At 33.0% G+C, this 48,661-nt stretch carries 40 protein-coding genes; 25 read left to right on the top strand and 15 right to left on the bottom strand.

What is annotated here, in order from left to right:
- The first annotated feature begins 108 nt into the window (after positions 1 to 108).
- The 3 genes from FOF46_RS27065 to FOF46_RS27075 all read left to right on the top strand — a co-directional run bounded on the left by FOF46_RS27065 (position 109) and on the right by FOF46_RS27075 (position 2,684).
- The gene (locus FOF46_RS27065; protein ID WP_143918643.1) at positions 109 to 666 is read left to right on the top strand and encodes a serine hydrolase domain-containing protein; all 558 of its coding nucleotides are present in this window, start codon (positions 109 to 111) and stop codon (positions 664 to 666) included.
- Between the two features lie 197 nt (positions 667 to 863).
- Complete coding sequence (locus FOF46_RS27070) at positions 864 to 1,439, top strand: TetR/AcrR family transcriptional regulator (RefSeq protein WP_143918644.1); 576 nt, start codon at positions 864 to 866, stop codon at positions 1,437 to 1,439.
- Between the two features lie 114 nt (positions 1,440 to 1,553).
- On the top strand, positions 1,554 to 2,684 hold the full coding sequence (locus tag FOF46_RS27075; protein ID WP_244299780.1) for an MBL fold metallo-hydrolase: 1,131 nt from the start codon (positions 1,554 to 1,556) through the stop codon (positions 2,682 to 2,684).
- A 91-nt stretch (positions 2,685 to 2,775) separates the two neighbouring features.
- On the opposite strand, the gene FOF46_RS27080 is transcribed toward FOF46_RS27075, so the two are convergent.
- Positions 2,776 to 3,675, bottom strand: a complete 900-nt coding sequence (locus FOF46_RS27080; protein WP_109437328.1) for an EamA family transporter — start codon at positions 3,673 to 3,675, stop codon at positions 2,776 to 2,778.
- Positions 3,676 to 3,928: 253 nt separating this feature from the next.
- Here FOF46_RS27080 and FOF46_RS27085 point away from each other — a divergent pair, with 253 nt between their 5' ends.
- A complete protein-coding gene (locus FOF46_RS27085; RefSeq protein ID WP_143918645.1) occupies positions 3,929 to 6,136 on the top strand; it encodes a T9SS type A sorting domain-containing protein in 2,208 nt (735 codons plus the stop codon).
- Between the two features lie 324 nt (positions 6,137 to 6,460).
- Here FOF46_RS27085 and FOF46_RS27090 read toward each other — a convergent pair whose 3' ends face one another.
- The 7 genes from FOF46_RS27090 to FOF46_RS27120 all read right to left on the bottom strand — a co-directional run bounded on the left by FOF46_RS27090 (position 6,461) and on the right by FOF46_RS27120 (position 14,038).
- Entirely contained in the window at positions 6,461 to 7,105 is a 645-nt protein-coding gene (locus FOF46_RS27090) for a thiamine phosphate synthase (protein ID WP_143918646.1), read from the bottom strand.
- A gap of 26 nt (positions 7,106 to 7,131) precedes the next feature.
- Positions 7,132 to 7,743, bottom strand: coding sequence for a DEAD/DEAH box helicase (locus FOF46_RS27095; RefSeq protein WP_143918647.1), 612 nt, complete (start codon positions 7,741 to 7,743; stop codon positions 7,132 to 7,134).
- A 300-nt stretch (positions 7,744 to 8,043) separates the two neighbouring features.
- On the bottom strand, positions 8,044 to 10,326 hold the full coding sequence (locus FOF46_RS27100; protein ID WP_143918648.1) for a lytic polysaccharide monooxygenase: 2,283 nt from the start codon (positions 10,324 to 10,326) through the stop codon (positions 8,044 to 8,046).
- A gap of 384 nt (positions 10,327 to 10,710) precedes the next feature.
- Positions 10,711 to 11,406, bottom strand: a complete 696-nt coding sequence (locus FOF46_RS27105) for an SCO family protein (protein WP_143918649.1) — start codon at positions 11,404 to 11,406, stop codon at positions 10,711 to 10,713.
- Positions 11,396 to 11,947, bottom strand: coding sequence for a toxin-antitoxin system YwqK family antitoxin (locus tag FOF46_RS27110; RefSeq protein ID WP_143918650.1), 552 nt, complete (start codon positions 11,945 to 11,947; stop codon positions 11,396 to 11,398). The genes FOF46_RS27105 and FOF46_RS27110 overlap by 11 nt, the downstream gene beginning before the upstream one ends.
- Before the next feature lie 305 nt (positions 11,948 to 12,252).
- Positions 12,253 to 12,960 (bottom strand): LytR/AlgR family response regulator transcription factor, encoded by a 708-nt coding sequence (locus FOF46_RS27115; RefSeq protein ID WP_143918651.1) that lies wholly within the window; start codon positions 12,958 to 12,960, stop codon positions 12,253 to 12,255.
- 1 nt (position 12,961) lies between these two features.
- Positions 12,962 to 14,038, bottom strand: coding sequence for a sensor histidine kinase (locus FOF46_RS27120; RefSeq protein ID WP_109437320.1), 1,077 nt, complete (start codon positions 14,036 to 14,038; stop codon positions 12,962 to 12,964).
- Between the two features lie 219 nt (positions 14,039 to 14,257).
- Here FOF46_RS27120 and FOF46_RS27125 point away from each other — a divergent pair, with 219 nt between their 5' ends.
- The 3 genes from FOF46_RS27125 to FOF46_RS27135 all read left to right on the top strand — a co-directional run bounded on the left by FOF46_RS27125 (position 14,258) and on the right by FOF46_RS27135 (position 17,091).
- Positions 14,258 to 15,148, top strand: a complete 891-nt coding sequence (locus FOF46_RS27125; protein ID WP_167571963.1) for a TolB family protein — start codon at positions 14,258 to 14,260, stop codon at positions 15,146 to 15,148.
- Positions 15,145 to 16,041, top strand: a complete 897-nt coding sequence (locus FOF46_RS27130; RefSeq protein WP_143918653.1) for a TolB-like translocation protein — start codon at positions 15,145 to 15,147, stop codon at positions 16,039 to 16,041. The genes FOF46_RS27125 and FOF46_RS27130 overlap by 4 nt, the downstream gene beginning before the upstream one ends.
- 195 nt (positions 16,042 to 16,236) lie before the next feature.
- Complete coding sequence (locus FOF46_RS27135) at positions 16,237 to 17,091, top strand: LamG domain-containing protein (RefSeq protein ID WP_143918654.1); 855 nt, start codon at positions 16,237 to 16,239, stop codon at positions 17,089 to 17,091.
- Positions 17,092 to 17,166: 75 nt separating this feature from the next.
- Here the strand turns inward: FOF46_RS27135 and FOF46_RS27140 are convergent, their stop codons facing one another.
- Both FOF46_RS27140 and FOF46_RS27145 read right to left on the bottom strand, forming a co-directional pair.
- The gene (locus FOF46_RS27140) at positions 17,167 to 17,865 is read right to left on the bottom strand and encodes a LytR/AlgR family response regulator transcription factor (protein WP_143918655.1); all 699 of its coding nucleotides are present in this window, start codon (positions 17,863 to 17,865) and stop codon (positions 17,167 to 17,169) included.
- Between the two features lie 4 nt (positions 17,866 to 17,869).
- Positions 17,870 to 19,558: a histidine kinase gene (locus FOF46_RS27145; protein ID WP_143918656.1), complete on the bottom strand. Its 1,689-nt coding sequence runs from the start codon at positions 19,556 to 19,558 to the stop codon at positions 17,870 to 17,872.
- 250 nt (positions 19,559 to 19,808) lie between these two features.
- Here FOF46_RS27145 and FOF46_RS27150 point away from each other — a divergent pair, with 250 nt between their 5' ends.
- From FOF46_RS27150 to FOF46_RS27190, 9 genes are all read left to right on the top strand, one after another.
- Positions 19,809 to 20,726, top strand: a complete 918-nt coding sequence (locus FOF46_RS27150; RefSeq protein ID WP_109437313.1) for a DUF5050 domain-containing protein — start codon at positions 19,809 to 19,811, stop codon at positions 20,724 to 20,726.
- Positions 20,727 to 20,734: 8 nt separating this feature from the next.
- Complete coding sequence (locus FOF46_RS27155; RefSeq protein WP_143918657.1) at positions 20,735 to 21,928, top strand: serine hydrolase domain-containing protein; 1,194 nt, start codon at positions 20,735 to 20,737, stop codon at positions 21,926 to 21,928.
- A gap of 217 nt (positions 21,929 to 22,145) precedes the next feature.
- A complete protein-coding gene (locus tag FOF46_RS27160; protein WP_478209726.1) occupies positions 22,146 to 22,646 on the top strand; it encodes a serine hydrolase domain-containing protein in 501 nt (166 codons plus the stop codon).
- Positions 22,647 to 22,668: 22 nt separating this feature from the next.
- Entirely contained in the window at positions 22,669 to 24,093 is a 1,425-nt protein-coding gene (locus FOF46_RS27165; RefSeq protein ID WP_167571964.1) for a serine hydrolase, read from the top strand.
- Positions 24,094 to 24,283: 190 nt separating this feature from the next.
- Positions 24,284 to 26,116, top strand: a complete 1,833-nt coding sequence (locus tag FOF46_RS27170) for a serine hydrolase domain-containing protein (RefSeq protein WP_143918660.1) — start codon at positions 24,284 to 24,286, stop codon at positions 26,114 to 26,116.
- A 142-nt stretch (positions 26,117 to 26,258) separates the two neighbouring features.
- Complete coding sequence (locus FOF46_RS27175) at positions 26,259 to 27,188, top strand: PD40 domain-containing protein (protein ID WP_143918661.1); 930 nt, start codon at positions 26,259 to 26,261, stop codon at positions 27,186 to 27,188.
- 22 nt (positions 27,189 to 27,210) lie between these two features.
- A complete protein-coding gene (locus tag FOF46_RS27180) occupies positions 27,211 to 28,125 on the top strand; it encodes a PD40 domain-containing protein (protein WP_208746823.1) in 915 nt (304 codons plus the stop codon).
- A gap of 118 nt (positions 28,126 to 28,243) precedes the next feature.
- Positions 28,244 to 29,014: a hypothetical protein gene (locus tag FOF46_RS27185; protein ID WP_208746824.1), complete on the top strand. Its 771-nt coding sequence runs from the start codon at positions 28,244 to 28,246 to the stop codon at positions 29,012 to 29,014.
- 125 nt (positions 29,015 to 29,139) lie between these two features.
- Positions 29,140 to 30,273: an alpha/beta hydrolase gene (locus FOF46_RS27190; protein WP_143918662.1), complete on the top strand. Its 1,134-nt coding sequence runs from the start codon at positions 29,140 to 29,142 to the stop codon at positions 30,271 to 30,273.
- Between the two features lie 212 nt (positions 30,274 to 30,485).
- On the opposite strand, the gene FOF46_RS27195 is transcribed toward FOF46_RS27190, so the two are convergent.
- From FOF46_RS27195 to FOF46_RS27210, 4 genes are all read right to left on the bottom strand, one after another.
- Positions 30,486 to 31,601 (bottom strand): ABC transporter permease, encoded by a 1,116-nt coding sequence (locus FOF46_RS27195; RefSeq protein WP_143918663.1) that lies wholly within the window; start codon positions 31,599 to 31,601, stop codon positions 30,486 to 30,488.
- A 31-nt stretch (positions 31,602 to 31,632) separates the two neighbouring features.
- Positions 31,633 to 32,553, bottom strand: a complete 921-nt coding sequence (locus FOF46_RS27200; protein ID WP_143918664.1) for an ABC transporter ATP-binding protein — start codon at positions 32,551 to 32,553, stop codon at positions 31,633 to 31,635.
- 188 nt (positions 32,554 to 32,741) lie between these two features.
- Positions 32,742 to 33,437 carry a LytR/AlgR family response regulator transcription factor gene (locus tag FOF46_RS27205; protein WP_143918665.1) on the bottom strand — a complete coding sequence of 232 codons (696 nt, stop codon included), beginning with the start codon at positions 33,435 to 33,437 and terminating at the stop codon, positions 32,742 to 32,744.
- A 1-nt stretch (position 33,438) separates the two neighbouring features.
- The gene (locus FOF46_RS27210; protein ID WP_143918666.1) at positions 33,439 to 34,431 is read right to left on the bottom strand and encodes a sensor histidine kinase; all 993 of its coding nucleotides are present in this window, start codon (positions 34,429 to 34,431) and stop codon (positions 33,439 to 33,441) included.
- Between the two features lie 181 nt (positions 34,432 to 34,612).
- Between FOF46_RS27210 and FOF46_RS27215 the strand changes: the two genes are divergently transcribed.
- The 6 genes from FOF46_RS27215 to FOF46_RS27240 all read left to right on the top strand — a co-directional run bounded on the left by FOF46_RS27215 (position 34,613) and on the right by FOF46_RS27240 (position 43,035).
- The gene (locus FOF46_RS27215; RefSeq protein WP_143918667.1) at positions 34,613 to 35,782 is read left to right on the top strand and encodes an alpha/beta hydrolase-fold protein; all 1,170 of its coding nucleotides are present in this window, start codon (positions 34,613 to 34,615) and stop codon (positions 35,780 to 35,782) included.
- 106 nt (positions 35,783 to 35,888) lie between these two features.
- Entirely contained in the window at positions 35,889 to 37,868 is a 1,980-nt protein-coding gene (locus tag FOF46_RS27220) for an alpha/beta hydrolase-fold protein (protein ID WP_143918668.1), read from the top strand.
- Between the two features lie 183 nt (positions 37,869 to 38,051).
- Positions 38,052 to 38,636, top strand: coding sequence for a TolB-like translocation protein (locus tag FOF46_RS27225; protein ID WP_208746825.1), 585 nt, complete (start codon positions 38,052 to 38,054; stop codon positions 38,634 to 38,636).
- 363 nt (positions 38,637 to 38,999) lie between these two features.
- Positions 39,000 to 40,094 carry a sensor histidine kinase gene (locus FOF46_RS27230; RefSeq protein ID WP_143918669.1) on the top strand — a complete coding sequence of 365 codons (1,095 nt, stop codon included), beginning with the start codon at positions 39,000 to 39,002 and terminating at the stop codon, positions 40,092 to 40,094.
- Between the two features lie 276 nt (positions 40,095 to 40,370).
- Positions 40,371 to 42,023: a S41 family peptidase gene (locus FOF46_RS27235; RefSeq protein WP_244299782.1), complete on the top strand. Its 1,653-nt coding sequence runs from the start codon at positions 40,371 to 40,373 to the stop codon at positions 42,021 to 42,023.
- A 178-nt stretch (positions 42,024 to 42,201) separates the two neighbouring features.
- Entirely contained in the window at positions 42,202 to 43,035 is an 834-nt protein-coding gene (locus FOF46_RS27240) for a dienelactone hydrolase family protein (RefSeq protein WP_109437842.1), read from the top strand.
- Positions 43,036 to 43,120: 85 nt separating this feature from the next.
- Here the strand turns inward: FOF46_RS27240 and FOF46_RS27245 are convergent, their stop codons facing one another.
- The gene (locus tag FOF46_RS27245; protein WP_143918670.1) at positions 43,121 to 45,556 is read right to left on the bottom strand and encodes a TonB-dependent receptor; all 2,436 of its coding nucleotides are present in this window, start codon (positions 45,554 to 45,556) and stop codon (positions 43,121 to 43,123) included.
- Positions 45,557 to 45,909: 353 nt separating this feature from the next.
- Between FOF46_RS27245 and FOF46_RS27250 the strand changes: the two genes are divergently transcribed.
- The 3 genes from FOF46_RS27250 to FOF46_RS27260 are packed head-to-tail and all read left to right on the top strand — an operon-like array spanning position 45,910 to position 48,573.
- A complete protein-coding gene (locus tag FOF46_RS27250; protein ID WP_143918671.1) occupies positions 45,910 to 47,007 on the top strand; it encodes a serine hydrolase domain-containing protein in 1,098 nt (365 codons plus the stop codon).
- A gap of 54 nt (positions 47,008 to 47,061) precedes the next feature.
- Complete coding sequence (locus FOF46_RS27255) at positions 47,062 to 48,066, top strand: sensor histidine kinase (protein ID WP_143918672.1); 1,005 nt, start codon at positions 47,062 to 47,064, stop codon at positions 48,064 to 48,066.
- 15 nt (positions 48,067 to 48,081) lie between these two features.
- Positions 48,082 to 48,573 (top strand): LytR/AlgR family response regulator transcription factor, encoded by a 492-nt coding sequence (locus tag FOF46_RS27260; RefSeq protein ID WP_143918673.1) that lies wholly within the window; start codon positions 48,082 to 48,084, stop codon positions 48,571 to 48,573.
- Positions 48,574 to 48,661 lie beyond the last annotated feature (88 nt).

Raw genomic sequence — 48,661 nt, forward strand, 5'->3', positions numbered from 1 at the left:
TTAAAACCTTGAGTATTTTATCGTAATTTGCTTGAAAGTTGTGCATATGAATTATAGTGTCGTAACTACAATTTACTGCCTTTTAGCAGTTTGCGCAACTTTTTCTAAATGCACAACGGGTTAAATTATTCTAATTTTGGTTCAAATTTAATGGGGTATATTCTAGAAAAAGTTTATCAAAAACCCTTTCAACAGCTGATTATCTCCAAAATAATTGAAAAGCAACACATGTATGATACGCATTTTCATACTCCAAGGGATAAAAGAAATAGACTCGCCAATGGTTATTTATTGGGAAAACCCAGGCCAGAAACTAATTTGGCTAAGACGCTTTGGGGAGCAGAGGGTGCTTTAAAATCAACAACTACTGATATGTTAAAATATATCAGATATCAATTTAAAAATGACGCAATCGTTAAAGAATCTCATAAAAAGTTGTATGAAATTGATACAGATTATTGGATAGGTTATTACTGGTGGAATATCAAAAATCAAAATCACGATGTGCATTATAGACATGATGGAGGTATTTCAAGAGCAAAAAATGTATTGGTTATTTATCCAGAAAAGAAAATAGGCATTTCAATTTTTACGAATGAATCTGCAATTAGTGTAAATCAAGAACTGTCTAATTTAGTTTATAATATCTATAACGAACTCAAATAGAATGATTTTGAATCAATATATCCTATTAAAATTATATTCTCACTAAAGTTATTTACTCGTTCCCTATGCCTTCTGTGCTCTTGTTAAGTGGAGGAGGGGAGTACAATACATATACTTTGATTCTTATGTTTAAATGTTAAATAATTACAAAAACACTATATAAGCGAATAAATATTCGTTTTTGTTCATATGTTTGTATGGTGAGAGTAAAAGATGAAACAAAACGGTTAGCTATTGTAGAAAACACTTTGGATATTGTTTTCGAAAAAGGTTTTGCAGGTGTTAAAATGGCAACATTAGCAAAAAAAATAGGTATTTCTGTTTCAACGCTCTATGTATATTATAAAAACAAAGAAGATTTAATCATATCAATCGCAACTGAGCTTATAGAACGAGAGACAAAAAGAAGCAGTAACAGTATTACAGCAGACCTCCCTTTTAAATTGAAGATTAAAGCAATATGGGTTTATTGGATTAACTTTAGTATTAACCATAGCAAGGAGATGAATTTTATTACGCAAGTAAAAAAATCTCCTTACTATGACAAAGTTCCAGAAGCAGTTAGAGAAACAAAAAGTAGATTAGGAACAGATCTTTTTGAGCTTGGTAAAAAAGAAGGATTAATTAAAAATGTGAGTAATGAAATATTAGAATCTACTATGGGAGCTATTTTGCTTGAAACCGTTAACTTGATAATTGATAAAAAATTAAAGCTTAATAAAAAGGATATAGATTTAATGTTCTCATTCGCATGGGACGCTATTAAAAGTTAATTTTTTTAAATTAAAAAAGAATAAATATTCGATTTAAATAAGCAGCTTTATTTTACATTCATAAACATAACTATGGAGAAAGTATCATGTAAGACTTCAACATTAAAAAATAAAATGAAACATAAATTTTTAAAATATATAAAGCGAATGATCATAGGTATAGGAATCTTCATAGGAATCGTCATATTAGTCGTTATCTTGTTTATTAATTTAAGTCCTCAATTTGGAGGAAAAGCAACTAAAGAACAGAAAGCTATATATGAGAAATCAGAAAATTATAAAGAGGATAGATTTGTAAATATAGCCAAAGTACAATTGGATATGAGTTTTAGGGATATGGGAAAAAGCTTGGTGGGCTATTTTAAACCACAATCACAAACTACTCCAAAGGAAAATCTTCCGGTACAAAAAATAGATTCTCTGGATATTGTAAAATATATTGGCGACACGCGTCTTATTTGGTTTGGACACTCTGCCTTTTTATTACAGATTGATACTAAAAATATCTTGATAGACCCAATGTTTGGAGAAGTTCCGGCCCCACATCCTATGTTAGGAAGTAAGCGTTTTAGTAAAGAATTACCTATTGAGATTGAAAAAATACCTGAAATAGATGCTGTGCTTATTTCTCATGACCATTATGATCATTTAGATTATGATTCGATTAAAAAGCTAAAAAATAAGGTAAAGATGTTTTATACTCCTTTGGGCGTCGGAGTGCATTTGGAGAAATGGGGAGTAGAAAAAGAGCGAATTATTGAATTGGATTGGTGGCAAGAAATCAGGTTGGAAAAGTTAAATTTTATATGTACACCTGCTCAACATTTTTCTGGGAGAGGACTTACAGACAGAACAAAAACACTATGGAGTTCGTGGATAATACAGTCCAAAACCGACAATATTTTCTTTAGTGGCGATAGTGGTTACGGGAATCATTTTAAAGAAATAGGGAAGAAGTATGGTCCTTTTGATTTTGCCATGATGGAGTGTGGTCAATACAATGAAATGTGGCCAGATGTACATATGTTCCCTGAAGAAACTGCGCAAGCTGGATTAGATGTAAAAGCGAAAAAAATAATGCCAATTCATTGGGGAGCTTTTAAGTTAGCAATGCATGCCTGGACAGATCCGATTGAACGTCTTAGTAAAAAAGCAAAAGAATTGAATATTGATATTGTAGCCCCAAGAATTGGTGAAACTGTTGTATTAAACAACGAAAATATAGTCAATCAAGTCTGGTGGTGATAACTTATGCTTTTATTCAAAAAAACTTGTATTGATTGTGGTTTAAAAAATAGCTAAGTATTAGGAATAATGTGTTGTTCGTTTTATCAATTTATGAATACAAAATTAAAAATACACCTATCATAATACCAAATAATGGAATTAATTTTTTACGCTTATTTTTTTCTTTAAAGATAAGTCCTCCAACAACCACGGCAATTAATATTTGACTTCGTTTTATCGCAGATAATAGCATAATTAGTGCATCAGGATCTTGCAGGGCTTTAAAATAAAAATAATCAGCTGCTTGCAATAGAATACCAACAGCAATAATAGTCCAACGCCACTTGAAATCTTTCCGTTTTTCTGCACGAGGGAACCATGTAATAGATAAAATCCCTAATAAAATTAACACCGTGTAAGTACAAAACCAAAATTGTAAGGTTTGTGGATTCAATGCCAAACTCTGAATTAAAAACTTATCGTATAAACCACTGGAAGCTCCTAAAAACGTTGCACCAATAATAGCGAATATCCATTTATTTCTTTTAAAATGTATGCCTTCTTTTTTTCCAATTTTAGAATATAATACTACCGAAAAAATAATGAGAAAAAAACCTATCCATTGTAAAAAATTAGGCTTTTCCTGATAAATTAAAATAGCACCAATAAAGGTGAAAAAAGGACCAGCAGAGCGTATCGGAGTGACAATGGTTATAGGTAAATGTTTTAAAGCTTGATATGCCAAAACCCAGGATGTTGTCATAATCATTGATTTTATAAAAATAAAACCATGAGTTTTCCATGAAATAGATGTAATATGAAATCCTATTTGTTGTGTATATTCTGGAAAATAGAGTGAACCTATAAAAAACGGAAGAAGTAATAAAAAACCAGACCCAATTGTTCCTAAAAGTACAGGAAAAACCTCATTACCCTGTACTGCATGTTTTTTACATAAATTGTGTAATCCCAAAAAAAGTGCTGCCAATAAGCCTAAATACATCCACATGGCGCGAATATAGGTTTTTAGTATATTTTGGAATCATTATACTGGTTAACTATTTGTAAACATCTAAATAAATTTATTTATGAAAGACAATGTAATACCCGTTACAGGATTTCTACTTGAATTATGATTGTGTAAAAAATTAACATTTATTTTAAATATAATCATTATTTATGTTATTTTTTTCCGAATATTGCAAAAGTATTATCCATGCATAATATTTTTTATACAAATCAATTAACCTTAAAACCTAAAAATGAAAACTCAACTAACGTTTACAAAAAAATCTTTGTGGCTATTAGCCATTACATTTATAACTACTGTCTCTGCGTTCGCACAACAGGTTATAAATGCAACATTACAACATGATGGAAAGACAAGACAATATCGTCTTTATGTTCCCCAAAGTTATGATGCTACCAAACCCGTTCCATTAATTCTAAATTATCATGGTTTTACCAACAATATCAATACACAATATAACCAAAGTGATTTTAGACAGCTAGCTGAAGACAATCAATTTATATTTGTTACACCTCAAGGTCTGGGAGGTTTTTTCTCAGGATGGGCAATAAATAACAATTTTGGTGGTAATGAGGATGATTTAGGATTTTCAGATGCACTAATTAATAAAATTCAGTCAGATTTTAATATTAATGAAAAACGTATTTATGCAACTGGATTTTCAAATGGCGGCTTTTTTAGTTATAGATTAGCTTGCGAACTAAGTCCAAGAATCGCAGCTGTAGCTTCTGTAGCAGGAAGTATGACAAGAAGATGGATCGACAACAACCAATGTCAACCACAACATCCAACTGCGGTATTACAAATAACGGGGACTAATGATGGTACTATTTCGATAAACGGTAACGGCTCCAATGAACCTATACAAGATGTTATGGAATATTGGTCAAGCGTCAACAATGGGGATGCTACACCAGAAGTTATTCAATTAGGAGGAGGATCAACACGTTCTATTTGGGATAACGGCGATAATGGTACAACAGCAGAATTTATTAAAGTTCAAGGAAAAGGACACAGCTGGAATGGTGGAAATGTAAACACTTCTCAAGAAATATGGAAGTTCTTTTCTCGATTTGATATCGATGGAGAAATAGATCCAACTACTACACCCCCTACAGGTGAAACGTGTTCTGGAGATGTATCTTCTTTCCCTTATAGTGAAAGTTTTGAAAGTGATTTGGGACAGTGGTCACAGTCAAGTAGCGATGATCTTGATTGGACAAGAGACTCTGGGGGTACACCTTCAAATAGTACAGGGCCATCTAATGGAGCAGACGGTAGTTTCTACCTTTACGTAGAGGCTTCTGGTAATAATGCCGGTTTCCCAAATAAAAGAGCAATACTTAATTCCCCTTGCCTTAACTTTAGTAGTTTAACTACTCCTACGCTTACCTTTCAATATCATATGTTTGGTAGTGCGATTAATAGTTTAACGGTTGAAGCAAGAACTGATAATTCAGGAAATTGGTCAAATGTATTTAGTGAATCAGGAAATCAAGGAGATACTTGGAATTCTACTAGTGTAAATCTATCCAATTTTGCCGGTAACGCTAATGTTCAGTTACGATTTAATGTTATAACAGGTTCTGGTAATAATGGATGGCAGAGTGATATTGCTATTGATGCTATTATGATTCAGGACGGTTCTGGAAATCCAAATCCTACGCCAGATTGTGAGGCATTGGATTTCAATAATTTTACAATCACAGGATTCTCAAATCAAGATAATGTAGGGGATTTTTCTATAGAAAGTGGTGGAGCTGCTTTATCCTTATCTAATAATACCTGGAAATACATTGGCCTTGATTACACGGTAACGACTAATACAGTGATCGAATTTGATTTTAGCAGTACTTCTCAAGGTGAGATTCATGCCATAGGATTTGAAAACAACAATACGTTAACCTCGTCACGTTATTTCAAAGTACATGGTACTCAGAATTATGGAGTAACCAATTTTGACAATTATTCATCAGGTACTACTACGTACGTAATTCCGGTCGGTAATTTCTATACAGGAGCAATGGATAGGTTAGTATTTATTAATGATAACGATGGGGGATCGGGAAACAATTCGTTATTCTCTAATGTTAAAATTTATGAAGGATCTTGTAACGGTTCATTATCTGCCAAAGAAGTTATTGCTCAATTAGACAATAAAGAAGCTTTACTTGGTACAGATGATGAAGGTATGAATACTATTATAATGACGCCTAACCCGACAAGTGATCAATTTTCTCTTCATGTAAACTCAAAAAGCACTAGTGAAATACTAATTAGTATATATAATACAATTGGACAGAAAAAATATGAAGCTAGATTACATCCAGGTGTAAATAATTTCTCTGCTAATAACATGGAGCTTAGTTCTGGAATCTATGTTGTAAAAATTCAATCTGAAGGCGGCAAAGATGTTGTGAAAAAACTAATTGTCAAATAATAATTAACCAACACTTAATTCTTCACCAAAAGATGCTTCAATTATAAAACTGAAGCATCTTTTATTTTTATGAGTAAAGTGACTGGTAATTTACTACCCTCAAACACTATTTAGTGACTTCAGGTTATTTACGTTCTTGTTTTTTAATTTGATAAACTTTAAATGAGATAATTTATTCTTACCAAAATACCCACTACTGGGCATTTTATTTCACTTGTATCCTAAATACGTTTAATAGAAACAATTCCACATGAGTAAATTGATGTGTAAAATATATTGCAACAGCTATTTGATTTTAAAAAGCAATCGAGCATAGCATAAGTTTTACTTAAATGTATAACGTTGTTCTTCTGTTGAAGATGCGCTTAATAATTGGTTAAATATTCTTATGGTATTAAAATTACCTGTAATTTCTCCGGATACAGCAATTCCAGAAATACCTGTTTCTAATATATCCGTAACATCTTCTGTTGTTATGCCTCCAAAAGCAATAATTGGTGTTTTTGTTTTTAAGGCCTCTATAATTGTAATATAACCACTTAAACCTAAAACCTGATTTAAATTATCTTTGGTTATTGTATCTCTAAAAGGGCCTAAACCAATATAATCAACCTCTTTACCAATTAATGTTTTGCAATCTTGAAAAGTATTTGCTGTTGCGCCAATACCTTGCCAAGTGTATAAATACTTTCTAGCAATAGTAGGGCAGGAATCCATTTTTTCTAAATGGACACCATCAGCTTTAATCTCTTTTGCTATTGTATAATGATCATTAATAATTAATCTGGTTTGAAAATGAGATGTGATTTCTCTTGCTTCTTTGGCTAGCTTTAAAACTTTTTTTTCTGAAGCATTTTTTAAATGTAATTGCACTAATTCTATACCAGATGTACAAGCTTTTTGAATGTTTTCCAGATGTTCTTTTGGAGAGTTTCCCTGGGATATATAATGTAGTTTAGGTATAATCATGTCTTGTTTTTGGTTATTGGATATACCTAAATGGAAACTATTTTGGAGTATTCCATAAAAAACGACTCAAAACGTTTTAGTTTTGGGTGCATTTGTTCTGAGTATAGTACAAACTGGCATTTTTTAATACTTTTAGTAATCGACATAAGTGCAGTATATGCTAAATTCTGAATTAGAAACTCAGCATCGTCTATACTAAATATCTTTAATTCAGAGATATTTACTCCATTTAATAAAAACAACTTATTCATTGATTTAGGTGTAGAAATAAGAATATCTATACCCATAAAGATTTCTGATTTTTGCACATCAACATGAAGTTGTTCATACCCTACATAAACTCGTAATGAATTATGTTTAGTATACATTAAAAATGCATCATATAATTCCATGGCTCTTTCCTTATTCTCAACAAGGACTACCGCTCTTGGAGCATTTCCAACTGCTTCACATTTCAATTTTTGCAATGTGGTAAGTATAAGTGTAGTTGTTTTTCCACTACCTTTTGAGGCTGTACAAAAAACATTGGCACCACTTTTTATTACAGGAATACTACTACTCTGAAAAGGAGTAGGTTTGATTATATCTAGATACTCTAGCTTCTCTTGTATATCAGAATGTAATTTTTTAAAAGGCATAGGAATTAAAGAGATAACCGTTTAGCGTAAATATTTATAATAATCGAGACAAATATACTACCTAGAAACGAAATAGATGGGCTTAATTCCTAATTTACCAGACGTAACTATTGATAAAGCTTTTAAATATTATATAAAAAGATAATTGTCTAATAAAATAATTACATAAGTGGATTAGAGATAAATTATATAAATAAAGACAACCTTTTAAAAATTAAAAGGTTGTCTTTGTTGAAAGATGGAGAGTAGTATACTCTCATCATCTTTTTAAATCAGTTTGAATTCTTTTCAAACAAGACCTTAGTCCACTATTAAATTTAGTGTACGACTGGAACCTGAACGGTCAGAAATTCTTACTACATATAATCCCGATTTAAGTCCGGGAATATCAATAGTCATACTCTTAGTACTTTCACTTACCAATAAAGACTTTATTTTCTTTCCAGTAATATCAAGGATAGTGATTACATTACCCTTTAGATCTGTTTTGTTGAGTATTGAAATTTTTTCAACTGCCGGATTAGGGGACAATATAAAAGAAAGTTCATCACCTTTCGTTGTCGTTACTTTAGGATCGCAATTAGGAACTGCTTCTGTATTGCTAAAGTAAATACTATAACCATCTGCAACTAACACAAAGTTTCCGTTATCAATAGCTGCAAAATAATCTCCATCTAATCCAGGTATACCTGTACCAGTTATAGAAATTGCTGGATTTGGTTGATTAAAGTTTTGAATATTTTCAGAAAAATTAATATACCATGGAGTGATATTAAGGTCAAATGAAAATTGATACAAACCATTGTTTGCTAAATCCCAATTTACTGTAAACTTGGTGACATTTTCCATATTAGGACCACCGGTACCTAAAACGTGAACATTATTGAATGATGTGAATATAGTTTCCAAAGGAGTACTTAATGGCGTTTCGAAGGCACAATCACTACTTGGAGGGTTTACTATAATATCTCCATCAACTACTAATGAAACTGAAGCCGTAGCTGCACCACCTTTTCCGTCACTTATTGTAAGAGTAGCGGTATATTCTCCTGCTGAATATGTATGAGTAGATATTGGTTCTCTACCAAAAGTCCCATCGCCATAATCAATATTAAATGTTAGTGCATCTCCATCGACATCAGTGGATCCTGAGGCATCAAAATTTACTTCTAATGGATCAGTTCCTGTTAAGACAGAAGCTATAAATGAAGCCACTGGAGCATTATTTGTTGGTGTAGTTACTACACTTTCACAATCAGGAGCTGTGCTAGATGAGCTGAAATAAATAGTAAACCCATCGGTTTGCGAAACCATGACAAAATTACCTTGATCGATAGTTACATAATAAGAACCATCTAAGCCTGCAAAACCAGTATTTGTAAGTGTGATTTCTGGATTAGCTGTATTAAAAGTATAAGTAGCACTTTCTAACAAATTATTCCACCAACTAGGGATACCATTATTAGTATTCATAGATAATTGATATAATCCATTATTAATAGCATCCCAATTAATAGCAAAATCAGTTAAGGTGCTTAAATCAGGGCCTTCATCACCTAAAATAAATACGTTATTAAATGATGCATTTATTGATGGTAACGCTGTTTGTATAGGTGTGTCAAAAGGACAAGGAATTTCCTTACAATCTGGATCTACAACTAAACCAATAGTTTCTACAGAACCACTACTAAATTCACCGTCACTAACTGTCAATGTTACGGTAGCGTTATCCAAACCAGTATAAGTATGAGAAACGTTAACACCCTGGGCAGTAGTTCCATCTCCAAAGTCCCATGTATATGTTAATGTATCACCATTAGGGTCAGTAGAATCAGATGCATCAAAAGTAACATCAGGACCTCCACAACGACCATTATCACTAGTAAATTTAGCTTCTGGTGGTCTATTTGGTAATGATGCAGTTCCAAAATCAACATCACTGGTAGAATAAAATGCTTCTGGAGTAAGTGAACGCTGCCAAATACTATAAATCACATGTTTACCTGTTCTTTGTGGCAACACTACATCTATATTATCGGTAGCTGAAGCCGGTCTTGGATCTGTGCGTGTTAGAAGTTCCAGACTGTCCCAAGTAAGAGGTTGATCAGGGGTCCAATCTGCTTTTGTTATATATACTTCATAATACAAGGTTTGATGAGGAGCTGTATTGGTCCAGGTTACAGTATATGGACCTGGAGTAACCGATGTTGTGACCCAATCATTTCTTACCTGATCTAATCCACCATACTTATCTGGTCGTCCGGCACTGGCCAGGTTACCATCAGCTATAATTTCTCTATGCATGCCACCGGCATCCATTCGTGCAACTTCATTCCAGTCATAAAATGCTTGCGTTCCCCAACCAATAATCGATGCTTCACAGGCAGGAGAATCTGGACTTTGTGGATCTTCCTGAAAACAAATCCAGACACGACTTGGTGGATTTGTTACGGTGCCATGAGTAAGGATGGATTGAATCGGGGCTAATAAAAAAGTGGCGCAAATCAAAGTATGCGAAAACCACCTTTTAAACGGAATATTAATCCCAAAGCGAGTTTTGTTAGTTAGTTCATGTTTTATCATACTACTAAGGTTTTAAGTTAAAAATTTATGTGTAAAAATTAAGACTATAAACAATACAAGAACATTGATTATTTAATTGGTTATCCATTTTATACAAAATTTTCTAGGAGGATAAGAGATTCACGAGCTCCTATTATAATTTAACAACTTAAAAGTACAAACTCCTTTATAAACATAGTTAAACTTTAAAATAATAATTAAAAAACTATCAGATTTTTAAAATAATATTTTCTTATCTTAATATTAATTTTTATATCTGTCTTCTTGTTATGAGAGGAAAAGAGATTGTAACACACTACTTTTCTTTTACAGTTTATAGAAATTAAATAGATGCTCAGTGTATTTTGATAAGATATATTATAACTAATAACGTTTTAGGGATAATCATTCTTTTTTCAAAATTTCAATATGTCTTTTAATACGTTCAACTTCTTCTGGTAAGGTGCCTTTATAAACCCCTCGAATATGACCATGTTTGTCTACAAGTATTAAATTTTCGGTATGAATAAAACCATTTTTATCATTGGTTTGTTTATATGTTTCATCCGCAAAATAGGATTCTCTCGCCAATTTATAGATCTTTTCTCTTTCCCCAGTTACTAAATACCATTTTTCCGAATTTACGTCTTCGCGCTCACCGTATTTTTTAAGAACCTCTACAGTATCATAACTTGGAAAAACCGTATGAGAAATAAATTTGATCTCATCATCACCCTTATATATCTTTTGTAACTTGCGCATATTATTAGTAAGTTTTACACAAATACTTGGGCACGTGGTAAAGAAGAAATTAGCTATATAAATATAGCCTTTTAAATTATCGTTAGTGATCTCGTTACCCAGTTGATTCTTAAATTTGAAATCCGGAATTTTATGAAACTTTTTTAGTTCATCTTCGCTAGGCAACCAAGAAGGAGCAAAATCAGGAGTATTATAATAGGGCAATTTATCTACTTTTTTTGATGCAATTTTGATTCTTTCATGGCTATTTTCAATTTCTTTTTTTGCTGTTTCCTGTTTACACGAAATCAAAAAACTACCAAAAAAAAATACAACTATACCTAATCTTTTAATCAACATAATTATCAGATTTACAATTTAAAGAACCAATTAACCCAAAGCGTTCACCGTTTAATACCTGATAATTTGCTTTGATCTTGCCATTAAAATCCCATAATTTTTGTGTACCATCTTCTTTACCATTGGTATAGTTTAATTCTTCAGCAAGTTTTCCATTACTATACCATGCACGCTGTGTTCCTATTGGATTTCCATTAATATCAAAATGATTTACAAATTTCAGTTGGCCGTTATTCCACCAAGCCTTATGGGTTCCAGATTTTTTACCGTGAGTATAAAATCTTAATACTGCTAACTTACCATTAAAAAAAAACTTTTGTTCTTTACCATGTTTCTTTCCTTCTAAATATGTTATTTCATTTACCGTAAGTGTATCAATTTTAGAAAAAAGTGTTCCAGAATAGAGCTTGTCTTTATAATACATGTATCCATTATCTAGAGTTAAATTTCTATCATTTATATTCAAATCATTAACCTCAGAATTACAAGCATAAAGCAAAAAAATCAGAAATAAATATCTTGTTTTTAGAATAGTAGACATTAAAATATTGAATTGTTTTATCAGTTTAGTAAACTAAAAATACATTTTTATATTATAATGTTTTGTAGTTTTTTTGGAATCATGATGCTGAGTATAATTGAAATAACAGAAGCGAAGCAAAACCCATTTTGGTACACGATTTCTTAAAACAATATGGCACAACGTATAGAAAAGAATTAACAGACTTTTTTAGTAAAAGAGTCAGCTGGCGTGTAGGGTTTTACCCAGATATAACATCAGAAAAATGATCTCAAAAAACTTGGACCAGAACAGGGCAGAGCTTTAAGAATTACAATGGAGCCTTATCAATTCTTAATTAGGTTGACAATTTCTTTATAGGAGGCACCAATCGGAATTTCCATACCCCCAAGTAAGACTACATCTTTTGAGGTCAAAGAAGCAATTTTTCCAGTATTAATGATATAAGAACGATGAACTCTTAAAAAATAAGAAGGTAGTTTTTCTACAAAAGAACTTATTTTATCTTTTGTAATTATGGTATCGTCTGCAGTATGTATTCTTACATAATCTTTAATACTATCAATAAATAAAATGTTATTAAACTCTACTCTAATCATTCTTTTGTTTGAATTAACAAAGATGTGATCTGATATTGTATCTATTTCAGAGGATTTGTGAGCGATGGGTTCAATAGTTGTATTCAGAGCCTTGTATTTATTAATAGATTTATAAAACCGAATAAAAGATATTGGTTTTAATAAATAATCAATGATATCCAATTCATAACCTTCCAGAGCATACTCTCTGTAAGCAGTTGTTAATATGATTTTTGGTTGTATAGTCGTATTTTTTATAAAGTCAATACCTGTAACTACAGGCATTTGGATATCTAAAAACAAAAGATCAATAGCAGTGTTTTGAAGAAAATCTCCGGCAGTTATAGGATTATCAAATGTTGATACAAGTTCAATGTCTGGTACTTGCATTATGTGTTTTTCAAGTACCTTAATGGCTAGTGGTTCATCGTCTACAACCATACATTTTATTCCCATATTACTTTAAGTTAATGTTTAATATTATCTGAAAATCAATATCTGTTTTGGTACTTTTCAGATTATAATTATTCTTATAATTAAGTTCTAGTTGTCTTTGAGAATTGGAAAACCCAATTCCAGAATGTGATTCATTTTCTATATCGTTTTGTTTGTTCAGAGGTAAGGTATTAAAAACCTTAAAACAAAGTTGATCCTGGTTAGTTGTTAATTCAATTTTAATTACTGAATTATTGAGATTATTACTCGCGCCGTGTTTAAAAGCGTTTTCTACAAATGATATAAGGATCAAAGGAGCAATCATTACGTTAGGGGAATGAAGGTGGTGTGTGAAGTCCAATGTTAACTTATTGCCATAACGTAGTGATTCCAAATCGATGTAATCCTGTATGAAATCAATTTCTTTTTTTAACGGAACTTCAGCATCTTTACATTGATATAGCATATAATCTAACATGTCTGACAGTTTTAAAACGACTTCAGGTGCTTTTTCTGATCGTTCTAATGTTAGTGAATATAAATTATTTAACGTATTGAACAAAAAATGTGGGTTTGTTTGTGCTTTTAAAAATTTGAGCTCGGTATTCGCCTTTTCCTTTTGTAAAACTTCAAGTTGATGACGTTCTTCAAAACGGTCCTTAAATGCCTTAGTTGTAAACATTAAAAAAACGAATACATAAACGGATGGAAAATAAACAACAGCCAGGTGAAATGGTGCTGTTATGATTTCGAATAAACTTTTATATTCAAAATATTTAGGAGCAAAAATTTCGGTCAGATACATGTTCAAAAGCTTTGATAGTACTAAAAGTACATATACCGATATCAAAAAAGACACGCCAAACTTGAGGTATTTCTTTTTAAATAAAAGTTTAGGGACCTGATAATAGACTAAAAAATAACTCGCTAATAATTGGGCAGGTAAAAAACTTAAACCACTGATCACAGTTTTTTTAACACTTCCATCATTTAATGCAGCCAATATGGGTAAACTTATAAACAATAAAACCCAAAATATAAGGTGTGAAACAACTCTATTCTGAATGATCCAATCGATCAAGTTCTTTTTTTTGACCATAGTTCATAAATATATAAAATATGAATCTAGAATCTCTTCAAAAAAAGACGAATCTCAATCATCTCTTGCTCAATTTACACTTCTTACGGATGTATCAAATTTTCTGTTAATGATGAATATATATATGCTAGAAAATATCATTAGTCTACTTTTTAATTTTTCATTTATACTATTAGATAAGTTTGTGTATAAAATATCAAAAATAAGAATATGAGATGTGTGAAAATCATATATACGTTATCCATTTTCCTTTTTGCGCAGATTACTTCTAGTCAGAGTAATGAAAAACCTGAATCAACGCAATATACAATTGCTTATTCCTCAAAAAAATCTGGTGATGGAGAAATTTATTTGACCAATAGTCAAGTTACATCAAAAATAAAAATTACCAATCGACGAGGGAATGATGGATATGCGGCGTGGTCACCTGATGGTAAACGTATAGCTTCTTATGCTTATCATGATGGAAGAAAAACATGGTCTATACATACAATGAATATTGATGGTACTCGTAGGAAGAGATTGACTCATGCTAAAAACAAATGGGATAGTTCTCCTGCCTGGTCTCCCGATGGAAAAAGGATTGCTTTTTCAAGAAGTTATAAAAATGATAAAGGGGTTTGGACAGAAGAAATTTGGATCATGAATTCAGATGGTAATAAACAAACCCAAATAAAATCATTAAATGGGGGAGGGCCTTACTTTACTCTAGATGGAAAGATTGTCTTTCATTCTCAAACAAATACTAGTGAAATTTGTATCGCAAACGCTGATGGTAGTGCTATGACTACATTAACTAATAATGACGCTGAAGATTGGCATCCCGAGGTTTCTCCAGATGGTAAGCAAATAGCATTTATGTCGAATAGAGATGGAAATCATGAAATTTACGTAATGAATATAGATGGTTCTCATCAAAAGCGATTAACCTTTAATGATGTTCGTGATTCTACACCCACTTGGTCTCCAGATAGTTCTCAAATACTATACACCTCACATGATAAAGAAGAAAACGCTCATATTTATATAATGAATAGTGATGGTTCCTCAGTAAAGAAATTTATACAGAATGCTGGTGGTCAGGCCTGGCTAAAAATTCGTAAACCATGAAAAAAACATATTCTATTCTAATACTTACATCAGTTATATTTTTAAATGGCTGTATTAAAAAACAACATTCAAAAGATCATGATTCATCAATTATAGAAAGACCTTATCTTGGTCAAAAACCACCAGGTTTAACACCTGAACCTTTTGCTCCAGGGATAGTTACCACAGCAGATTGGGAAGTCAGCGGTGTATTTACACCAGATATAAGGGAATTCTATTTTATTAGAGAAAGTAAGGGAACTAAAAAACAAGAACTTGTTGTTTTTCAATATCAAAATAATGAGTGGCAAGAATCGGTTGTATCACCAAGGGTTGGAACTCCCTTTATCGCTCCTGATGGTATGACCATGCATTTAGGAAGAAAATATAGGGAACGTACTGAGACTGGAGATTGGTCAGAGTTAAAGAAACTTGACCCATCTTTCGAAGAGATACAAATTATGCGTCTTACGGCATCATCAAAAGGTACTTATGTTTTTGATGAGATAGGCATGCCAAATGGAGATGGCGTTATTCGGTATTCGAGATTAATTGACGGGAAACGTGAAAAACCAAAACCATTTGGTAAAGAGATTAATACCGGCAGAATGAATGCTCACCCTTTTATTGCACCAGATGAATCTTATTTAATATGGGATGGTGAAAGAGATAGTGGATATGGTGATTCTGATCTGTATATCAGTTTTCGACAGCAAGATGGTTCATGGGGTGCCGCTATTAACTTGGGAGACAAAGTCAATACTGAGGGTTGGGAAGCGGTTGCCTGTGTAACACCAGATGGTAAATACCTTTTCTTCAATAGAAATATGAATCCAGAGAACTATGATAATGTAGATATATTTTGGGTAGATGCTCAAATTATTGAAACACTGAGACCTAAACATGAGTTATAATAATTGCTAAAGTAGAATATGTAAACTTAAAGTCTTTGCTTTTTTACCTTTAGTAGTTATAAATATAACCCTGTAGCTGAAATTATTTCAGTTACAATTTTATTTATATCAACTTCAAAACGATTTAAACCTAATTCTTCATCATAATTTTGTAGCAACTGAAATCAAATAAATAGGGTTTAAAAGCTAAAAACTATGAAAACAACTGTGCTTTTATCAATATCTACAGTATTCTTTTTTCTCATTACAAGTATTTCTTTTTCGCAAAACAAACAATTAAAAGATCATGTGCTTTTTTACAGTTCTTTTGACGGAAAACTATCCGCAGATGTATCTGTTGGGGATGCAAAGATATATACAGCAGAAAATTATAATAAAACAGATAAAGCAAGACCTGGCTTACACAACACTAATGTGGTTTTAGCAAAAAATAGAGGTCATATAGGTGATGCGCTTCATTTTAAAAAGAAAAATACAGCTGCTATTTATTATAACGGTTCTAAAAATTTAGGTTATAGTCCAACATCTTGGAGTGGCTCCGTCTCATTTTGGCTACAATTAGACCCTGAGGTAGACTTAGCTCCAGGGTATTGTGATCCAATTAACATCACTGATCATAAGTTCAATGATGCTGCTTTATGGGTAGATTTCACAGATGACAAACCAAGAGAATTTAGATTAGGTGTTATGGGTGATTTAGAAGTATGGAATCCAGAGAATAAAAATGACGAAACCGAGGTAAAAAAACGTACCATTACGGTAAAACAACCTCCTTTTAAAAGCGGAAAATGGACACACATAGTCATTACATATTCTAAAGTGAATACAAATAAATCTACGTGCAAATTATATCTAGACGGTCAACTCAAAGGTGTTATAAAAGATGTAAATGACCCTTTTACCTGGGAAGAAGAAAAGGCAAAAATCATGCTAGGCTTAGGTTATATTGGCATGATGGATGAACTTACAGTTTTTGATAAGCCATTAGATCTTAAGGAAGTAAAATTTGTTTTCGAACTAAAAAATAGTATAAAAACGTTATTCAAATAATAGAAGGTGTATGAAATAAGCATTAACTATTTTATAATTTTCCAAAAATAACATTATAGAGAAAACCTTGATATCTTAAAGCCATTTTGCTTTTATGTCTTTATATTTAGTTCTTCCGATAGGGATACGTTCACCATTTTTTAACTCAGCTATATATTTGCTTCCCGACTCTACAATAATTTCCTTTATCTCAGACATTTTTACTAAATATGACTTGTGGATTCGTTCAAAAGAGTAGGATAACAGCTGTTCTAGCTTTTCGAGTGATTTATCATGTAATTCTTTTTTTTCTTCAGTTAAAAAGAGTTCAGTATAGGGGCCAGCTCCTTTTACATAAAGTAAATCTTCAATGGGTATTAGCTGTATCCTGTGTCTTTTTTTTACAGCTAAAAATTTAACCTCATTTGTTTCTATTTTTTCTTTTGTGATGGCTTTATTTAAGGCTTGTTCCAACCGTTCTCTGTTAAAAGGTTTAGGTACAAAATCTAAAACCCCATATTCAAAAGCTGTAATTGCCTGGTCTTTGTATGCAGAAATAATTATAGTATGAAACGATCCGGAAACCGCGGTAGTTAGCAGATCAAAACCATTATGTCCGTTAAGGTTCAAATCTAAGAGAACAAGATCCAATGTATTATTTTCAATAAACTGCAAGGCTCTATGAAGTGTGCTTATATGCGTTAGCGATTGTAAAGTATTCCCAAAAATAGAACGAGTCATTCGTTCGATTCTCTTGGCGATTCTTGATTCATCTTCAACGATTAAAATGTTCATCTCCTTAGGAATATATTTTTATGGTGTTTTTCCAACCATGATTTGTTGGTACAGAAGTTAAGCCCCATTGTTCTTGATAACTTTCTGTTAACCGAGCTTTTATGTATTTAAGACCTGTACCTTCTTTTCTATTATTTATTTCTTGTTTCTCATTCTCATTAGCTGCAAACGTTAAAAATGTGTAACATATATAATCATTATTCGACTCAAAAACAAGCTTAAATTTAATACTATTATCATCCAGAGGTAAGCTATGCGTAATTCCATTTTCTAATAGTGTGTGAAGAATTCCTGGAGGTATTTTTTGCGCGATATCTATACCTTCTTCTTCCCAAGAATAGTTGATTTCTTTTCTGTACTTCATAATTTCAAGATGTGTACGACAAAGTTCTATTTCCTGAACAATAGGGATCAATGTTTGATTTTCAATTTGATTAAAGAGATCAAATTCTTTGGCTAAGGCTTCTATAAACAAAACTCCTTTCTTAGGTGCCTCTTCTATCCAATCTATTAGTGAAGTCAAGGTATTCATTAGAAAATGAGGTTGAATATTTTTTTTGAGTAATTCCAGACGCAAACGTGTAGATTGAACCAGAGAAGTTTCATACGCAAGCCGTTGTTCTTTAATCCTGTGAGAAAGTAAATAAAACATTCCAAGAAGAATAAGACTAAAACCTACAAAAAGGCCTATGTTAAAGGAAGTAACAAAATTTATCAGCAAGGATAGTAACAATGACATTACTACAAGACTAGCCCCCTTTTTTCTTTTATAAACGGCATAAACCACAATCCCAAAAGAAAACACCCACATGCTTATAGCCATGTTACGGGTAGTAAAATCAAGGAAATTATGTTTGATAAAAAAAATAAAAAATAGAACTCCTGCATAAACAAGCAAGGAAAATTTTCGTTTGGGATAAGGAAATTGCATAGAGAAATAGAGTGGAATCAAAAAAGAGATACCAAACATCAGAGCAGCCTTGGTCTCTAAGCGTATATGATGATATGCATAATGGATAGGAACATAGGTTGTAATGAATTCTGCAAGATTTAAGACAAAAAAGAGAAAGCAACTAATACTAAAAATAAGCATGGGGTACTCTTTTTTATTACTTAGGAATAAGAAAAGAAAGTAGATCGAAGCGATTAGAAATGCACCCGCAAAAATGTGCATGTAAGAAGTCTCGATGAGTCTCTCGGTTAATAAATCATCATAGTTAGCTATATCTACACTCATACCCACATGATCCGGGAAATAATAGATACTTGACCGTATGGCTAACATATGTTTACCCACTTCAGTCAAATGAGAAGGAATGATAAATGTAGTCAACATTTCACCTTCTGGACCAAGTGCTTCCTCTTGTCCGGGATTTCCATTTTTTCCAATCATAACCCCATCCCAAAAGACTTCATACTCCCCATAAATATAAGGGCGAATTGCGTACGGATGCAATGGCTTTGATACTTTTAGAATATCAATGGGAGTTCGGGTCCAATACACCTCACCAGACTCTAATACCGCCTTTCTTTCATCCCAGTCCTCATCGTTCCAGTCTTTAGCTGCCCATTCTGGTCGATCACCTATTCGAGATAGGGTTTGGTGTTCTATAAATACCGGGGGTTGAGAACAAGAAGTTACAAGTAGTACCAAGCATATTAAAAGGAAATTGGGCAAAGATTTCAAGTTCATTTTTAATGCAGTTTTACAAATGCAAGCTAATCATTATGTAATTGTTTTTAGAGTTGTTCATTAGGGTATAGAGCAGTTGGTGAAATTTAAATTGTATACTCGAGAGAAAAAAACATCTTTTGCAAGGTACAAAATATCAAAAAAATACAATTAAGGGTATAATAACCGATTACGAATCGCTTTGAGTATTCATGTTTGTAAAAAATGAGACAACCAGAAGGAACACTTTAAATATATAAAGGAAAAGAATATGAAAGTTACAAATTTGAAACAAGTAAGAGAGTTATACATTATAATCTTCTTATTACTTGGTTTTATTGCTTCATGTCAAAAAAGTGACAAATCTAAATTAACATTCTATACAATTGCCTATAGTTCAGTAAAAACAGGGAACATAGAAATTTATTCAGGTAGCGTAAAAGGTAAATCAACTATTAAAAGTACAAATGAGAACGGTGGTTATGTAGCTTGGTCTCCTGACGGAAAGCAATTTGCATTTTATGGTAAATACGATGACAAAAAGACCTGGTCTATTCATACTATGAATATTGATGGTACGAATAGAAAACGAATGACACATGCAAAAAATAAATGGGATAATGCACCTGATTGGTCTCCAGATGGAAAAAAAATTGTTTTTGCTAGAGAGTACAAAGATTCTGAAGGAGTTTGGCATCCAGAAATTTGGATTATGAATTCAGATGGTAGCAAACAGACCCAGATAAAGTCCCTAAAAGGAAGTAACCCTTATTTTACTCCAGATGGTAGAATTGTCTTTTCTCGAGAATTCGAAGACAAGAGCAGTGCAATAAGTATAGCGGATATTGATGGAAAAAACATCATTCAGTTGACACATAATAATGCTAAAGAATGGCATCCTGAGGTTTCTCCTGATGGCGATCAAATTGCCTTTATGTCTAATAGAGATGGAAATTTTGAAGTTTATGTAATGAACATAGATGGCTCCAATCAAAAAAGATTAACATATAATGATGTTGATGACTGGTACCCATCCTGGTCGCCAGATGGTTCTCAACTAATTTTTTCAACTGCTACCGGTGAAGGAAGAGAAGATAGAACTATTTATATCATGAACAAGGATGGTTCTTCTATAAGAAAAATTATAGCTCATGGTTCACAGGCTGCATGGTTAAAAACAATTAAATAATAAAAGTCATGATAAACAAAGCTAGACTACTACTTTTAATTTTTCTTATACTAGCAAATAGTAGTTTTTCCCAACGAAGTGATAATAACCCACCAGAGGCTACAGTCGCCGAAGCCAAGCTTTCATTCAAAGATATTCCTTACCTTAAAAAAGCCTTTATCACTACCACACCAACCCATAGGAAAGACGGTATCCCCGTTGGTAAATTGGGTGTCAACGGAGGTAATAAAGAAGTTATTCTTAAGTTAGCACAGGAGATCGCCGACAACAAATATGGTAATTTTGACAGTTTTCTTATTGCCCACAAAAAGAAGCTGATTTTTGAATCCTATTATTTACGTGGTCGAATCAATCTACCACATCCACAAGCATCAGCTACTAAAGCATATACCGGCTTGGCGCTGGGGCGTGCTATCCAGTTAGGGTATCTGACTATAGCCGATTTAGATAAGCCATTGATAAGCTTTCTCAAAGACTTGGATCCAACAAAATTTGTTGAAGGTGTAGAAAAAATCACACTACATCAGGCGTTGACGATGCGATCTGGTATCGATATCAGTAAAGATAAAAGGAAAGAACTCGAGGAAAATTCAGACCTTATAAAAGGCCAGAAACATGTTCAGGTTTTTCTTGAACACACTGCACCTATTACTTCAGATTCTCAGATTTTTAAATATAAAGACGATCCAAGGTTAGTCATGCAAGTCATCGATGCAGTTGTACCTGGGTCTGCCAAAGATTTTATCAAAAACGAACTCCTCAATAAAATGAATATCACCAATTATCATTGGCTAACTGACGTAAGCGGCCTGCCAAGATCGGGAAGTGGCTCTAGTATGACATCGCGCGAAATGGTCAAGTGGGGCATTTTGGCCACCAATAAAGGTAAATGGAATGGCGAACAGCTGGTTCCAGAAGCGTTTATTACCAAAGCAACCAGCAGGATCCTCTATACCGGCGATGATAATGTCTATGGCGGTGGCAAAGATGTCTCTAAGCAAGGATACGGGTATTATTGGTGGTCGGCAAATTTGAAATATAACGATAAAAGCTATTTCGCCATATCTGCTCAGGGTGGAGGTGGCCAGTATATCATTTTGATTAACGAGCTTGATCTGATGATTGTGGTTACTGCTCATTATAACGATAACAGTACTCTGCAAATAATCGCAGAGAAGGTCTTACCAGCTTTTATTAAGTAATAGTAAGGGGATTATCAATCATTATAAAAATCTAAACAATGAGAAAAATATAAATATGAAAAATATTATTTCAGTACTATTACTTATATTTCTTTTTCAATCAGGTACAGCGCAATCAAATACTGATACTACCATTGATTTAATTAAAAAGGTAGAAACCAGTCTCACAACTCGGGTACACATAGAGGGCGATACAACATGGTCTATAGAAGAACGAATGAAACACTATGGAATTCCAGGTGTTAGTATTGCTGTCATCAATAATAGTAAAATTGCATGGGCAAAAGGATACGGTGTAATGGATACCAAAAGTAAAGTTCCTGTGACTGATAAAACACTTTTCCAAGTATCAACGATTGGTATGTCTTTAACCGCATATGGTGCATTACGTCTTGTGGACCAAAATAAAGTGACTTTAAGTGAAGACATTAACAGTTATTTAAAATCCTGGAAATTGCCTGATAGTGAATTTACCAAAGAAGAGAAAGTCACCATAAAAAATCTTTTGAGTCATTCTGCCGGAGTAAACGTGCACGATTTTCAGGGGTATAGTACAGATGTACCTGTACTATTACTTATATTTCTTTTTCAATCAGGTACAGCGCAATCAAATACTGATACTACCATTGATTTAATTAAAAAGGTAGAAACCAGTCTCACAACTCGGGTACACATAGAGGGCGATACAACATGGTCTATAGAAGAACGAATNCATTAACAGTTATTTAAAATCCTGGAAATTGCCTGATAGTGAATTTACCAAAGAAGAGAAAGTCACCATAAAAAATCTTTTGAGTCATTCTGCCGGAGTAAACGTGCACGATTTTCAGGGGTATAGTACAGATGTACCTGTACCTACACTTATAGAGGTATTAAATGGAACTCACCCAGCCAATTCAAATCCAATCATCGTAGATAAAGTACCTAATGAAAATCTTTGGATTTCAGCTGGTGGCTATACGATTATTCAACAAATGATGATGGATGTTCAAGGTAAAAAATTCCCAGAACTAATGAATGAATTAGTGCTTCATCCTTTAGAAATGAACAACAGTAGGTTTAATCAATCTCTTAGCACAGAGCAATTAAAGGTAGCAGCAACAGGTTATTTACGAGACGGTTCGATGGTAAAAGGTAAAAGGCATATCTATCCGGAATTGGCTTCAAACGGATTATGGACAACTGCAGAGGATCTTGCAAAATTTATAATCAACATACAGCAAATCCTAAAAGATAATAATCATAATAAAGGATTATCAAAAGATATAACGGAATTAATGCTTACACCATCTTCAAAAAATCGTTATGGACAATATGGACTAGGCTTTTCAATTTATAATAAGAAAGATGAAGTCTATTTTGAACACCACGGATGGAGTACAGGATTTTATAGTAGAATGACAGCTCATAGGGATAAAGGCTATGGTGTGGTTGTGTTGACCAATACCCCTCTTCCAGCTTTTGTTTTTGAAGTATTTCGTTCTGTTGCTCTTGCTTATGAATGGGATAATTATTTTCCTGTACATAAAAAAATGGAAATTGAACAATCTTTAGTTGATAAAATTACTGGTAGATATCTGGCCAATGGTAGAATTGTAGAAGTTATTCAAAAAGACAATCAACTGTTATATAAAAATATACTAGACCTAAAAGCGGAAGAACTCATCAAAGTCTCAGATAGTAGTTTTGTTAGAAGAAATGCTAGTCGACTTATGCAATTCAAACCAAATTCTGAAAATGAAACGCTCAATTTACTTTATGTTAATAGTAATGATGGAACAACAGTTTCAACTTTTGTTAAGATGGATGTTGATAAAAAAGAACCCGTAGAATTCCTTCTTGAAGGTGATTTTGACAAAGCACTTAATGCATATATAGCCTTAAAAGAACATGACCCTATTCATCCTACAGTCACCGAAGATTACTTAAATGATCTTGGTTATCGTTTTTTTCGTGAGGATAGAATGAAATTATCACAAGATGTTTTCAAAGTAAATATCATGCTCTACCCTGATAGTTTCAAAGTATACGAAAGTTATGCAGAAGCCTGTGTGAAAATTGGAGAAATTGATCTGGCAATTAAAAATTATACGAAATCACTTGAATTAAACCCTCAAAATAACCGTACAGAGCATACGCTTAAGGAATTACAAAAAAGTCAATAAGATGAACGTCCATCAAACTTAATACTGGTTTATGGATGATAATCTGCATGGTAAAAAATAACTAAATAAACAGTAATTATAGTGAAAATGTGAATTGGGCATTTTGAAACATACCTGCAAAAATTAAAAATTATTCATTTTGGTAACTGATTTAGTCGAATCATTACCAAACATTTTAAAAACTTAAACAATGAAAAATATTATCTCAGTTCTCTTCATTATTATTCTTTTTCAATCATGTACGAAAGAATCAAATACTGATACTACCATTGATTTAGTTAAAAAGGTAGAAACAGGTCTTACAACTCGGGTACATATAGAAGGTGATTCAACATGGTCTATAGAAGAACGTATGAAACATTACGGAATTCCAGGTGTGAGTATTGCAGTCATATATAATGGTGAAATTGCTTGGTCAAAAGGCTATGGTGTAACGGATAAAGAAAGTAACACTCCTGTAACAAAACAAACTCTTTTCCAGGCAGCAGCAACTAGTATGCCTGTAACAGCCTATGGTGCATTACGTCTTGTAGAAGAAAATAAATTAGACTTAGATAAAGATGTTAACAGTTATTTAAAATCCTGGAAAATACCAGAAAATAAATTTACCAAAGACAAGAAAGTTACTATCAAAAACCTTTTGAATCACTCTGCCGGAATATATCCTCGTGGAACAGGACGATATAGTATTGATGAAAAAATTCCAACACTTGTAGAGATCTTAAACGGAACTTCTCCAGCTAAAAACGAGCCAGTCACTACAAATAAAGAACCTGAAGAAAGTGTTCGTTTTGCGTATACCAGCTATGTGCCTATTCAGCAATTGATGCTGGATGTGGAGGGGAAAACATTCCCAGAAATCATGGATGAACTCGTATTACAACCTTTAGAAATGAACAATAGTACGTTTAATCAATCGCTAACAATAGCACAATTAGCAAAGGCGGCTACAGGGTATTTAAAAGATGGTTCTATGGTAAAAGGAAGGAGAAACATCTATCCTTCAATGGCTTCAAATGGATTATGGACAACTGCCGAGGACTATGCAAAATTTATAGCTAACGTACAGCAAACCCTAAACGATAAGCGTACTAAAGGATTATCAAAAGGTCTGACAGCATTAATGGGCACACCATATGGAGTGAGTAATAATCCTGGTTGGTCATTTACACTAGGCTTAGGTTTTCAGCTTTTTAATAGAAATGATGAAATCTACTTAAGGCATCACGGATGGAATAGAGGTTTTTATGCTGAGATTATGGCTCATAGAGATAAAGGTTATGGTGTGGTAGTGTTCACTAATTCCACTTTTCCTGAGTTTAATGCTGAAGTGATCCGCGCTGTTGCTATGGCTTATGAGTGGGATAAGTTTGTTCCAATACATAAAAAAATAGAAATTGAACAATCTTTAGTCGATGAAATTACTGGTAGATATAACGCCAATGGTAGGATTGTTGAAGTTTTTCAAAAGGACAATCAACTGCTCTATAAAAATATACTTGACCTAGAAGCGGAAGAACTCATCAAAGTCTCGGATAGTAGTTTTGTTAAAAGAAATTCTAGTCGACTTGTCCAATTCAAGCCAGATTCTGAAAACCAAACACTCAATTTAATTTACCTGAATAGAAACGATGGAACAATAGCTTCAACTTTTGTTAAGATGGATACTGATAAAAAAGAACCTATAGAATTCCTTCTTGAAGGTGACTTTGACAAAGCACTTAATGCATATATGGTCTTAAAAGAACATGACTCAACCTATCTTACTGTAACTGAAGATTATTTAAATGATATAGGTTATGATTTTTTCCATGCAGATAGAATGAAATTATCACAAGATGTTTTCAAAGTAAATATCATGCTTTATCCTGATAGTTATAAAGTATACGATAGTTATGCAGAAGCCTGTATGAAAGCAGGAAAAATTGACGTGGCAATTTTAAATTATACGAAATCCCTTGAATTAAACCCCCAAAATAATGATGCTAAACATAAACTTACGGAATTACAAAAAAGTAAATGAAACAAAATTGAATCTAAAATGATATATGGTAACATGTTTAGTGGTTAAAAATGCATCAAATATTAAAAATCATTCATTCTGGCAGTTGGAAAATATTCACATTTTATCTGAAAGACCGCAAAGCATTTTAAAAATTTATACAATGAGAAAAACGTATTCTATTTTGCTGCTTGTAGGGGCACTATTTTTAAATGCCTGCAATAGTAAAAAACAAGACTCTGAAGATAATGATTCATCAATTGTACAAAACCTTTATTTTGGCCAAAAACCGCCAGGTTTAACTCCAGAAATTTTTGCTCCTGGAATTATTTCACTTAATGGAAGATATGAACATGGTATTTCGTTTTCTCCTGATTTAGAAGAATTATATTTTGGAGCTAATTATGAAGACCAAGATCCAAGTATATATTTCTCAAAACTCGAAGACAAAAAATGGACAAGTCCTAAAAAAGTAAATTTTACAAAAGGCAAAAAAGTGGGAGAAATGCATCCATTTGTGAGTCCTAATGGTACAATGATTCATTTTGCAGCTCATGATTCCTTTACATCTCCTCACCATGAATCTTCAGTTAAAACTTGGTATGTAAAGCGTTCCGAGAATTCCTGGAGTGATGCCAGAGAACTTGACTCCCCTATAAATAATGATTTAGTTTTTTATTCGAATGAAGCGAAAAACGGAGATATTTTTTATACAAATTTGTCAAAACGAAAAATGTATTATGCACCTAAAATAAATGATAAATTCCCCAAAGTACACGAAGTTGGAATTGAATTTGGTTTTCACGGTTTTATTTCCCCATCTCAAGATTATTTAGTGGTAAATGGTCAAAACAGAGAAGATGATCAAAGAAAAGACAGTGAAATCTATGTCTATTTTAAGAAGAAAGATGGAACCTGGTCAAAACCAATGAATCTTGGGAATGCCGTAAATTCTGATTTCGATGAAACATGCCCAAGTATAACTCCTGATGGTAACTATTTATTCTTTGGGAGATATAACGAAGAAAGTGGATTATCAAATTTTTATTGGGTAGATACCGAGGTTATTGAGAATCTTAGGCCCAAAGAATGATCCATAATAAAAAGAAGAAAACATGAAAACAATGAAATTATTACTATTGATATTAACTATATCGCTTCATACTGCCTTTGCTCAAGAAAATATCGAAAACGATCCTAGTTTTCTACTCTTAGAGGGACCTTATTTTGGCCAAAAACCACCAGGTTTAACTCCAGAAATTTTTGCTCCAGGTATTGTTTCAATTAATGGAAGGTTTGAAGGAACCGTTTCGTTTTCTTCGGAGTTGACTGAAATGTATTTTGCAGCTGATAATGACGACGACGAAACATCTATCTATTTCTCAAGACTCGAAGACAAAAATTGGGCTCCAATAAAAAGAGCAAATTTTACTAAAGGGAAAAAAAATGAAGAAATGCATCCATTCGTTAGTCTTGATGACAAAAGGATCTATTTCACAGCTTTAGACTCTGTTTTTAAGGATGAGAAAATTTGGTATGTAAACCGTTTAGGAGATTTCTGGAGTGATGCAATTCTGCTTGATTCTCCTATAAATGACGATCTGGTGTTTTTTCCTAATCAGGCTAAAAACGGTGATCTTTATTATTTCAATCTATCAAAACTCAAAACATATTATGCACCTAATAAAAATGGTGAGTTTCCTGAAATCCATGAAGTTGCATTAGAATTTGGTCATCATGCTTTCATTTCGCCATCTCAAGATTACTTGATAGTAACCGCACAGAAAGATGAAGAAGGAAGAAAGGATAATGATATGTATGTCTATTTTAAAAAGAAAAACGGAACGTGGACAAAACCCATAAATCTTGGGAATACCATAAACACTAGTTTTAATGAAAAAGGGCCAAGAATCACTCCAGATGGCAAGTATTTGTTTTTTGGTAGGGATGAACGAGATATAGAACCTGGACTGGCAAACATTTATTGGGTGAGCACAGAAGTTATTGAGAATCTTAGCCCCAAAGAATGATCCATAATAAAAAGAAGGAAACATGAAAACAATGAAATTACTACTATTGATATATGCTATATCGCTTCATATTGTCTTTGCTCAAGAAAATATGGAAAGTGAACCTAGTTTTCCAATCTTGGAGGGACCTTATCTTGGGCAAAAACCACCTGGCTTAACACCTGAAGTATTCGCTCCTGGAATTGTTTCGACAGAGCATCGCGACCTTAGTGCTTTCTTCACACCTGACATGAAAGAATTTTATTTTACCAGAAAAGACGTCAAAACGGAAAACTGGTCCTTAGTTGTTTATAAATTAGAAGACAATCAATGGCAAAAATCTGTGGTAGGCCCCAGAGTAGGTCGACCCATCTTTGCTCCCGATGGTAAGATCATGCACTTGGGTAGCAAATATATGGAACGTACCGAGACTGGTTGGTCAGAGGTAAAAAGTCTTGGCCCCATGTTTGACAGGGAAGACTGGGGTATTATGCGCTTGTCGGCATCCAGCAAAGGGACCTATGTTTTTGATGATTATAAAAGTAACGACGTAATCCGTATATCAACAATTAAGGATGGTAAGCGTGAAGAACCCAAACTTCTCGGCAAGGAGATTAACACAGGTAAATGGACTGCCCATCCCTTCATTGCGCCAGATGAGTCCTATTTAATCTGGGATAGTGAAAAAGACAATGGATATGGTGATTCTGATCTGTATATCAGTTTTCGACAGCAAGACGGTTCATGGGGAACTGCTATTAATATGGGAGATAAAATAAATACCGATTCCTGGGAATCCGGAGGATATGTAACACCAGACAGAAAATATTTTTTCTTTAATAGGGGAGACAGAGATGGGGATATATTTTGGGTAGATGCTAAAATTATTGAAACACTTAGACCTCAGTAACATACCAAGCTAAAATATTAACATTACAAAATAGTCAAGATAAAAACTAAGGAATTTTATATGCTTTCGCGAATACATATTCCAAAGCAATGATAAACCTTGTAGTAAATACCCTAAATTAAAAAATGAAAATTCTCAAAAATCACGTCCATATAATTTATACACTCATTCTTTTTGTATTCTTGCTTTCTCAATTAAGTAATGCTCAAGTAATTTCAAAAGAACCAGAAGATTTGTTTATAGTTGGTACCGAATCTATTCGTTTTCGATCTGAAATTAACAACAGTGATTATACATTACATATTAATCTTCCTGAAAACTATATTAATGATCCAACGAAAACATACCCTGTATTTTATGCACTGGACGGCTACCGCATATTTGGCGTTACTACACACATTTATAAAGGTATTTGGGATGATGGTTTCGCCCCCGAAATAATTATCGTTGGAATTACTAATAGTGGATCAAAGACAAGCCCAACCTTACATAGAACAAGAGATTTAACCCCTACAGCGATAGAGAGAATAAGTACTTCTGGTGGAGCATCAACATTTTTAAAGGTATTGAGTGATGAAATTATCCCGCTAATAGATCGTAATTATAGATCAGACAAAACAAATCGAACGTTGGCAGGAACTTCATTTGCTGGGTTATTTACTCATTATACACTGTTTACACAACCTTCCTTATTTACTAATTATATTATTAATAACCCTACTTTATGGTGGGATGATGACTATCCATACCAATTGGAAGAAGCGTTTTATCAAAAAAATAAAAGTCTACACGCCAACGTAATATTTTTAAACAGCGAATATAATGATATGCCAAAGGCGATTAAGATGTTTGATCAAATAAAAAGGCATAACTATAATCATTTAACTTTAGGTTTTCGAATGATTGAAAATATGGGGCATTTGGGAGGAGAGGCAGAGGCTATGAATCAAGGCATGAGGTTTGCTTATAAGCGACCTGCTATTAAAGTACCAGAAAAAGCATTAAAACAATATTGCGGCACCTTTCAAGATGGGGCTTATGTTCGTGAGATCGTTATTAGAGATGGAGAATTAACCTTAATTCGTACAGGAGATGTCCAGGGAGCGAAAATTCAAGTGATTAACGAGACTGAATTTGCGATTTTAGGAAGGTATTTTGATTTTCATTTTAATAGAGATGAAAAGGGTAATGTGATTAGTTTCTCTAGCCAGTTTGATACTGATCCTTCAAGGACAAGAACAGCCATTAAAATCAAATAAGCAATTGCAAATAGATAAACTACTTATAAATTAAATAATAACATTGGTACTATAGCAACCTTAACTTATCCTCTAAAAGAAAGCGTTGATTGAAACCTGTGTTAGGGATAGAACGGATACCCCACAGCGAAGCGAGGAGTATAAGTGATAGCCCGACCCGAAGGGTAACACCCTAACTATAGAGGTGTATTTGACAATGCATTTTGGACAGGCTATTCTATCGCAATAATATTTTTCTTAAATAATACTGTGGAAACCAAAGTCATTCCAAGACCAATGGCTAGTAGAATTCCCATTTTAGGAAGAATGGCTATCAATGGTAATTGTCTCCAAAAAATATCAAAGAAACCTTCAATTCCCCAATAATTTACGCTAATTACTGCAATGTTTTGCATGAATACCGGCATCATACTAATCGGAATCATGCTTCCTCCAATAGCAGACATCAGAATGATAATAATGGTACTCATTCCTTGTAATTGTTGACGTGTTTTTACTGTAGACACTAAGAAAACTCCAAAACTAGACACTGCAAACGAGATACATAAAATCAACACTATCAATGAGAATGTATCCATAAAAATTGGTAATCCAAATGCCAACCAAGAAAAAACAAACATGGTAGTTAATTGTAAAATAGAAACCACCATGGCCGTTCCCATTTTTGCTAATAAAATATGTAATGGTTTTACAGGGGCAATTAACAAACGTTTTAAAGTCCCTGCATCTTTTTCATCTAACAATCCACCGCCAATAGCGGCTATACTAAATAACAACATCATAATTGCTGTTCCTCCTACGGCTTGTACTAAACCAGGATGCGCTTTGGTAGAACTCTCTTTTATTAACGAAGTAGTTTTTAGCTTTACATTGTTAATCACATTTATTTTTCCTAAATGGTATCTGAACCCTTCTTTTAACACTGTATGCACAATTCGCATTTGTATATCTCTTGCTGCGTCGTACTTTAATTCGATGGGTAAAGCTGCATCAGCAGCGACAGCATCAGAAAATCCTTTTTCAAAAATTAAAACAGCTACATTTTTTCCTTTCCTGACAAGATCTAAAGCTTTCTCTTCTTCTGAAGGAATCAAACGAATGGTTTGCATAGTATTCAATTTTGCAATCAATTCTTGAGAAGCCGTTGTGGCATCTTTATCCACAACTAAAACTCCCAAAGGTTTTGGAGCGCTTTTCTTTTTTCCAACACCGCCAAATGCAAATGCAAATAACGTAATCATAATAATAGGCAATAAAAAGGTAATTAGAATTCCCTTTTTATCTGAGAAATACAGTCTAAGGTCTTTTTTTAAAATAGTAATGATCATGATGGTTGGTTTTGTAATGGATTGATGCTTGTTAATCTCTTAATTGTTTTCCTGTGAGGTTTAAAAAGATCGCTTCTAAGTTTACTTTGTTCAGTTGTATATCTTTGATGCTTAATTGTAATTCATTACATGCTGTGATCACATTAGAAAGTTCTTTCACGGTACTTTCTACTAATAACTTATTTTTATTTTGTGTCATGGTGTAGGAAAGTAATTTTCTTAGTTGATTTACATTAGCTTCTGAAAGGAAATCAAATTCGAACTGAATGCTTTCTTTCGTCTGCACCAATTCTTTCAATTGAGATTGAGTTCCTTGTGCGATGATTTTTCCAGAATCTATAATGGCAATACGATCACACAAACGCTCTACTTCTTCCATATAATGTGTTGTATAGACAATGGTTATTCCCTGCTTGTTTAAGGTTTCAATGACCTCAAAAATGTGATTTCTACTTTGAGGATCGATGCCCACAGTCGGCTCGTCCATAAATAATACTTTCGGATGATGTAATAACGCCGCGGCAATATTTATTCTGCGTTTCATTCCTCCTGAATAGGTTTTGATCAAATCTTTTTTCCGATCTAACAATCCGATTAATTCTAAGGTTGTATGGATTCTTTCTTTTAATATTTTGGAAGGAATTCCGTATAAATCTCCCCAGAACAACAAGTTATCATACGCAGAAAGATCTTCATATAGGGATATCTCCTGAGGTACAACACCAATCAAGTGTTTACATTCTTTAGAATTCTCAATACTATTTTTACCATCGATATGAATAGTTCCTGTATCACTTTTTAAAATAGTACTCATCATATTGAGCGTGGTAGATTTTCCAGCACCATTAGGGCCTAAGAATCCGAAGATTTCTCCTTTTTTAATGGTAAAACTAATATCGTTTACCGCTTGTACGTTTTGAAATGATTTGGAAAGATTTTGTACTTGGATCATAGATAGTTGCGCTTATTGATTACTCAAATGTCGTGAACGCATTACTATCTATTGAAATCATCTTACTGAATTGTATTTTTTTAATGATGAATTGTATGTTAGATAAAAAAATGAGTTTTATCTTAATTAATTTCAATGATATAAAACAGGAGGGAAGTATACTGTGCATGAAATAAAAAGTAATTACGTTATAATTTTGCTAAAACTTCCAATTTTTTAAAAACAATAACCTTATACATAGCACTGACCGGGACTTTATTATTTTCGATTAACACATATGTTTTGGTTGCCTTTGTAACTCTATCCAAATTGGAAATATATGATTTATGTGTGCGTTGGAAATTTTCAGATAATAATGTAGTAATATTAATAAGCGTTTCAGAGATAAGGTACATTCTTGAATCTGTAAATATTTTTAAATAATTTCCAAAACTCTGAATGTATAGAATTGATGTAAATGAAATATTTACAGGCATTCCATCATGTTTTATTTGAAGTTCTTCACTTTCTTTATTTTTTTTAGTTTGTGTTATTTTTGAAGATGAAACTTTGTTTATCGCTTTCAAAAAGCGTTCAAGTTTTATCGGTTTTAACAAATAATCTACAACACCATAATTATAACTTTCTAATGCATACTCAGAATAGGCCGTAGTTAAAATCACTTTAGGTGGTTTTAATAAAGAACGCAAAATTTCCATGCCATTAAGTTCGGGCATTTTTATATCAAGAAAAATGAGATCAACGTCATTTTGTTGAATGAAATTGATAAATTCAAGTGGATTCCCAGTACTAATTACAATATCAAAGTTCTCTATTTTAGAACAATACTCTTCTAACACTTTACGTGCTAATAATTCATCATCGACAATACCAATTTTCATCATATTATACGGCTAAATCAATAGTTAAGTTTACACGATATTCGTTTTCTTTATCTGCAATATCTAATGTGTGAGCATTAGGATATAATAGACCTAAACGCCTTTTTACATTTTCAAGCCCTAGTCCGTTTCTATTTGATGCTGTAATCATGGTAGGCTTTGAATTAACCACACCAAAATGTAGTGTAGTATTTTTTATAGTGGCAGAAATATCAATTTTACTCTGTTCATTAGTACTTTGCGCTCCATGTTTAATAGCATTTTCAACAAAAGGAATTAACAACATTGGTGCAATTCCTAATCCCGAAAGATCGCCTTCAATTAAAAGTTCAACAGTGCACCGTTTACTGAGTCTTTTTTCTTCAAGCAACAGGTAATTTTCTATAAACTCAAGTTCTTCTTTTAATAAAACCGTTTCTTTTTTTGAACTCTCTAATTGATACCGCATTAATTCTGAAAGCTGCATAACAACATCAGGAGTTTCAGGTGATTGTTGTCTAGAAAGTGCATAAATACTATTTAATGAATTGAAAAAAAAATGTGGATTCACTTGCTCTTTTAAATAGTTAAGTTCCATCTCTTTTTGTAACTTTTCTTTGTCTTCTTTTTCTCTTCTGAACACTATATTTCTTCTCAAAAAGAAGGCAGCCATTCCAGTTCCGGTCGTATATATAAGAAAGAAAATCATTTTATAAACACCATACCAGCCATCCTTCCAATATCCTTTCAAATATGCCCCAAAAAACAAACTCCCAATAAGAAGTATTGTATATAAAAAATAGCGTCTCTTATCAAAAAAAGATGGAATTAAAACAAAATGGTTTATCCATATGATACCCATAATTGCCATTGTATAATTAAGACCATGTAAGTAAAAATAAAAAGTAGTATCAAATCTATCCTTAAACGCCCACATACTTAATACTTCAAGTGTAAGTACCAATAAAAAGGCTCCAATATTAAGGAGTATTGTATGCTGTAAAGAGGTTTTAATCATAAACTATTTTAATATCTAATAAAGATACTATCTATAAATGCAAATCGTCTTAATTTCTTTACAAAAGGGTTATATCAATGACGAAATGGTTTCATCATTTAATTGTTGCATTTATCCTATTAATGGATTTCGACATTGAATATACTATACATTTATTCAACATTTAAGTAAAAAATAAACAATGAGAAATTACAATTTTATAATTTTAATACTTGTATTCACTTTATTTCTAAATGCGTGTAATACCAAAAAACAGAAAGTAAACGATCCTGATCTTACTCGTTTAACAGAACACAGTGAACCAGCAGTTACCTTAGGCGAAATATCTTCGCTTCAGTCAAAAGTGTTAAACAAAACTATTCCGTTATCAATCCATTTGCCTGCGAACTACGATAGTTCCAGGAAAACCTATCCCGTGCTGTATATGTTAGGTTCAGATTACCGGGCCCGATTCGCCATGTTAGCTTCTACACTGGACTACATGGGCGAGGGACAAATTCCTGAGATGATACTCATTGGAATAGATCTACCCGAAGGAAATAGTATTTTGCTGCCAACAAGGGAAAAACAAGACACAACAATTCCGGATAGTTATATTAATTTCTTGGAGAAAGAGCTGATGCCGCATGTGGATAATACATACCGGACTGCTCCGTACAATGTACTTTATGGCGCTTCTAACAGTGGTTTTTTTACTGTTTACGCGCTGCTCAATAAGCCCCATCTGTTTAATGGCTATTTTGCAAGCAGTCCATCCCTTATGCACATACCAACAGTGCTTCAACAAAAAATAAAATCGGGTCCGTTAAAATCGATTGCGGAAAACAGATCTCTACACATCATTTATAGCGATGAAGAGGGGTTAACAGATATTGTTTCTGAATTCTCTCGTGTTGTAGAGGAGCATATACCAGAGAGTTTTACCTATAAAGTGAATGAATTGGTGAACCAGGGTCATGTACCAGCGATGGATTTTATATTGTTTCTTCTTGCGTTATATCCTGACTTCAATCCCTTCAATCCCGTTGAAAACCTGGAATCATTGGATAAAGTGACACAACATTTCGATAGGTTATCCAAACGATACGGGTATGAAATCAAGCCACCTATAGGCGTCATATTTAACCTTGGTTTTCACACGATACTAAGTAAGGATTTAATTGCCGCAGAAGAAATCTTTCAATATTCCATAGAAGTGTATCCTGAAGGGAAGGAATCTTATCTCGGAATGGGACTTGTACGCAGAGCTCAAGGTCAGCTTGAAAGTGCTAAGGTCATGATCGAAAAAGCACTGACAATTGATCCAGAATTTTCACTTGCTAAAAGGTGGTTACAAAGACTCGAGAAATGAAACCTGGTTTTATTCATTAAAGATCCATTAGGTAGATTTATTAAGTTAAAAAAGAAATAGCCAATTGACTTCATCGCAAATCAATTAGCTAGGAAAAACAGAAAATATGAGAATTATCAAATTATTAATACTGACATGTGCTTTATCGCTAAACACTGTCTTTGCTCAAGAAAATAATGTAAGCGGAAATTCGCAAATAGAGAATGGATCTGCCTTAGAATCACCCCAAATTAGGGTAATTCCGATAAAAGATTCTAATAATGAAAGAAATTATGAATTGTATATAGAGTTGCCAGAAGATTATTCAGAGAATGAAAGCAAAAAATATCCTGTTCTTTATTATACCGATGCTATGTGGCATCTCGAAATGCTATCCGGATCTACAGAATTCATGCTAGAAGACGTTATTCTAGTTGGAATTTCCTGGCAGAAGGACGTTGCAGAAGATTTAAAGCAACAATATGGAGCGCACGCCAGCCGATTTACTGATTATTCTTTCTGGAAAAAATCCAACCCTAATCATCCTAAATTGAAATTTGGTCAAGCTAAAAATCACTTGGCATTTATTCGCAACGATGTTATTCAATATGTAGATGACAACTATCGTACGGATCCAGACAGTCGCACTTATTTTGGGTATTCACTAAGTGGTGCATTCGGGGCTTATATACTATTGACTCAACCTGATACTTTTGATAATTACATTCTTGGTAGTCCATTGAACAAAGGCTTAGTCCCTTACCTCTCTGAGATTAATACTAAGTTAGCAGCTCCCGAGTCAAATGAGAACAATACATTACACGCTAACGTATATATCGCTTATGGTACATTAGAAAAAGAAAAGGACGAACCTATAGACGAATTTATTAAATTACTGGATAGTAGAAAAAATTTAGATTTATCCATTCAAAATAAAGTAATTGAAGGTGATCATCAAACCGCTTTCCCAATGATTGCTGTACAAAGTGTCGCTTGGTTGTCATCCCTGATGAGTCATGTTTCAAGTGATAATGAGGTATCATTCTGGGATATCCCGTACCTCAATAATGCATTTGTTAGCACAACACCAGAGGATAGAAAAGATGGGATATCTGTTGATACATTGACGGTGAGTAGCAACGATCGAAAAGCAATCCTTAACCTTTCTCAAGAGATTTTTGATGGCAAACATGGAAGCTATGATGCTTTACTCATTTCGCACAAAAACAAATTAGTTTTTGAATCCTATTATAAAAAAGGGCGTATCAACTTGCCTCATGGACAAGCTTCAGCAGTAAAAGCTTATACTAGTTTGGTTTTGGGAAGAGCTATTCAAATGGGGTACCTATCCATGGAAGATCTAAACAAACCATTGATTAGTTTTCTAAAGGATATTAATCCTGAAAAAATCACCAAAGGAGCCGAAAAAATCACACTTCATAAGGCTTTGACTATGCATGGAGGACTTAATATTGATAGAGGCAAATGGAAAGAAATCGAGAAAGATTCCACTCGGTTAAAAGGTCAAGGCTTTATTCAGACACTTCTTGAACATAGTGAACCTATTACTTCAGCATCTCAGACATATTTGTATGGTAATTTCAATCCAATGTTAGTAATGACTGTTATTGACGCCGTTGTCCCAGGAACGGCAGAGGACTTTATTAAAACAGAGTTACTTGACAAACTCGGTATTACAAATTATAAATGGTCAACTCATATTAGCGGTTTGCCAGAAGCTGGGTGGCGCGCAAGTATCATGTCGCGAGACATGATCAAATTGGGTAATTTGGTTCTTAATAAAGGTAAATTAAATGGGGAACAGCTTATTTCTGCAGACTATCTTGAGAAAGCCACCAGTGACATAGTGAAACCTACTCAAGATTGGATACCTAAAACGTATCGTTACGGCTATTTTTGGTATCAAACACCTATAACGGTAGGTAGTAAAAGTTATGATGCCACATTTGCTTGGGGAGGCGGTGGACAACATATAATAGTGGTCGCAGCGCTTGACTTAACTATTGTAATCTCTGGCCATGATGGTAAAGATACAATAATGACTCAGGTTTTAAAAACCATCGTACCGGCATTTGTTAAAACCTAATTTCCCGTATTTGAAGAACGTTACCTTAATCAAAAACCACCAGGATTAATCCCTGAACCGTTTGCTCCCGGTATTGTTTCGACAGAAGAATATCTTGAAACTGTTGTAACGTTTTTACCTGATATGAAGGAACTCTCTTTTACAAGGTCAGGTGGGAAATATAAAGAACCAACATTGTTTGTTATGCAATACAAAAATCATAAATGGAGCAGGAAATCAATTCCATCAACCGATATCAATAAATATATGGAGCGATTCAATCCCAGTGTGTCAGAAATGAAAAACCTTGAACCATTCAAAGACATCCCCATTGTAGGTTTCTCGGTCTCATCTAAAGGAACATATTATTTTTATGTTTTAGATTTCGAGGATGGCAGTGGACATATGAGTTATTCACGCCTTATAAATGATAAATATGAAAAACCTAAAAAAATGAGCAAGGCGATTAATACAGGAAAATATATTGCTCACCCTTTCATTGCTCCAGATGAATCCTATTTAATATGGGATGCTGAGAAAGAAGGTGAAAATACTCCTGATATCTATATTAGTTTTCGGCAAAAAGATGGCTCATGGGGAGCAGCAATTAACATGGGAGATAAGATAAATACACCTCTCTATGAACAGCACGCTAGGGTAACTCCTGATGGAAAATATTTGTTTTTTTGGAAGGGAGATGTAAAGGTTAGAGAAGATGGTAGCAGATATGTTATAGGGAGTCCTTACTGGGTGAGTACCCAGATCATTGAGAACCTAAGGCCAAAGTAAGGCGGAATATATATAAAAGTTTTGGTAAACCTTTTTTGTGAATGAGCCAGCTGACGGATTGGAATTGTAAATACAAATAAGTAAACAATGAAAAAAACACATTTTATTTTAATGTTCGTGGCTGAGTTATTTTTAAATACCTCTACTGAAATCTAAACCATAAAACTGACTCTAACAGCATTTTTTTGGGTTGCATGGCATACAAATAATTCCGTTATTCGCATTATGATTATCCAAAAATCGAAAACTACTATTATAAACCAAACTAGGGTAACTGTTATTTTTGGGTTAATATACGCTTCATGAATTGGATTTACATTCTATCAAGCAAGTCGAGAGATCTCATTAATAGGTTTATGATTTATGATATTACTTAATAAAAAGAAACGTATACAATATTTAGGTTTTAATGATATTTGGTTTTCAATAATCGGCATTTTTGTTTTAAGTATTATTACAGACTATTTATTTAGTAATCAATCAGAAAGAAAAACAGTAGAGTTAAAGTTTATAGGTTGGGTGGCTTCCTCATTTTTTACAATTTGTGATTGGCTTATTCTACGAACTATTTTAATTTATTTACGTAGAAAATTCCCTGATTTTCGAAATGATATAAAACGAATTCTACTTCTTCTTTTTGCTATAGTAAGTATTATTATTGTTGTTGATTTTGTGGGAGGTCAATTAATATCCGCAACTTTAAACTTATTGGGATACAACTCTTCTCATTCATCAAGATTAAAGACGCTTATTCCTATTATATTGATCACTACTATGACTATGGCAATATATGAAGCCGTTTATTATTATGTAAGACTTAAAAAGTCTATTAGGGAAGAAGAACAGGCAAAACAAATTATGATTCAGGCACAATTAGATACCTTAAGAAATCAAGCGCAACCTCATTTTTTATTCAATAGTTTAAATACATTACGTGATATTATTGATCAAGATTCTAAAGAAGATGCAAAAGATTTCGTAGACAATTTATCAGATGTATATCGTTTTATATTAGAGTCAGGTAATGCAAATTTAATTTCGCTTAAAGAGGAATTAAAATTTGTTAAGGCATATATTCATATTCAATCTGAAAGATTTGGAGATAATTTAAAAATAAATTGGAATATTCCAGAAGCTAAATTAGCTGCTATGATAGTACCTATGAGTTTACAGCTTTTGATAGAAAATGCTATAAAACATAATATTGTTTCTAGAGCAAAGCCTTTAAATGTATATGTAGAAATAAAAGGGAACTATTTAGTTGTAAGAAATAAAATTCAAACAAAATCCACACAAACACCATCAACAAAAATTGGATTGAAAAATATTGAAAAAAGATATACATTAACTTCAAGTAAATTACCGGTTATTAAAAATGATGGTGATCAATTTACTGTTTCTTTACCCTTATTAAAATTATCTGATCAAAAGAAAAACTATACAAATACTAATACTTGATGATGAACCACTTGCTGTACAAGTCAAATACAAAATCTACTCAATGCTATTCAAACTTTTAAGGTTAATAGTATCGATTTCGCATAAAGGTCAAATTCTCGTGATCAAGAATTTATTGTAAGTATATAAAAGGCACGTAATTTTAAAGAGTGGATGAGTAATAACCATCCTGTCACATTTCAAGTAGTAAAAACTACGTTTCAACAAAAAGAACTGTTTTCGAAGATAGGATAAAGCAATATTTGTGATATAATTAATAACAATATCCATTATATCATGAAAAAAATATTTTTTTTACTAAATATCTTATTGTTTTTTCAATTGTCTGCCCAAGAAACTCTAAGTTCAGCGCAATGGCAAGAAGACCTTCGTTTTATTCAAAATACCATACATGAAGACTATTCATTTCTTTTTGTAAAAACAACAAAAGAAGATTTTAACACCGAAGTGGAAACTTTATATAAAGACATTCCGAATTTACAAGAACACGAAATTATTGTTGGAATTTCTAGACTCGTGTCTTTATTCAAATACGGGCATACCTATGTTAGTTTTCATCAAAAGCCTTTTGAGTTTTCACAATTTCCTTTCAACTTATATGAATTTAATGATGGCATTTATATTCAGGGAACGCACAAGAACTACCCAGAAGCAGTTGGGGCAAAAGTTATAGCAGTAGAAGGGAAGCCTATTTCAGAGGTTCTAAAAGCAATTGAACCGACAGTAGAAGTAGAGAATACACAATATTTTAAAGCCTACGGAATTAATAATATACGATATCCTGCAGTCTTACATGCTCAAAAAATTACAAAAACCCTTCAAAATGAAGTTACGCTTACTTTAGAAAAAAATGATAAAGTATTTACCCAATCCTTTACTGCATTGGCTAAAGGAGAAAATGTGCCTACCCACCGTGGTTATGTACATCAAAATGAAAATTGGTTAGATGCAAGAGACTCATCAACAACACCTCTATATTTACAACATCTAGACAAGGTTTACTTCTCAACATACTTAGCCAAAGAAAAAGCGATGTATGTTAGACATAGTAGAATCAGAGATGAAGCCGAAGAAAGTACTAAAGATTTTTATGCCCGTGTTTTTAATGAAATAGAAACTAACGATACCGAGAAATTAATTATCGATTTGCGTCTAAATGGTGGTGGAAATAACTATTTAAACAAAGATGTTATAAAAGGTCTTATAAAAGCCGAAAAGATAAATAAAATAGGTAAGTTATTTGTCATTATCGGAAAACGAACCTTTTCTGCTTGCCAAAACTTAGTTAATGAAATAGACAATTATACCAATGTTATTTTTGTGGGAGAACCCACAGCAGAAAATGTTAATTTCTGGGGGGATAACCGCCCTGTAACACTACCCAACAGTGGTATTAATATCTCTTTATCGTATTTATGGTGGCAAGATAAGCCGGCTATGGAAAATGCAGATTGGATCGCTCCTAGTATTCCAGTTACCATGAGTTTTAATGAATATGCAAGTAATCAAGATCCTGTACTTGATGCAGCATTAACTTTTGATGTTCCAGATTTCAAACCTAAGCCAATGGATTATATCGTTAGCTTGTATTTATCTGGGCAAACACAAAAACTGGCAGAAGAACTTCCTAAAATGATTCAAGACCCACTTTATGCGTTTTGTGATTTTGAGACAGGCTTACTTAGAGTAGGAAATATTTTATTGCAAAGTGGTCGTACACCTCAAATTCAGGCTTCCATTCAGGTATTTTCTATGATTTTACAGTTATTCCCAAATTCTGCAAACGCTTATAAATATCAGGGAGAAGCGTACATTGCACTGCAAGATAATGATAAAGCAACAGAAGCACTCAAAAAGGCTATTTCTTTGGATTCTAGGGGTGATATTGGTAAAACTGCCAAAGAAATACTTTTTCAAATAACGAATTAGTCAAAATTAAATACGGATTTGATCGTACCAGTTAGAAATTGTTTAAAAAATAAATGCTCGTCATAGCATTTATTTTTTAAACAATTACGTGCATTGGCTAGGACAATTTTATACTTCAACAAAAGAGGAAAGTAGGGTAGATATTCACTATATTTATGTTGTCAAAAAATATATTAATATGAAAATTATCACCTATTTTTTATTAGTTACTCTTGTATTTACCATATCATGTAAGCAAAAAGCAGAATCCAAACCTGAAACAGATACTACATCGGAAGCACCCGTTGTAAAAGTTAAGGGAACCGAAGTGACTTATGCCTCGGACTCTACCAACTTAAAAGGCTATATCGCATATGATGAGAATATAAAAGGTAAACGTCCGGGGGTACTTATTGTACACGAATGGTGGGGACATAATGATTATGTAAGAGAGCGAGCTGATATGCTCGCAGAACTTGGTTATACTGCCATTGCTATAGATATGTATGGTGACGGGAAACAAGCTGATCATCCTGACGATGCGGGTAAGTTCGCCATGAGTGTTATGAACAATTTGCCTGAAGCTACGGCACGTTTTAATGCAGCGATCAATGTATTGCAACAACATGAATCCGTAGATAAGGAAAAGCTAGCTGCCATTGGATATTGTTTTGGAGGAAGTGTAGCATTGACTATGGCCAACAATGGTGCTGACCTAGATGCTGTTGCAGCCTTTCATAGTGGTGTAGCTTTGCCCGTAATGCCAAACAAAGATCTAAAAGCTCGTGTATTGGTATGCAACGGTGCAGATGATCCTTTTGTAAGTGCAGAATCTATTACAGCTTTTAAAACAGCTATGGACTCTATAGGAGCCAAGTATGAATACATCGCTTATCCGGGGGTAACACATAGCTATACTTCTAAAGAGGCAGACACCAATGGAGAAAAATTTAAATTGCCTTTGGCTTATAATGCCGATGCAGATCAAAAATCATGGGAAAGCTTGCAACAATTGTTTGAAGATGTTTTTTAATGACCGAGTGATAGCATAAGACCAGATGCGTTTATGGAATAGCTTTAATTACTATGTTAATGCTAAAAGTGTGAGCTCTAAAAAATCACAATCTAGATTTTTCACTATCCGCACCCGATTTGCTCTTAGTTTCTTTTACTTTTGTGTTTCCAAAGGGATAGGTGTAACTAATTCTAAAAATGCGTGAGAAACCAGATTCTGGACTGTAAGTTCCATCAAAAACATCCCCGAAGGCCTCTCTGGTAAGTGTCCCAATTTTAAAATTAATATCCAAGCTCTCAAAAATATCTGTTACTGCAAATTGTAAACTACTTCCATTTTTAAATTCTTTTTTTAAACCAGCATTCAGAATACCAAACCCCTCGTTTCTAGTACTCCCATTAAAATGCCTTGAGGTATACCAGCCTGATACTTCTAATGAAAAGTTTGCTGGCAATCGTATGGTTTGGCTTCCATTAAAGTTAAAATGTACATAGTCATGGGTTACGCTCTCATCGGTATGTAATAGTTTAAAATATCTAACACCCAAAGTATCATTAAAATTCATATTCCACCAATGCGTAATACGAACGGGAATATTAGTTTGTACATCAATATTACGCTGGTATTCCATATTTACCGGAGCTATTACTGCAACATTGCTTTGAGCATTACGAGTAATCTGAAAACGTGCAATTGGATTGTTTTCATTAGATGCTAATAAAGAGATACTAAAAGATTTATTGTTATAAGTAAGGCTAATATTATCAGTTATTGCGGGCAACAGTTGTGGATTTCCACTAAACACTGAAGTTGGACCGTTATAGACTAAAAAGGATGCCAAGTCAGAATAGTTGGGTCGTGTAATACGCTTATTGTAGGCAAAATTGAGGGCTGTAGTATCTGAAAAAGAATAGGTAAGAAAAAATGAAGGGAATAATTTTCCAAAACTACGGTCTAGAGTACTATCATCAAAAGCTTGGTCCCAATACTCATAACGTAAACCAAGCTGCGCTTTCAATTTTTTGGTAATGCTATAATCGCTCAGCACATACCCAGCACCTATTATTTCTTGATTCTCAATCGTACTAATAAATCTATCGTCAGTCACAAAATCTTCTCCTTGCAGAATTTCAATACGAGCATCATTAACAGTTTCAGATAATGACCCTTTTATACCGCTCTCTATGGATATGTTTTCGTTTACAGTATGTTTATAATCTAGTTTGAGAACCCCTACATTGATATCTGTTTCATTAAAGCCACGGTTGCCATTATTATAAATTTCATTTTCAGGCTGAAAAGGATCCCCATTTTCATCAAAATAGTTGCTGTTTACTTGATTGGGGGTTTGGCTATTGTAATTAATGTAATCCCCTGTTATCGTAAAACTATTTTGCTCACCGGTTTTTTCAAAATAAGCAGAAGTGGTTAAATTCTTTAGATTTCCATCTCCGTTTAGGTGTATTTGAGCCTCTAGAAAAGGGTTGGAAGTAAAATCATATAATCCCAAATTTCGGGTCATAACTAATGGTTTAGATTGATTGAACAATGCACTAGCACCAAGTGAGGAAACCTTAGAGAGTTGATATTCATACCCCAGGTTGAAGTTATGATTTCGATTTATCTGTTGTGTTCTACTCGTAAAATCAATATCCGTACTTCCTCCCAAAACGGGTATCTCGGTAATTCCTACCCCATTAAATCCACTATAGCTATCATCATAAGAAAAGGTATAGCTACCAAATACTGTAGAACGTTCACCTCCATAGTTGAGAGAAAGTCCGGTAGTCTGCTTGGGGCCTTCGCCGTAACCAACACTTAGATTAAGATTACCTCTAATACCCAAGGTTTCATTTTTGCTCATTACGATATTGATAATGCCTGCATTGCCATCCACATCATATCGTGCTGATGGATTGGTCAATAGCTCTATTCTTTCAATAGTATCTGCACTCATACCGTTAAGCATAGCAATTAAATCTGCTGTTGGAATCCGTTGTGCTTTTCCGTTTATCATTACAAGAGTACCACTTTTACCATTTAAGGAAAACGTATTGTTATATTGGTCCAAAATAACACCTGGTGAACGTTCTAGTAATTGCAAAGCGGTACTGCCTTGTGTCATTACACTTGCCTGCACATTAATAATACTACCTTCTTGAGTGCGTTGAATCAATTTTTGATGTCCCTTTATTAAGACATCACCTAATTCCGTCAGGTCTTCAACTAATAGAATAGGAGGAAAGTCTTTTTGATAGGGAAGAGAAGTAATAGTAAATAATTCAGATACCCAGGTCTTATAGGATAGTAGACTGATTTGGAGTGTAAATTCTCCTTCCTCTGAAACATCGAGTTTAAATTTACCATCTTCATCACTGATACCCCCTATAAGTAATTGTTCTTCATTCGTAGAATGTAAGGTTACATTTGCAAATTCGATGCTATTACCTTTCTCATCTATAATTGTTCCTGTTATTTGCGATGATGCTTTAAATGCAAATCCGAATACTAATAAAATACCAATACGTTGTAAGCTCATTTTATTGATTTTAGATGCAAGTAGTGGTAATCTTATGAACAATAAAAAAGAGATTGACAAGTGGTCGTATTATAATTACAAAAGGCAAGTTTTTAAGTATTGAGTGTATATTACATCTAGATTAGATTATAAATAGAGATAAAATCAATCTGAGCGGCCATACTGTGCATTTCGAAGTATTGTTAAAGGAATAGAAGAGTGGGCTAATGTGTGTGGAGTCGTTTTATCTAAATTACTTCTAAACTAAATTTTATCCTAACTAAACGGTCTATTCTCCCAACTTAGTTTTTTATCCTTTCATTATTTTTTTAATACAACCATCTTGCAAGCCTAACATCAAAAAACGAACAGTTATGCTATTTATTCGAAAATTATTACTAATTATTTTATTGGCTATTATTTATCTATTACATGGTCAAGGATACGGACAAGAAAAGAACACTAAGAACACCATAAAAAACTTAATTGGTAAGGAAGTTTCTATCGATTCAGTTGAAGCATTTATAAACTTACAAATGAAAACACTTAATGTGCCAGGAATATCTTTGGCTATTATTAATGATGGAAAAGTTGCCTACCACTTAACAAAAGGGTATGCTGACGTAGCTAAAAAGAAAAATGTTTCAAATAGAACCATATTTGAAGGAGCTTCTCTTTCTAAACCATTATTTGCATATTTTATTATGGGTTTTGTTGAGGAAGGACAGCTAGACTTAGACAAGCCTCTTTATAAATATTTACCTTATGATGATATTGCCTACGATGAACGTTACAAAAAAATAACAGCTAGAATGGTGCTTAGTCATACTACTGGATTCCCAAACTGGAGGTCAGACTATGAAGATAATAAGTTGTTTATATCATTTGAACCAGGAACAGCCTTTCAATATTCAGGTGAAGGATATCAATATTTGGCTAAAGTTTTAGCACATATTTTAAAAACAGACGATGCTGGTTTAGAAAAAATATACCAAGAACGAGTTGCCTCTAAGTTAAACCTGAAATACACAAAATTTATTCAAGATTCTTATAATATGAAGAATAAAGCAGAGGGATACAAAGATGGAATCGTTGTTGGTGAAGATGATGACCCAAAAATATTTGGTTCGGCATTTTCCATACATTCAGAAGCTTTAGATTTTTCTAAATGGTTAATTGCTTTAATTAATAAAGAAGGCTTATCCAAAGAAAGTTATGACGAGCTTTTTAAAACTCAATTTACTTTGCCCGATGGACATCTACAAAAACAAGGAGGAGTTACAGACTGGACACTTGGGTTTGCAAAAGCTACTTTACCCTTTGGGTCAGCTTATGGACATGGTGGTAACAATGCTGGTTATACTAGTATTTTTGTTATTGAACCCGAATCAAAATGGGGTTATGTAATGTTTACAAACGCAAACCAATCACAACTTCCAATGGTATTTCTTCAATATTTGATGACCCCGTAGCTAATTTATAGTTAACAATAAGTATTATCTTGTTCTGATCTAAAAAAAATAAAAATGAACAATATAAGGTTCACTAAATCTGATTATAAATTTATTGTAATATATTTTATAGGAGCTACAGTTTGGTTATTATATCGGTGGAATGTTGAAAATTATTCGTTATTTGAAATCTGGACAGGATGGATAGGAATGATTGTTAAAAATCTAGCACTAATTTTTGTTTTTAAATGGTTAATCAATGAATTTTTAATCATAAAAAAAAGCTATATTATTTTTATTTTACTTGGTTTTTTTTTAATAGAAGTAATTGGTTTTATAGATATGTTAAGGGATTATTATACCTCAACTCCGCGTTGGAAAATGCCGTCTTTCGACATTATGCTTATTCAAAATTTTAGAAGATCTGCAGATGGTTTTTTCCTAATGAGTTTTGTATTTGGTAAAAATTATTACGATAATAAGATTGATAATATCGAATTAAAGAATACTCAAAAAGAACTAGAATTAAAGTTATTAAGATCTCAATTCAATCCACACTTTTTATATAATAGTTTAAATACTATTGATGCACTTGTTGATTATTCACCTAAAGAAAAAGTAAAAGAATATATTTCAAACCTTGCTTCCTTATATCGTTATTTAATCAAAACGCATGAAGAAGATATTGTTACTTTAGAAGATGAAATTCTATTAATTAAAAATTATATTTATCTCATAGAGACAAGGTTTGAAAATGACTATCGGTTTAATATAATAGAAGAAAGTATTGTTAAAGATAGATACTTACCAAGTGGAGTTTTATTAACTGCATTAGAAAATGTTGTTAAACATAATCAACCACAAATCAATACTCCTATTATAACTACAATTTTAGTAGAAAACAAAACAGTAAAAATCACAAATACTATTGCTAAAACAAGAGAAGTTAATGAATCTTTTGGTACAGGGTTAAAAAGTTTAAAGAAACGTTATGAATTACTTTCAGATAAAATGATTGATATTAAGCAATCTGAAAAAGTTTTTATTCTAAAACTACCTTTATTAACAATTGTGGATTAAAAGCATTAAAAACTTATGAACATTTTAATTATAGAGGACGAAATCCCAGCATTTAAAAAACTACTTACTTGTGTTACTGAATCTTTACAATCGGATTTTGAATACACGCATACTCGCTCTATTGAAGAATCCATAAAATCTCTTGAAAAAACGAACTATGATTTAATTTTATCTGATATTAAAATAATTGGAGGGATGTCATTCGATATTTTTGATTCGGTTAAAACCTCAGTACCAATAATTTTTTGTACCGCTTTTGATGAACATTTGTTAAAAGCGTTCCAAACCAATGGAATTGCTTATGTTTTAAAACCTTATACTCAAAAAAATATCTATGAAGCAATAAAAAAATATCAAAATTTATTTCATGAAAAATTCAATGAAAAAGACTTTTTTAAGCAATTTAAAGGTCTTATTGAGCAAAAACATACTTTTAAGAAACGATTTGCTATAAAAAAGGCTGAAGGTGGAGATTCCTATGAAATTGACCCGGGTATTCCTGTTTAAATAGAGCATAGCAAAACAGTTCCCAAAAGCGTGTTTATTTCAGTGTTAAAATTACGATTTTTTTCTTTTTCTTCTCATCGACTCTCCT

Source organism: Aquimarina algiphila (assembly GCF_007489275.1).
Classification (GTDB): Bacteria; Bacteroidota; Bacteroidia; order Flavobacteriales; family Flavobacteriaceae; genus Aquimarina; species Aquimarina algiphila.

Excerpts from the sequence above, each read along its gene's own strand:
- FOF46_RS27065 (WP_143918643.1), top strand. The coding sequence starts at position 109 with ATGCACAACGGGTTAAATTATTCTAATTTTGGTTCAAATTTAATGGGG.
- FOF46_RS27070 (WP_143918644.1), top strand. The coding sequence starts at position 864 with ATGGTGAGAGTAAAAGATGAAACAAAACGGTTAGCTATTGTAGAAAAC.
- FOF46_RS27075 (WP_244299780.1), top strand. The coding sequence starts at position 1,554 with ATGAAACATAAATTTTTAAAATATATAAAGCGAATGATCATAGGTATA.
- FOF46_RS27080 (WP_109437328.1), bottom strand. The coding sequence starts at position 3,675 with ATGTGGATGTATTTAGGCTTATTGGCAGCACTTTTTTTGGGATTACAC.
- FOF46_RS27085 (WP_143918645.1), top strand. The coding sequence starts at position 3,929 with ATGAAAACTCAACTAACGTTTACAAAAAAATCTTTGTGGCTATTAGCC.
- FOF46_RS27090 (WP_143918646.1), bottom strand. The coding sequence starts at position 7,105 with ATGATTATACCTAAACTACATTATATATCCCAGGGAAACTCTCCAAAA.
- FOF46_RS27095 (WP_143918647.1), bottom strand. The coding sequence starts at position 7,743 with ATGCCTTTTAAAAAATTACATTCTGATATACAAGAGAAGCTAGAGTAT.
- FOF46_RS27100 (WP_143918648.1), bottom strand. The coding sequence starts at position 10,326 with ATGATAAAACATGAACTAACTAACAAAACTCGCTTTGGGATTAATATT.
- FOF46_RS27105 (WP_143918649.1), bottom strand. The coding sequence starts at position 11,406 with ATGTTGATTAAAAGATTAGGTATAGTTGTATTTTTTTTTGGTAGTTTT.
- FOF46_RS27110 (WP_143918650.1), bottom strand. The coding sequence starts at position 11,947 with ATGTCTACTATTCTAAAAACAAGATATTTATTTCTGATTTTTTTGCTT.
- FOF46_RS27115 (WP_143918651.1), bottom strand. The coding sequence starts at position 12,960 with ATGGGAATAAAATGTATGGTTGTAGACGATGAACCACTAGCCATTAAG.
- FOF46_RS27120 (WP_109437320.1), bottom strand. The coding sequence starts at position 14,038 with ATGGTCAAAAAAAAGAACTTGATCGATTGGATCATTCAGAATAGAGTT.
- FOF46_RS27130 (WP_143918653.1), top strand. The coding sequence starts at position 15,145 with ATGAAAAAAACATATTCTATTCTAATACTTACATCAGTTATATTTTTA.
- FOF46_RS27135 (WP_143918654.1), top strand. The coding sequence starts at position 16,237 with ATGAAAACAACTGTGCTTTTATCAATATCTACAGTATTCTTTTTTCTC.
- FOF46_RS27140 (WP_143918655.1), bottom strand. The coding sequence starts at position 17,865 with ATGAACATTTTAATCGTTGAAGATGAATCAAGAATCGCCAAGAGAATC.
- FOF46_RS27145 (WP_143918656.1), bottom strand. The coding sequence starts at position 19,558 with ATGAACTTGAAATCTTTGCCCAATTTCCTTTTAATATGCTTGGTACTA.
- FOF46_RS27150 (WP_109437313.1), top strand. The coding sequence starts at position 19,809 with ATGAAAGTTACAAATTTGAAACAAGTAAGAGAGTTATACATTATAATC.
- FOF46_RS27155 (WP_143918657.1), top strand. The coding sequence starts at position 20,735 with ATGATAAACAAAGCTAGACTACTACTTTTAATTTTTCTTATACTAGCA.
- FOF46_RS27170 (WP_143918660.1), top strand. The coding sequence starts at position 24,284 with ATGAAAAATATTATCTCAGTTCTCTTCATTATTATTCTTTTTCAATCA.
- FOF46_RS27175 (WP_143918661.1), top strand. The coding sequence starts at position 26,259 with ATGAGAAAAACGTATTCTATTTTGCTGCTTGTAGGGGCACTATTTTTA.
- FOF46_RS27180 (WP_208746823.1), top strand. The coding sequence starts at position 27,211 with ATGAAAACAATGAAATTATTACTATTGATATTAACTATATCGCTTCAT.
- FOF46_RS27190 (WP_143918662.1), top strand. The coding sequence starts at position 29,140 with ATGAAAATTCTCAAAAATCACGTCCATATAATTTATACACTCATTCTT.
- FOF46_RS27195 (WP_143918663.1), bottom strand. The coding sequence starts at position 31,601 with ATGATCATTACTATTTTAAAAAAAGACCTTAGACTGTATTTCTCAGAT.
- FOF46_RS27200 (WP_143918664.1), bottom strand. The coding sequence starts at position 32,553 with ATGATCCAAGTACAAAATCTTTCCAAATCATTTCAAAACGTACAAGCG.
- FOF46_RS27205 (WP_143918665.1), bottom strand. The coding sequence starts at position 33,437 with ATGATGAAAATTGGTATTGTCGATGATGAATTATTAGCACGTAAAGTG.
- FOF46_RS27210 (WP_143918666.1), bottom strand. The coding sequence starts at position 34,431 with ATGATTAAAACCTCTTTACAGCATACAATACTCCTTAATATTGGAGCC.
- FOF46_RS27215 (WP_143918667.1), top strand. The coding sequence starts at position 34,613 with ATGAGAAATTACAATTTTATAATTTTAATACTTGTATTCACTTTATTT.
- FOF46_RS27220 (WP_143918668.1), top strand. The coding sequence starts at position 35,889 with ATGAGAATTATCAAATTATTAATACTGACATGTGCTTTATCGCTAAAC.
- FOF46_RS27225 (WP_208746825.1), top strand. The coding sequence starts at position 38,052 with ATGCAATACAAAAATCATAAATGGAGCAGGAAATCAATTCCATCAACC.
- FOF46_RS27230 (WP_143918669.1), top strand. The coding sequence starts at position 39,000 with ATGATATTACTTAATAAAAAGAAACGTATACAATATTTAGGTTTTAAT.
- FOF46_RS27235 (WP_244299782.1), top strand. The coding sequence starts at position 40,371 with ATGAAAAAAATATTTTTTTTACTAAATATCTTATTGTTTTTTCAATTG.
- FOF46_RS27240 (WP_109437842.1), top strand. The coding sequence starts at position 42,202 with ATGAAAATTATCACCTATTTTTTATTAGTTACTCTTGTATTTACCATA.
- FOF46_RS27245 (WP_143918670.1), bottom strand. The coding sequence starts at position 45,556 with ATGAGCTTACAACGTATTGGTATTTTATTAGTATTCGGATTTGCATTT.
- FOF46_RS27250 (WP_143918671.1), top strand. The coding sequence starts at position 45,910 with ATGCTATTTATTCGAAAATTATTACTAATTATTTTATTGGCTATTATT.
- FOF46_RS27255 (WP_143918672.1), top strand. The coding sequence starts at position 47,062 with ATGAACAATATAAGGTTCACTAAATCTGATTATAAATTTATTGTAATA.
- FOF46_RS27260 (WP_143918673.1), top strand. The coding sequence starts at position 48,082 with ATGAACATTTTAATTATAGAGGACGAAATCCCAGCATTTAAAAAACTA.